The sequence below is a fragment of the Curtobacterium sp. UCD-KPL2560 genome (assembly GCF_001705035.1).
GTDB lineage: Bacteria > Actinomycetota > Actinomycetes > Actinomycetales > Microbacteriaceae > Curtobacterium.
In genome coordinates this window covers 1-47,053 of record NZ_MCIG01000016.1, presented here as the reverse complement: position 1 = coordinate 47,053, position 47,053 = coordinate 1, and the positions used below count along the sequence as shown (strand labels likewise).

Annotated in this window: 50 protein-coding genes; 34 read left to right on the top strand and 16 right to left on the bottom strand. The window is 73.7% G+C overall.

Features of this window, described 5'->3' with window-relative positions:
* The first annotated feature begins 6 nt into the window (after window positions 1-6).
* The 5 genes from BEP24_RS06350 to BEP24_RS06325 all read left to right on the top strand — a co-directional run bounded on the left by BEP24_RS06350 (window position 7) and on the right by BEP24_RS06325 (window position 4,559).
* The gene (locus tag BEP24_RS06350) at window positions 7-984 is read left to right on the top strand and encodes an SDR family oxidoreductase (RefSeq protein ID WP_253181608.1); all 978 of its coding nucleotides are present in this window, start codon (window positions 7-9) and stop codon (window positions 982-984) included.
* A gap of 282 nt (window positions 985-1,266) precedes the next feature.
* The gene (locus BEP24_RS06340) at window positions 1,267-1,554 is read left to right on the top strand and encodes a Dabb family protein (protein ID WP_171898741.1); all 288 of its coding nucleotides are present in this window, start codon (window positions 1,267-1,269) and stop codon (window positions 1,552-1,554) included.
* Window positions 1,555-1,656: 102 nt separating this feature from the next.
* Window positions 1,657-2,382: a phosphatase PAP2 family protein gene (locus BEP24_RS06335; protein WP_065961494.1), complete on the top strand. Its 726-nt coding sequence runs from the start codon at window positions 1,657-1,659 to the stop codon at window positions 2,380-2,382.
* Window positions 2,383-2,574: 192 nt separating this feature from the next.
* Window positions 2,575-3,915 (top strand): sensor histidine kinase, encoded by a 1,341-nt coding sequence (locus tag BEP24_RS06330; RefSeq protein ID WP_083230143.1) that lies wholly within the window; start codon window positions 2,575-2,577, stop codon window positions 3,913-3,915.
* Entirely contained in the window at window positions 3,912-4,559 is a 648-nt protein-coding gene (locus tag BEP24_RS06325) for a response regulator transcription factor (protein WP_141693380.1), read from the top strand. The genes BEP24_RS06330 and BEP24_RS06325 overlap by 4 nt, the downstream gene beginning before the upstream one ends.
* A 22-nt stretch (window positions 4,560-4,581) precedes the next feature.
* On the opposite strand, the gene soxR is transcribed toward BEP24_RS06325, so the two are convergent.
* On the bottom strand, window positions 4,582-5,097 hold the full coding sequence (gene soxR, locus BEP24_RS06320) for a redox-sensitive transcriptional activator SoxR (protein ID WP_065961492.1): 516 nt from the start codon (window positions 5,095-5,097) through the stop codon (window positions 4,582-4,584).
* 155 nt (window positions 5,098-5,252) lie between these two features.
* On the opposite strand from soxR, the gene BEP24_RS06315 reads away from it, so the two are divergent.
* Together BEP24_RS06315 and BEP24_RS06310 are read left to right on the top strand one after the other, a co-directional pair.
* Window positions 5,253-6,479, top strand: a complete 1,227-nt coding sequence (locus tag BEP24_RS06315) for an MFS transporter (RefSeq protein ID WP_065961491.1) — start codon at window positions 5,253-5,255, stop codon at window positions 6,477-6,479.
* A 53-nt stretch (window positions 6,480-6,532) separates the two neighbouring features.
* Entirely contained in the window at window positions 6,533-7,528 is a 996-nt protein-coding gene (locus BEP24_RS06310) for an NAD-dependent epimerase/dehydratase family protein (RefSeq protein WP_065961489.1), read from the top strand.
* A 1-nt stretch (window position 7,529) separates the two neighbouring features.
* Here BEP24_RS06310 and BEP24_RS06305 read toward each other — a convergent pair whose 3' ends face one another.
* From BEP24_RS06305 to BEP24_RS06280, 6 genes are read right to left on the bottom strand one after another with little or no spacing between them, the layout of a single operon-like run.
* The gene (locus BEP24_RS06305) at window positions 7,530-7,886 is read right to left on the bottom strand and encodes a monovalent cation/H(+) antiporter subunit G (protein ID WP_083230142.1); all 357 of its coding nucleotides are present in this window, start codon (window positions 7,884-7,886) and stop codon (window positions 7,530-7,532) included.
* A complete protein-coding gene (locus BEP24_RS06300; protein ID WP_065961486.1) occupies window positions 7,883-8,224 on the bottom strand; it encodes a hypothetical protein in 342 nt (113 codons plus the stop codon). Before BEP24_RS06300 ends, BEP24_RS06305 begins: the two co-directional genes overlap by 4 nt.
* Window positions 8,221-8,802: a Na+/H+ antiporter subunit E gene (locus tag BEP24_RS06295; RefSeq protein ID WP_065961484.1), complete on the bottom strand. Its 582-nt coding sequence runs from the start codon at window positions 8,800-8,802 to the stop codon at window positions 8,221-8,223. Before BEP24_RS06295 ends, BEP24_RS06300 begins: the two co-directional genes overlap by 4 nt.
* A complete protein-coding gene (locus BEP24_RS06290; protein ID WP_065961480.1) occupies window positions 8,799-10,490 on the bottom strand; it encodes a Na+/H+ antiporter subunit D in 1,692 nt (563 codons plus the stop codon). The genes BEP24_RS06295 and BEP24_RS06290 overlap by 4 nt, the downstream gene beginning before the upstream one ends.
* A complete protein-coding gene (locus BEP24_RS06285) occupies window positions 10,487-10,945 on the bottom strand; it encodes a Na(+)/H(+) antiporter subunit C (protein ID WP_141693379.1) in 459 nt (152 codons plus the stop codon). The genes BEP24_RS06290 and BEP24_RS06285 overlap by 4 nt, the downstream gene beginning before the upstream one ends.
* On the bottom strand, window positions 10,942-13,863 hold the full coding sequence (locus tag BEP24_RS06280) for a Na+/H+ antiporter subunit A (RefSeq protein WP_065961478.1): 2,922 nt from the start codon (window positions 13,861-13,863) through the stop codon (window positions 10,942-10,944). Before BEP24_RS06280 ends, BEP24_RS06285 begins: the two co-directional genes overlap by 4 nt.
* Before the next feature lie 221 nt (window positions 13,864-14,084).
* Here BEP24_RS06280 and BEP24_RS06275 point away from each other — a divergent pair, with 221 nt between their 5' ends.
* From BEP24_RS06275 to BEP24_RS18130, 3 genes are all read left to right on the top strand, one after another.
* Window positions 14,085-14,954: an SMP-30/gluconolactonase/LRE family protein gene (locus BEP24_RS06275; protein ID WP_065961476.1), complete on the top strand. Its 870-nt coding sequence runs from the start codon at window positions 14,085-14,087 to the stop codon at window positions 14,952-14,954.
* Window positions 14,955-14,971: 17 nt separating this feature from the next.
* Entirely contained in the window at window positions 14,972-16,123 is a 1,152-nt protein-coding gene (gene rlmC / locus BEP24_RS06270) for a 23S rRNA (uracil(747)-C(5))-methyltransferase RlmC (protein WP_065961474.1), read from the top strand.
* A 366-nt stretch (window positions 16,124-16,489) separates the two neighbouring features.
* Entirely contained in the window at window positions 16,490-17,155 is a 666-nt protein-coding gene (locus BEP24_RS18130) for a transglycosylase family protein (protein ID WP_065961473.1), read from the top strand.
* Between the two features lie 85 nt (window positions 17,156-17,240).
* On the opposite strand, the gene BEP24_RS06260 is transcribed toward BEP24_RS18130, so the two are convergent.
* Both BEP24_RS06260 and BEP24_RS06255 read right to left on the bottom strand, forming a co-directional pair.
* Window positions 17,241-18,296, bottom strand: a complete 1,056-nt coding sequence (locus BEP24_RS06260; RefSeq protein WP_065961471.1) for an LCP family protein — start codon at window positions 18,294-18,296, stop codon at window positions 17,241-17,243.
* 68 nt (window positions 18,297-18,364) lie between these two features.
* Window positions 18,365-18,763, bottom strand: a complete 399-nt coding sequence (locus BEP24_RS06255; protein ID WP_065961469.1) for a MarR family transcriptional regulator — start codon at window positions 18,761-18,763, stop codon at window positions 18,365-18,367.
* 72 nt (window positions 18,764-18,835) lie between these two features.
* Here BEP24_RS06255 and BEP24_RS06250 point away from each other — a divergent pair, with 72 nt between their 5' ends.
* From BEP24_RS06250 to BEP24_RS06230, 5 genes are all read left to right on the top strand, one after another.
* On the top strand, window positions 18,836-20,962 hold the full coding sequence (locus BEP24_RS06250; RefSeq protein WP_065961465.1) for an efflux RND transporter permease subunit: 2,127 nt from the start codon (window positions 18,836-18,838) through the stop codon (window positions 20,960-20,962).
* 12 nt (window positions 20,963-20,974) lie between these two features.
* Complete coding sequence (locus BEP24_RS06245) at window positions 20,975-21,625, top strand: GntR family transcriptional regulator (protein ID WP_065961462.1); 651 nt, start codon at window positions 20,975-20,977, stop codon at window positions 21,623-21,625.
* A 151-nt stretch (window positions 21,626-21,776) separates the two neighbouring features.
* A complete protein-coding gene (locus BEP24_RS06240) occupies window positions 21,777-23,282 on the top strand; it encodes an LCP family protein (protein WP_065961460.1) in 1,506 nt (501 codons plus the stop codon).
* 96 nt (window positions 23,283-23,378) lie between these two features.
* The gene (locus tag BEP24_RS06235) at window positions 23,379-23,939 is read left to right on the top strand and encodes a sigma-70 family RNA polymerase sigma factor (RefSeq protein WP_171898740.1); all 561 of its coding nucleotides are present in this window, start codon (window positions 23,379-23,381) and stop codon (window positions 23,937-23,939) included.
* Window positions 23,940-23,965: 26 nt separating this feature from the next.
* Window positions 23,966-24,748 (top strand): endonuclease/exonuclease/phosphatase family protein, encoded by a 783-nt coding sequence (locus tag BEP24_RS06230; protein WP_065961457.1) that lies wholly within the window; start codon window positions 23,966-23,968, stop codon window positions 24,746-24,748.
* Between the two features lie 60 nt (window positions 24,749-24,808).
* Here the strand turns inward: BEP24_RS06230 and BEP24_RS06225 are convergent, their stop codons facing one another.
* Window positions 24,809-25,645: a hypothetical protein gene (locus BEP24_RS06225; RefSeq protein WP_141693378.1), complete on the bottom strand. Its 837-nt coding sequence runs from the start codon at window positions 25,643-25,645 to the stop codon at window positions 24,809-24,811.
* Window positions 25,646-25,870: 225 nt separating this feature from the next.
* Here BEP24_RS06225 and BEP24_RS06220 point away from each other — a divergent pair, with 225 nt between their 5' ends.
* Window positions 25,871-26,797: an SDR family oxidoreductase gene (locus tag BEP24_RS06220; RefSeq protein ID WP_065961500.1), complete on the top strand. Its 927-nt coding sequence runs from the start codon at window positions 25,871-25,873 to the stop codon at window positions 26,795-26,797.
* Window positions 26,798-26,906: 109 nt separating this feature from the next.
* Here the strand turns inward: BEP24_RS06220 and BEP24_RS06215 are convergent, their stop codons facing one another.
* Complete coding sequence (locus BEP24_RS06215; protein ID WP_065961453.1) at window positions 26,907-27,230, bottom strand: hypothetical protein; 324 nt, start codon at window positions 27,228-27,230, stop codon at window positions 26,907-26,909.
* Between the two features lie 151 nt (window positions 27,231-27,381).
* On the opposite strand from BEP24_RS06215, the gene BEP24_RS06210 reads away from it, so the two are divergent.
* Together BEP24_RS06210 and BEP24_RS06205 are read left to right on the top strand one after the other, a co-directional pair.
* On the top strand, window positions 27,382-28,059 hold the full coding sequence (locus tag BEP24_RS06210) for a TetR/AcrR family transcriptional regulator (RefSeq protein WP_139197405.1): 678 nt from the start codon (window positions 27,382-27,384) through the stop codon (window positions 28,057-28,059).
* A 158-nt stretch (window positions 28,060-28,217) separates the two neighbouring features.
* Window positions 28,218-28,412, top strand: coding sequence for a DUF2795 domain-containing protein (locus tag BEP24_RS06205; protein ID WP_065961450.1), 195 nt, complete (start codon window positions 28,218-28,220; stop codon window positions 28,410-28,412).
* 164 nt (window positions 28,413-28,576) lie between these two features.
* Here the strand turns inward: BEP24_RS06205 and BEP24_RS06200 are convergent, their stop codons facing one another.
* Complete coding sequence (locus BEP24_RS06200) at window positions 28,577-30,085, bottom strand: threonine/serine exporter family protein (RefSeq protein ID WP_065961448.1); 1,509 nt, start codon at window positions 30,083-30,085, stop codon at window positions 28,577-28,579.
* Window positions 30,086-30,291: 206 nt separating this feature from the next.
* Window positions 30,292-30,732: an OsmC family peroxiredoxin gene (locus tag BEP24_RS06195; protein ID WP_065961446.1), complete on the bottom strand. Its 441-nt coding sequence runs from the start codon at window positions 30,730-30,732 to the stop codon at window positions 30,292-30,294.
* Window positions 30,733-31,004: 272 nt separating this feature from the next.
* Between BEP24_RS06195 and BEP24_RS06190 the strand changes: the two genes are divergently transcribed.
* The gene (locus tag BEP24_RS06190) at window positions 31,005-31,628 is read left to right on the top strand and encodes a DNA alkylation repair protein (protein ID WP_065961445.1); all 624 of its coding nucleotides are present in this window, start codon (window positions 31,005-31,007) and stop codon (window positions 31,626-31,628) included.
* Between the two features lie 54 nt (window positions 31,629-31,682).
* Here BEP24_RS06190 and BEP24_RS06185 read toward each other — a convergent pair whose 3' ends face one another.
* On the bottom strand, window positions 31,683-32,501 hold the full coding sequence (locus BEP24_RS06185) for a polysaccharide deacetylase family protein (protein WP_065961499.1): 819 nt from the start codon (window positions 32,499-32,501) through the stop codon (window positions 31,683-31,685).
* A 287-nt stretch (window positions 32,502-32,788) separates the two neighbouring features.
* Between BEP24_RS06185 and BEP24_RS06180 the strand changes: the two genes are divergently transcribed.
* Genes BEP24_RS06180 through BEP24_RS06165 form a run of 4 tightly spaced genes read left to right on the top strand, consistent with a single transcriptional unit; the run spans window position 32,789 to window position 36,247 of the window.
* Complete coding sequence (locus BEP24_RS06180; RefSeq protein WP_065961443.1) at window positions 32,789-33,979, top strand: zinc-dependent alcohol dehydrogenase; 1,191 nt, start codon at window positions 32,789-32,791, stop codon at window positions 33,977-33,979.
* 34 nt (window positions 33,980-34,013) lie between these two features.
* The gene (locus BEP24_RS06175; protein ID WP_065961441.1) at window positions 34,014-35,072 is read left to right on the top strand and encodes an NAD-dependent epimerase/dehydratase family protein; all 1,059 of its coding nucleotides are present in this window, start codon (window positions 34,014-34,016) and stop codon (window positions 35,070-35,072) included.
* A 21-nt stretch (window positions 35,073-35,093) separates the two neighbouring features.
* A complete protein-coding gene (locus BEP24_RS06170; RefSeq protein ID WP_065961437.1) occupies window positions 35,094-35,522 on the top strand; it encodes a DUF6314 family protein in 429 nt (142 codons plus the stop codon).
* Between the two features lie 47 nt (window positions 35,523-35,569).
* Window positions 35,570-36,247 carry a pentapeptide repeat-containing protein gene (locus BEP24_RS06165; RefSeq protein WP_065961434.1) on the top strand — a complete coding sequence of 226 codons (678 nt, stop codon included), beginning with the start codon at window positions 35,570-35,572 and terminating at the stop codon, window positions 36,245-36,247.
* On the opposite strand, the gene BEP24_RS06160 is transcribed toward BEP24_RS06165, so the two are convergent.
* The gene (locus BEP24_RS06160; RefSeq protein ID WP_065961433.1) at window positions 36,232-37,215 is read right to left on the bottom strand and encodes an NAD(P)/FAD-dependent oxidoreductase; all 984 of its coding nucleotides are present in this window, start codon (window positions 37,213-37,215) and stop codon (window positions 36,232-36,234) included. The genes BEP24_RS06165 and BEP24_RS06160 overlap by 16 nt on opposite strands.
* A gap of 66 nt (window positions 37,216-37,281) precedes the next feature.
* On the opposite strand from BEP24_RS06160, the gene BEP24_RS06155 reads away from it, so the two are divergent.
* The 3 genes from BEP24_RS06155 (at window position 37,282) to BEP24_RS17480 (ending at window position 39,348) form a co-directional block, all read left to right on the top strand.
* Window positions 37,282-37,902: a helix-turn-helix domain-containing protein gene (locus tag BEP24_RS06155; protein WP_065961432.1), complete on the top strand. Its 621-nt coding sequence runs from the start codon at window positions 37,282-37,284 to the stop codon at window positions 37,900-37,902.
* Between the two features lie 64 nt (window positions 37,903-37,966).
* On the top strand, window positions 37,967-38,722 hold the full coding sequence (locus BEP24_RS16960; protein WP_141693377.1) for a hypothetical protein: 756 nt from the start codon (window positions 37,967-37,969) through the stop codon (window positions 38,720-38,722).
* The gene (locus BEP24_RS17480; RefSeq protein WP_065961427.1) at window positions 38,719-39,348 is read left to right on the top strand and encodes a hypothetical protein; all 630 of its coding nucleotides are present in this window, start codon (window positions 38,719-38,721) and stop codon (window positions 39,346-39,348) included. The genes BEP24_RS16960 and BEP24_RS17480 overlap by 4 nt, the downstream gene beginning before the upstream one ends.
* Before the next feature lie 169 nt (window positions 39,349-39,517).
* Here the strand turns inward: BEP24_RS17480 and BEP24_RS06140 are convergent, their stop codons facing one another.
* Window positions 39,518-40,279, bottom strand: coding sequence for a glycosyltransferase family 2 protein (locus tag BEP24_RS06140; protein ID WP_253181603.1), 762 nt, complete (start codon window positions 40,277-40,279; stop codon window positions 39,518-39,520).
* Between the two features lie 166 nt (window positions 40,280-40,445).
* On the opposite strand from BEP24_RS06140, the gene BEP24_RS06135 reads away from it, so the two are divergent.
* The 8 genes from BEP24_RS06135 (at window position 40,446) to BEP24_RS06100 (ending at window position 46,942) form a co-directional block, all read left to right on the top strand.
* Window positions 40,446-41,375, top strand: a complete 930-nt coding sequence (locus tag BEP24_RS06135; RefSeq protein ID WP_065961423.1) for a hypothetical protein — start codon at window positions 40,446-40,448, stop codon at window positions 41,373-41,375.
* Window positions 41,372-41,815, top strand: a complete 444-nt coding sequence (locus BEP24_RS06130) for a phage holin family protein (RefSeq protein ID WP_065961421.1) — start codon at window positions 41,372-41,374, stop codon at window positions 41,813-41,815. Before BEP24_RS06135 ends, BEP24_RS06130 begins: the two co-directional genes overlap by 4 nt.
* Window positions 41,812-42,405, top strand: coding sequence for a DUF3618 domain-containing protein (locus BEP24_RS06125; RefSeq protein WP_065961420.1), 594 nt, complete (start codon window positions 41,812-41,814; stop codon window positions 42,403-42,405). The genes BEP24_RS06130 and BEP24_RS06125 overlap by 4 nt, the downstream gene beginning before the upstream one ends.
* Window positions 42,406-42,559: 154 nt before the next feature.
* The gene (locus tag BEP24_RS06120) at window positions 42,560-43,201 is read left to right on the top strand and encodes an MBL fold metallo-hydrolase (protein WP_065961418.1); all 642 of its coding nucleotides are present in this window, start codon (window positions 42,560-42,562) and stop codon (window positions 43,199-43,201) included.
* A 132-nt stretch (window positions 43,202-43,333) separates the two neighbouring features.
* The gene (locus BEP24_RS06115) at window positions 43,334-44,014 is read left to right on the top strand and encodes an HAD family hydrolase (RefSeq protein ID WP_065961417.1); all 681 of its coding nucleotides are present in this window, start codon (window positions 43,334-43,336) and stop codon (window positions 44,012-44,014) included.
* A gap of 41 nt (window positions 44,015-44,055) precedes the next feature.
* Window positions 44,056-44,538, top strand: a complete 483-nt coding sequence (locus BEP24_RS06110; RefSeq protein WP_253181601.1) for a GNAT family N-acetyltransferase — start codon at window positions 44,056-44,058, stop codon at window positions 44,536-44,538.
* Between the two features lie 47 nt (window positions 44,539-44,585).
* The gene (locus BEP24_RS17805) at window positions 44,586-45,209 is read left to right on the top strand and encodes a TetR/AcrR family transcriptional regulator (RefSeq protein ID WP_216093112.1); all 624 of its coding nucleotides are present in this window, start codon (window positions 44,586-44,588) and stop codon (window positions 45,207-45,209) included.
* Window positions 45,206-46,942 carry an MDR family MFS transporter gene (locus BEP24_RS06100; protein ID WP_065961411.1) on the top strand — a complete coding sequence of 579 codons (1,737 nt, stop codon included), beginning with the start codon at window positions 45,206-45,208 and terminating at the stop codon, window positions 46,940-46,942. Before BEP24_RS17805 ends, BEP24_RS06100 begins: the two co-directional genes overlap by 4 nt.
* Window positions 46,943-47,053: the final 111 nt, after the last annotated feature.

Genomic DNA, 47,053 nt, shown 5'->3' with positions numbered 1-47,053 from the left:
GGGCCGGTGACGACCGACATCCGCTACGACGGAACCGACCGCGCCACCTCGGTGACGCTGCCCGCCCGCTCGCCCACCCCCGAGCACCATGGCCCCATGAGCCAGTACGACAAGCGCGACCCGAACTCCCTCTACCCGAAGCCGCCGTTCCCCGAGCAGGAGCAGTCGCTCCCGGGCGCCGCGTACAAGATGGACCCGAAGCCCGACCACGGCGAGGACAGCTACGTCGGCAAGGAGCGCCTCACCGGCTTCCGCGGCATCGTCACCGGCGCCGACTCCGGCATCGGTCGCGCCGCCGCGATCGCCCTGTCCCGCGAGGGCGCCGACCTGGTCCTGTCCTACCTGCCCGACGAGCAGGAGGACGCCGAGCAGGTCCGCGACCTCCTCGAGTCGGAGGGACGTCGTGCGGTGCTCGTGCCGGGCGACATCTCCGATGAGCAGTACTGCCGGGACCTCGTGCAGCGCGCCGTCGACGAGCTCGGTGGCCTCGACACCCTCGTCATGGTTGCCGGTCGGATGGACAGCAACGACGACATCCTGACCCTGACCACCGAGCACTTCGACTCGACGTTCAAGACGAACATCTACTCGCTGTTCTGGCTGACCCAGGCCGCGGTGCCGCACCTCGAGCCCGGCTCGACGATCGTCACGACCGGCTCGATCCAGGCCGCGACGCCCTCGCCCGACAAGGTCGACTACGCGATCTCGAAGAGCGCCGTGAAGACCTTCACCGAGGCCGTCGCGCAGCAGCTCGCCCCGAAGGGCATCCGCGTCAACTCGGTCGCGCCGGGTCCGGTGTGGACGCCGCTCCAGCCGGGTTCCGACGACGCCGAGACCGTGTCGCACTTCGGTGAGCAGGCGCCGTTCGGCCGCCCCGGCCAGCCCGCCGAGCTCGGGGCGGCGTACGTCCACCTCGTCAGCCCGGAGTCGAGCTACCAGTCCGGCTCGACGATCACGATCGCGGGCGGCACGCCCGCCTTCTGAGCCGGGTCCGACGCGGCGCACCGGACGACGCAGGTCGCGTCCGACGCGGCTCCGGACGACGCACGCCGCGTCCGACGCGACCACGGGACGGACGGGAGGCACGGTGCCAGCCCGCACCGCGCCTCCCGTCCGTCTCCCGGTCGCGTCCGCGACCCGATGCGCTCGGTCACCTGACGCCGCGGAACGCAGGGGGCGTCCATGCGGAGGCACGACCCACCGGTGGGCTGTCCCAGTCCGGTGCTGGCAGGGTGGGCGACGACGACGGGAGCGACGATGGCCGGTGTGACGCACGTGGTGCTGGTGGCGTGGGACGGCGCGGGCGGTGACGCCGAGCGAGCCGACGCGCTGTGCCGGGAGCACCTGCCCCGGATCGACGGCGTCGAGTCGGTGCGCTCCGGGCCGAGCGTGAGCACCGAGGGTCTCGAGGGCGGCTTCGACTGGATGCTCGTGGTGCGCTTCCGCGACCGGGACGCGCTCGCGGCCTACCTGCCGCACCCGGAGCACCGACCGGTCGCCGACCACATCGGCGGGTCGAGCTCCCGCGTCGTGGTCTTCGACGTCGAGGACTGACCCCGGCGGACGGGGTGCGGAGTCCGCCGGTCCTGTGTGGTCTCTGATGCGTCCTCGGGTGGCGCACCGTCGCGCGCGCCCGTGCCCTGCCACCATGGTCGGATGACCGACGCGCCCGAACACCGCCGCAGCAGGCGAACGGCCGACGTCGTCGGCATCCTCGAACCGAACCCCTACCCGCTCGTCGCGATCGCCGTGGCCGTCGTGTCCGTGGTCGTCCTGACGATCATCGGGTTCTTCCTCGGCACCGTCGACCTCGGTCTGTCGAAGGCGTTCAACGAGTTGCACGTCGGCGCGCTCGGGGCCTTCACGACCGCGGTCTACCACGTGATCAGCCCGGTGCCGGCGATCGCGCTGACCTTCGTCGTCGCCGGCATCATCTGGTGGCGGGCACGGGACATCCGGCCGGCGCTCGGCTTCGGGATGACGATCGCGATCACGTGGCTGCCCTCCGCGGCGGTCAAGGAGATCGTGCACCGGGCACGTCCCGACGTGGCGCTCCTGCCGCACCCGTTCCCCGTGCAGCCAGACCCCGGGTACCCGAGCGGGCACACCGTGTACATCACGGCGTTCGTCATCGCGCTCGTGTGGGTCGTCCGCGAGACGCGGTGGCACCGACTGGCTCAGGTGCTCGGCGTCGTGGCGATCGTCGTCGTGTTCCTGTCGGTGTCGATCGACGCCGTGCACTACCCGACCGACGCGGCGGCCTCGGTGCTGTGGGCCCTCGCGGTGACGCCGGCAGCGCGCGTGGTGTGGGTCGACTGGGTGATGCCGAAGGTGCCGATCCTGCGGCCGCGCGAGGGAGCGGCGGTGCCGGTCCGGCGCTGACCGGGACCGCACTGGCACTGACCGGTGCCGCCCCGGCACTGACCGGGACCGGGGGCGCGGTGGCGCCGGTCGGACGCTGACCGGGACCCGGGGGGAGCCCCCACCCGGTCGGAGGGCCCGCCGGGTGCTGCCGGAGGTCACGGACCGCGAGGCTCGAGGAGCACTACACTTCCCGAGTCACGAAGAGGTCTCATGTCCCGCTCCGCCACCGTCCCGCCGTTCCCCGTCGCACCCCGGTTCCACTTCACCACCGCGCTGTTCCGGGCGACCACCTGGCGACAGTTCGCCTTCCACGCAGCGCACCTGCCGATCGCCGTCGCGGCGCTGGCCTGGTTCGCCGTGACGATCGCCGTCGGCGTCCCCGCCGCGGTCACGTGGTTCGGGCTCGTCGTCTCCGCGTTCCTCCTGGGTGGTGGCGCCTGGTTCGCCGCCGTGACCAGACGGATGTCCGCCGCGCTGCTCGAGCAGGAGGTCGCGCCGCCCCGCTTCCGTGCCCGCCGCCCGGGACCGCTCGGGTGGGCGACGACGCGGTTGACCGACCCGGCGCGCTGGCGTGCGTTCGCCTACCTGCTCGTCGGGTTCGTCGTCACGACGTGCTCGTTCGCCGTCTCGACGGCCGTCCTCGTCACCTCCCTCGGAGCCGTGACGCACGCCGCCTGGGGTCGGTACCTCCCCGCGCAGATCGGCGCCGACGGCCGTGAGCACCGCGGCGCCCAGCTGCTCGGCACGTTCGTCGACACCGTGCCGATGCAGCTCGCGTTCGCCGCGCTCGGGATCGTCCTGCTGCTCGCCGTGTGGCCCGCCGTCAACCACGGGCTCGGGTCGCTCCAGCGCGTGGTCATCCGCTCGCTGCTCGGGACCACCCGCCGTGCGGAGCGCCTCGCCCAGGTCACCGCCTCCCGCGACGCGGCCGTCGTGGACGCCGACGCGACCCTGCGCCGCATCGAGCGCGAACTCCACGACGGCACGCAGGCCCGGCTCGTCGGCCTCGCCATGACGCTCGGCGACGCCCGGGACCGCCTGCAGCACGGGCAGGGCGGCGCCGGCGTCGAGGCGCTGGTCGACCAGGCGCACGCGGCGACGAAGGAGGCCCTCGTCGAACTGCGCGCCCTCGCCCGCGGGATCCACCCGCCGGTCCTGGACGCCGGTCTGGAGGCGGCGCTCGCCTCCGCCTGCGCGCGTGCGCCGTTCCCGGTGACGCTCCGCACCGACCTGCCGGTCCGCCCGGCGCCGGTGGTCGAGGGCATCGCGTACTTCGGGGTCCTCGAACTCCTGACGAACGTGTCGAAGCACGCCGGGGCGACCTCGGCCGTCGTCGACGTCGCACTGGTCGGCACCGACCTGGTCGCCACGGTGCAGGACGACGGCGTCGGCGGCGCCCACGTCGCACTCACGGCCGAGGACGGGCACGGCACGGGGCTCGCCGGGCTGCTCGAACGCCTGCGCGCGGTCGACGGGTCCCTGCACGTCGACAGCCCCGCGGGTGGACCGACCTCGGTGCGGCTCGTCGTGCCTGCGGGAGCCGCCACGTGAAGGTGCTCATCGCGGACGACAACACGATCGTCCGCGAGGGGCTCGCCGCGCTCCTCCGGGGCCGCGGGCACGACGTCGTCGCGGCCGTCGGGGACGGTGAGGCGGTGCTCCCCGCACTCACCGCGACGCCGGCCGACGTCGTGGTGATGGACATCCGGATGCCGCCGACCCACACGGACGAGGGCGTGCAGGCCGCGGTGCGCGTCAAGGCCGCCCGACCGGACGTCGGGGTGCTGCTGTTCTCGCAGTACGCCGAGGTGCGGTGGGCGCGCACGCTCCTCGACGTGGCGACGGTCGGCGTCGGCTACCTGCTCAAGGACCGGGTCGCCGAGGTCTCGACGTTCATCGACTCGCTCCAGCAGGTCGCCGCGGGCAACGTCGTGCTCGACCCCGAGGTCGCCGCCGCGCTCGTGCAGGCACCCCGACCGATCCGCGACCGTCTCGACACGCTCACCGCCCGGGAGACCGACGTCCTGCGCCTGATGGCCGAGGGACGTTCGAACGGGGCGATCGCCGAGGCGCTGTTCCTCTCCGGGGGCACCGTCGAGAAGCACGTCACCGCGGTGTTCGCGAAGCTCGGGCTCGAGGCGGCGCCGGGCGACCACCGGCGTGTGCTCGCCGTGCTGCGCTTCCTCGCCACCTGAGCAGGGCACGGTCGGGCCGGGGTCAGGCCGGGGCTGCCCCGTCGTCGTCGAACGGCAGGAGCCGACGCGCACCGTGCCCCTCGGCGCCGAGCGCGTCCCCGGGGTTCACCACCAGGCAGGCGTTGAGCGAGACGCACCCGCACCCGATGCACTGCGTCATCTCCTGCTGCAGGCGCTCGAGCTCGAGCTGGCGGGCCCGGAGCCGCGCGCGCCACCGCTCGTTGAGCCGGTCCCAGTCCCGCAGCGACGGCATCCGGTCGGCGGGCAGGGCGGCGAACTGCTCGGCCACCTCGCCCAGGGGGATGCCGAGGCGCTTCGCCACCTGGATGATCGCGATCCGGCGCTCCACGTGCCGCGGGTACAGCCGGGTGCCGCCGGTGGTGCGTTCGGGGTGGATCAGGCCCTTGCGCTCGTAGAAGTGCAGCGCCGAGGCCGCGACCCCGGTCCGGCGGACGACCTCCCCGATCGACAGCAGGTCGGTCGGCCGCGGCGGCGCTGCGTTCGACGATCCGGTCCCGCCGTCGTCGATCTCCACCATGGTCGAGATCCTACGACCGGTCCGGCACCAGGAGCGCTTGGTACGATCGAGGACGCAATCCGTGTATCTACCGGCCGCCGGCACCCCGGCGGACAGCGGCGGCACCCGATGGGCCCGCCGCTCTCGCACCTGGTGGGCCGAGAAGGCACACCCCCATGCTCCAGGAACGACGCTCCGACGCGTCCCTCGTCTCCCTCGCCGGTCGTTGGTACTTCCCGATCGCCTTCGTCGCGCGGCTGCCCTTCGCGATGATGGTCGTCGGCGTGCTGACGCTCGTCGTCGCCACCCGCGACTCGGTCGCCCTCGGCGGCATCAACTCCGCGTTCGTCGGCATCGGGTCGGCGCTGTTCGGGCCGCTCGTCGGTGCCGCCGCCGACCGCTTCGGCCAGCGGGCCGTCCTCGTCCCGGTCGGCCTGGCGAACGCCGTGCTGCTCGCGCTGTTGCCGTTCGTCGTCGCCGGCTCGGCCCCCGACCTCGCCGTGCTCGCGATGTCGTTCGGCATCGGTGCGACCGCCCCGCAGGTGGCCCCGATGTCCCGCACGCGACTCGTCGCGATCATCCGGCAGCGCATGGCCCCTCGCCGCCACGAGAAGGTCCTCAGCGGGACGATGGCGTACGAGTCGGCCGCCGACGAGACCGTGTTCATCGTCGGCCCGTTCCTGGTCGGCCTGCTCGCGACCGCGATCGCCCCGTGGGTCGCCGTCGCCGGTGCGGCCGCCCTGACCTTCGTCTTCGTGACCGCGTTCGCCCTGCACCCGACCGGGCGGCTCGTCGTCCGCGGCGGGGACCACGAGGAGACCGCCCCCGCGCGGCAGCTGCTCCGCCCCCGGCTCGTCGTGGTCGTGGTCGGCATCCTCGGCATCGGACTGTTCTTCGGGTCGACCCTCACCGCCCTGACCGCCTTCATGGAGCAGCACGGCCAGTCGTCCCAGGCCGGCCTGCTCTACGGCGTGATGGGCATCGGCTCCGCGGCGCTCGCCCTCGGGTCGGCGGCGTTCCCCAGGGCGTTCGGGGTCGGCTGGCGCTGGCTCGTGTTCGGGGTCGTGCTGCTCGGCGGCGCGATCGCCTTCGCCACGGCCGACTCCGTGGTCGCCGTCGCGGTCGTGCTCGGCCTGATGGGCATCGGCATCGGCCCGACGCTCGTCGCGCAGTACAGCCTCGGGTCCGACCGTTCCCCGGTCGGCCGCTCCGCCACCACGATGACGATCCTCGGCTCGGCGGTCATCGTCGGGCAGTCCGTGGCATCCGCCGTCGTCGGCGAGGTCGCCGAGCGGGCCGGCACCGGGGCGGCCATGGCGTTCCCGGCGTACGCGGCGGCGCTCGTCGTGGTCGCGGCGGTCGTGAACGTCCTGCTCAACCGTCGGAGCCCGGTCGCACGCTAGGCACACCGGCCCTGGCCCACGGCACCCGGAGGTGACCCGGGCAGGGTGGGGTCATGCGCATCCTCGTCCTCGGCGGCACCGCGTGGCTCGGTCGGACCGTCGTCCGGCACGCCCTCGACCGCGGCCACGAGGTGACGTGCCTCGCCCGCGGCACCGACGTCCCCGCGGGCGCCCGGTCCGTCGTGGCCGATCGCGACCGCGACGACGCCCTCGCCGAGGTGCTCGACGACGCCCTCGCCGAGGTGCTCGACGGCTCCCGCTGGGACGCGGTCGTCGACGTCTCACGGACGCCCGACCACGTCCGACGTGCCGTCACCGCACTCGAACCCGTCGCCGACCGGTACGTCTTCGTGTCGACCGTGAGCGTCTACGCGTCCCAGGACGAGCGCGGTGCCGACGAGCGCGCTCCCGTGCTCGAGCCGTCCGACGACCCCGCCGAGTACGGCGGCGCCAAGGTGGCGTGCGAACGTGCCGTCCTCGACGCCTTCGGGGTCGAGCGCGCGTCGATCGCACGCGCCGGACTCGTCGGCGGACCGGGCGACCACACCGGACGCTCCGGGTACTGGCCGTGGCGGTTCGCGCGCGCCGCCGAGACCGGTCGACCCGTGGTGGTGCCCGCGCGCACGGACCGCCCGACCTCGGTGATCGACGTCCGCGACCTCGCGGCCTGGCTCGTCGGCGCGGCCGAGGGCGGACGAGCGGGCGTCCACGACGTCACCGGCGAGGTCCGCACGTTGGACCGGCACCTCGAGGCAGCACGGACGGTGGCTGCCGCGGACGTCCCGGTCGTGCCGCTGGCGGACGCGGTGCTCCTCGAGCGCGGCGTGGCCCCGTGGGCGGGGGAGCGGTCGCTGCCGCTGTGGATCCCCGACGACGACCACCAGGGCATGAACGACCGACCGGCGGTCCAGGCGCGATCGGCCGGGCTGACGCGGCGGCCGCTCGCCGAGACCCTCGCGGACGCGCTCGCGTGGGAACGGCAGCAGCCCGTCCACCCGCACGGCGCGGGGCTCTCCGACGACGACGAGGACGCGGTCCTCGCCGGGTGAGTCAGTCCTCCGTGTCGTCGACGAGCAGGTCCTCGTGCCGGTAGTCGTTCGACCGCAGCCCCGCACGAGCGATCATGTGCGACGACACCGGCACGAGCACCAGCTGGAACACGAGCACCGGGACGACCACCCACAGCGCCGTCCAGGTCCCCACCGCGACGACGACCGCCGCCAGGGCCAGTGCCAGACCGAGCACCTGCGGCTTCGCCATCGCGTGCAGCCGGACGAGCGGGTCCGGGAACCGGACGATGCCGATCGCGGCGGACAGGGACAGCGCCGAGGCGACGAGCAGCAGCGCGAGGGCGATCCACGCCCGCACGCCGCCGCCCTCGATGAACGACTCCAGGATGGCGATCACGGGCGTTCCTCCTCGACGGCGTGCTCCGGCGTGGTGACGTCGATGCCCTCGTCGGACGGGTCGGACGACGGGGTGACGATCCGGGCGACCGCGATCGTGGCGAACACGCTCGTCGCAGCGATCACGACGAGGACGGGCACCGCGGTCAGGTCCTGCCGGATCGCCATCGCGGCCGCGATCACGACGAGCGCGGTGGTCAGCACGATGTCCGAGCCGATCATGCGGTCGAGGATCGTCGGCCCGCGGACGATCCGTCCGACGGCCAGCGCCAGGGTCGCCCCGAGCAGCGCGAGGACGAGCAGGACGCCCACGGCCATGACGACGACTGCGGCGCTCATCGGGTGACCTCCGGCAGGGGATCGGACAGTTCGGACACGTCGTGGCGGGAGCCGATCGCGCGGATCACGAGCTCCTCGATCCGGTGCGCCTCGGCCTTCGCCGCCTCGACCTGCTCGATCCGCTCGGTGTCCAGGACGTGCAGGAGCAGCCGGCGGCGCGGCAGGTCCACGTCGGCGACGTACGACCCCGGCACGAGCGAGATCGCCAGCGTCGCGAGCGTGAAGGTCATCTCGGACGTGGTGTGCAGCTGGACGAGCACGATCGAGCTCCGGCGCACCCCGCGCGGGCGGACCGCGACCCAGGCGACGCGGAACGACGCGGTGACCACGAGTCCGGCCCACACGACCAGGAACAGCAGCACGCGCGGCACCGAGAAGCGCTTCGACAGGGGCACCGGCGGCAGGGGCAGCAGCTGCGTCACGAGCAGCGCCACGACGACGCCGCACAGCAGGGTCAGCACCGTCCACGAGCCCCAGAGCAGCGCCCACAGCACCGTCAGTCCGGCGACGAGCGGCACCTCGTAGCGCCACGCGACCACGATCCGTCGCGCGTTCGAGATCCGTCGGGTGTCGCTCACCGGGCACCTCCGAGCACGGCCTGGACGTAGCGGTCGGGGGACTCCAGCGACTCGGCGGCGCGGGTCGCGTAGCCGTACAGCGGTCCGGCGACGACGGTCAGGGCGACCGAGCCGAGCACCGCGACCGTGGTGACCGCGACGAGCATGCGGGGCAGGCGCGCCGGCTCGGGCGCCTCGCCTGCGGTGGCCGTCGACCCGGTCGCCGGACGGGAGGCGCTGCTCGCGTGCGGTGCGTCGGTGACGGTGGTCGAGCCTCCAGGGTGGTACGCCTCGCCCGTCTCCTCGGAGACGGTCAGCGGCGCCGGTTCCGGCGACCGCAGGTGCGCGTGCGGTTCCGCCGTGGTCACGTGGGGCGCGGCCGCCTCGGCGGCCGGCTTCGGCCGCCAGAAGGCGGCGTCCCAGACGCGCATGAGCGCGTACAGGGTCAGGAGGCTCGTGAGGACCCCGGCGGCGACCGTCACCCACGCCATCGGGGAACCGTCCTCCGCCGCCGCGCGGAACAGGCCGAGCTTGCCGATGAAGCCGGAGAACGGCGGGATGCCGCCCAGGTTGAACGCCGGCACGAGGTAGAGCGCCGCGAGCAGCGGTGCGGCCTTGAGCAGGCCGCCGAGCGAGCGGCTCGACGTCGTGCCGCCGATGCGCTCCATCACCCCGGACACCAGGAACAGCGTGGTCTGCACGACGATGTGGTGCACCGTGTAGAACACCGCGGCGGCCGTGCCCGCGACCGAGCCGAGCCCGATGCCCATCACCATGAACCCGATGTGGCTGATCAGGGTGAAGGACAGCAGGCGTTTCACGTCGGTCTGCGACACCGCCCCGAGCACGCCGACCACCATCGTCAGCACGGCGACGACGAGCAGGACGTCGTTGAGCTGGGGCCTGGGGAAGATGATCGTCTCGAGCCGGATGATCGCGTAGATGCCGACCTTGGTGAGCAGGCCCGCGAACACGGCCGTGACCGGGGCCGGTGCCGTGGGGTACGAGTCCGGCAGCCAGAACGCCAGCGGGAAGACGGCCGCCTTGATGCCGAAGCCGATGAGCAGCATCGTGTGGAGCAGCAGCTGCACGTGCTCGGGCAGCTCCGCGACGCGCTGCGAGATCTGGGCGATGTTGACGGTGCCCGTCGCGCCGTAGACCAGGCCGATCGCGGCGAGGAAGATCGCCGACGCGATGAGGCTCGTGACGATGTACGTCGTGCCGGCCCGGACGCGCTGCTCGCTGCCGCCGAGGGTGATGAGCACGTAGCTCGCCACGAGCAGCATCTCGAACGCCACGTAGAGGTTGAACAGGTCGCCTGCGAGGAAGGCGTCGAGCACGCCCGCCGCGAGCACCAGGTACGTCGGGTAGAAGATCGTGACCGGGGCGTCCTCGTCGTCGGCGGCGAGCCCCTGCCCGATCGAGAAGAGCAGCACGAGCAACAGGACGCTCGCGCTCACCGTGAGCAGGAGCGCGCTCAGCCGGTCGACCACGAGCGAGATTCCGTACGGGGCCTCCCACCCGCCGACCTGCACGACGATGGTGCCGTGCTGGTCGACGAGCACCATGAGCGTCGCGGCGAGGGCGACCGCGACCGCGAGCACCGCGACGGTGATCGCCCGCTGCAGCTCCTGGTGCCGCAGCAGGCCGAGCGCGATCGCGGCGCCGAGGAGCGGCACGAGGACGAGCAGCGGGACGAGCCAGGTCATCGGGAGGCCTCCTCGGTGGGCTGCGGTGCACCGTCGTGCGGGTCGTCGGCGTCCTCCGGGGACTTCGGGTCGAAGTCCACCTCGGGGTCGTCGTCGTGGTCGGCGCTGCGGGACCGGCCGATCGCGGCGTCGGCTTCGTCGACCTCGACCTCGTCGGCGCGCGAGAGCTTCCAGGAGCGGTGGATGAGCGCGAGCAGGAACGCGCTCACGGCGAAGGTGATGACGATCGCGGTGAGGGCGAACGCCTGGGGGAGCGGGTCGGTGATGCCCTCGGCGGTCTTGCCGATCGGGGGCCGGCCGGCCGCACCGGACATGATCAGGAGCAGCAGGTTGATCGAGTTGCCGAGCAGCAGGAAGCCGAGCAACATGCGCGTGAGGGACCGTTCGAGCAGCAGGTAGACCCCGCACGAGAACAGCACCGCCATCGCGATGACGAGCACCAGGGTGATGGTCACACTGCGCTCCCTTCCGGGGTCGAGGCGGCGGCGGTGTCGTCGACGTCGCCCTCGGTGGTGTCGTGCACGGTGGCGCGCGAGTCCTCGAGGCGCTGGCGATCGACCTCGGCGCCGAGGCTGCGCAGGACGTCGAGCACGAGGCCGACGACCACGAGGTAGACGCCGATGTCGAAGAACGTCGCGGTGACGAACTCGACGTGGCCGAGCACGGGGACGGTTGCCTCGAAGAACTCGGAGTACAGGGCGTCCTTGCCGAAGAAGAGCGGCACGATCGCGGTGGTCGCAGCGGTGGCGACTCCGAGCCCGAGCAGCCGACCGGCACGCACCGGGGCGGCGGCGCCGAGCTCGGCCGGTCCGCCCGCGAGGTACCGCCCGGCGAGGGCGATGCCCGCGACGAGCCCGCCCGCGAACCCGCCGCCGGCGGCGTTGTGCCCGGCGAACAGCAGGTAGACCGACAGCACGACGAGTCCGTGGAACAGCAGCCGCACGACGACGTCGAGCAGGGCCGAACGGCCGGTGGGGATCGCGGCGCTCGTCGGCAGCCACGCGCGGGGCCCGCCGTCGCGGTGCCGGTCGTCGGGGGAGTCGGGCATGTCCCGGAGGCGGGGCAGCGTGTCCTCGCGGGAGTTCACGAAGATCAGGCTGGCGACCCCGGTGGCCGCGGCGACGACCACCGTCAGCTCGCCGAGGGTGTCCCAGCCGCGCAGGTCGACGAGGGCGACGTTCACGACGTTCAGGCCGTGCCCGAACGAGCTCGTGAGCGCGGGCAGGTCGGGCCAGAGCGGCTCGGCGGTGCGGGCCGATGCGGCCACGACCACGACGATCGCGAGCGTGACGCCGGCGAGCGCGGCGAACAGCGCCCGGACGACCCGGAAGCGCGACGGGTTGGCGGTCGCGATGCGCGGGGGCAGGCGCCGGAGCACGAGCACGAAGGCGATGAGCGTGACCGTCTCGACGACGAGCTGCGTGAGCGCGAGGTCGACCGCGCCGTGCAGCACGAACAGCACCGACATGCCGTAGCCGGTGACGCCGACGAGGACGGCCGCGGCGAACCGGGTCTTCGCGGTGAGGACGGCGATCGCGGCGACGGCCATCACCGCGACGACCGGCACCTGGCCCCACGAGTCGGCGAACCGGACGTGGAACGCCCACGGGCCGCCGAGGACGAGGTTCGCCAAGGCCCCGGCGACGAAGACCGACAGGATCACGGTCAGGTAGTACGGCAGCGAACCGCGCTGGACGCTCGCGGTCAGCCCGGTCGCGAAGCGGTCGAGCCCGCGCATCACGTGCCGGTAGGTGCCGGACGCGCTGGGGGACCCGGCGAGCCGGTGCTGCAACGCCTCGACCGGGCGGCGGAGCAGGAACAGCGCGACACCGCCGACGAGCGTGACGGCGGATATCCCGAGCGCGGGCTCGAGGCCGTGCCACAGCGCCAGGTGCGGGACCTCGCCGTCGGCCAGCGCGGCGGCCCGGGCGGCGGGCTCGATGCCGTGCGCCACGACCGGGGTGAGCAGCCCGAGCACGAGACCGGTGCCGGCGAGGAGGGACGGCACGACGCCGAGGCCGTGCACCCCGTGCGCCTCGGTGTCCGGCACGCCGGGCTTGCGGGCGAAGGTGCCCCAGAGGAACCGGAGCGAGTACGCCACGGTCAGGACCGACCCGAGCGTGATGCCGACGAGGGCGAACCACGCCCACCCGGCCTGCGGTCCGTGCAGTTCCTCGACGAAGCCGGTGAGCACGGCCTCCTTCGCCACGAAGCCGATCGTCGGCGGGATGCCGGCCATCGAGGCCAGCGCGAGCACGCTGACGACCACGAGCCATGGCATCCGGCGGCCGAGCCCGCTGAGCCGGGTGAGGTCCCGGGTCCCGGTGACGTGGTCGACGGCCCCGACGACCAGGAAGAGCGTCGACTTGAACGTGGCGTGCGCGACGAGCAGCGCCACGCCGCCGAGCGCCACCGCGGGGGCACCCCACCCGGCGGCGACCACGAGGAAGCCGAGCTGGGCGACGGTGCCGTAGGCGAGCAGGAGCTTGACGTCGGTCTGCCGCAGTGCGCGGTACCCGCCGACGAGCATGCCGAGGACCCCGAGCAGGGTGATCGTCTCCCGCCACCCGGTGAGCAGGGCGAAGGCGGGTGCCAGACGGGCGACGAGGTAGATGCCGGCCTTCACCATCGCGGCGGCGTGCAGGTAGGCGCTGACCGGGGTGGGCGCCGCCATCGCCGCGGGGAGCCAGAAGTGGAACGGCACGATCGCCGACTTCGTGAGCGCGCCGAGCAGCACGAGCACGACCGCGACGGGCACGAGCGGCCCGGGACGGTCGACGAGCTCCGGCGCCCGGGCGATGATGCCGGACAGGCTCGTGGTGCCGGCGGTGACCGACAGGGCGACGAGCCCGGCGAGCATCGCCAGCCCGCCCGCGGTCGTCACGACGAGGGCCTGCATGGCCGCGGCCCGGCTGGCGCGCTTCGCCGCGTCGTGCCCGATGAGCAGGTAGGAGAAGACCGTCGTCGCCTCCCACAGCACGAACAGCACGATGACGTCGTCGGCCACGACCAGGCCGTACATCGACCCGGCGAACGCGGTCAGGACCCCGGCGAACCGACCGGTGCCGGGCTCGTCGCGGCCGAAGTACGACGCGCAGTAGACGAGCACGAGGGCACCGACGACGGACACCACGAGGGCGAGCACCCACGACAGGGCGTCCATCCGCAGGGCGATCGCGAGGTCGAGCTGCGGGATCCACTCCCAGCTGCTGGTGACACCGGCACCGAGGGCGCGGGGCGTCTGCACGACCGTCAGGACCGCCGCGGCCGCGGGTGCGAGGGCGGCGACGTAGAAGACGCGTCGACCGAGCAAGGGGGTCAGGGCGGGGACGATCAGGGCGACGATCGCGAACGCGACGAGGACGGAGACCATCGGGCACCTCCTCGGGGTCGGGCTGCAGTCCGGCTCACTGGGCCCTCACAGCCTACGAGCAGGCGGTTGGCAACTCCCTGTACGGCCGGACAGCCGCCGGCTCTGCGGAGCCGACTCCTCAACCACTCTGCCCCGCGCGGCGGCCACGCGTCCGGACCGTGTCCGTGCACGTAGCCTGGGCGGGCCGACACCGGTTCGGCCACCCGTTCGGAGGAGGACCCGTGCAGCTCACCGACCTCGTGCCCGACCCCACCGCGCTCGAGCGGATCGCGACGGGCAGCACCTGGGCCGAGGGGCCGTGCTGGATCCCGGCGACCAGGAGCCTGCGGTGGTCCGACATCCCCGGCGACCGGATCCTGCAGTGGCACGAGGACACCGGGGAGACGAGCGAGTACGCCACCGGGGTCGAGTTCACGAACGGGCGGGTCCTCGACCGGGACGGCTCGGTCGTGCAGTGCTCCCACGGGCGTCGTCGGGTCGAGCGGGACCGGGACGGGGTCGTGACGCCGATCGTCGACGCCTGGGCCGGCGTCCGGTTCAACTCCCCGAACGACGTCGTGGTCGCGCGGGACGGCGGCGTGTGGTTCACCGACCCGGCGTACGGCATCACGCAGCCGCGCGAGGGGCACCCCGGCGAGCGGGAGTACGGCGACCACTGGGTGTTCCGGTGCGGCCCCGCCGGCGAGGACCTCCGCCCGGTGGTGCTCGACTGCGAGGAGCCGAACGGTCTCGCGTTCTCCCCCGACGAGCGCGTGCTCTACGTCGCCAGCTCGTCCGGGGACCGCCCGGTCATCCGCGCGTACGACCGGGACGGCGTGCGCGTGAAGAACGGCCGCGAGTTCGTCCGGCTCGGCCCGGGCGAGGGCGTCCCCGACGGCATCCGGGTGGACGAGCACGGCAACGTCTGGTCCTCGACGCACCGCGGGGTGTCCGTGTTCGCGCCGGACGGCACCCGGATCGGCGACGTCCCCGTGCCCGAGGTCGTCGCGAACCTGTGCTTCGGTGGCGCCGACGGCCGCACGCTCTTCGTCACCGCGACCACCTCGGTCCACCGCATCCGCACGACCACGCGGGACGCGACCGCTCGCTGACGTAGGCTGACCCGGCCATGCAGTGCGACTACTTCGACCGCGGGGTGTGTCGGTCCTGCACCCTGATGGGACAGCCCTACGCCGACCAGGTGCTCGACAAGGAGCTCCGCACCCGCGAGCTCCTGCACGACGCCGTCGAGCACGCCGGCGGGCCCGGAGCGGTGACCTGGCTCCCGGCGATCACCAGCCCGGAGTCCGGCTACCGGAACAAGGCGAAGATGGTCGTCGGCGGTTCGGTGCAGCACCCGACCGTGGGCATCCTCGACCACCGGCAGCGTGGCGTCGACCTGCGGCACTGCGGCATCTGCACGCCCGGCATCCAGCGCGCCCTGCCGGTCCTCGCCGCGTTCGTCGCGGACGTCGGGCTGATCCCGTACGACGTCGCCGCGCGTCGGGGCGAGCTGAAGTTCGTCCTCGTCACGGAGTCGCCGGACGGCGAGCTGATGGTCCGGTTCGTCCTCCGCTCCGAGGGGCAGCTGCCGCGGCTCCGCGACCACCTCGACCGGCTGCGCACGGTGCTCCCGCAGGCCGTCGTCGTCACCGCGAACCTGCTGCCGGAGCACAAGGCCGTCACCGAGGGGGACCGCGAGGTCGTCCTCACCGCGCAGGAGACGCTGCCGATGCGATTCGGCGACGTCACGATGCACCTCCGCCCGCAGTCCTTCTTCCAGACGAACGCGTCCGTCGCCGCGCAGCTCTACGACCAGGCGTCGACCTGGATCGACGAGGTCGCACCGGCCAGCATGTGGGACCTGTACTGCGGCGTCGGCGGGTTCGCCCTGCACGCCGCCCGGCCCGGACGGTCGGTGACCGGCATCGAGACCAGCCGCGAGGCGATCCGGTCGGCCGCGCAGTCCGCACGCGAGGCCGGTCTCGCCGACGTCCGGTTCGCCGCCGACGACGCCACCGAGCACGCCCTGCGCGCCCGCCCGGGAATGGTCCCCGAGCTCGTGGTCGTGAACCCGCCCCGGCGGGGGATCGGCGAGACGCTGGCGACCTGGCTCGAGGAGTCCGACGTGCAGCACCTCGTGTACTCGAGCTGCAATCCGGTGACCCTGGCGAAGGACCTCGCCCGCATGCCGTCGCTGCGGCTGCGCCGCGCACGCGTGCTCGACATGTTCCCGCAGACCGGGCACCTCGAGGCGGTCACCCTGCTGTCCAGGGACTGACCAGGAGGTGACCAGGAGACGGACGGGAGGCACGGTGCCAGCCCGCCACGGGCCTCCAGGCCGACGCATTGCCAGGGAACTGCCAAGGTCGTGTACCCGGGTACAGCCGGATCGCCGCGGATGCGGCGATCGGTGTGTACAGGAACACGGGAGGGGTACGCAACGGTCGAGGGGTCGACTCTTGGTCTCGGTTTGATAACGGCGGCGAGTTTCCTATGGTTGCCGACCGAGGCGCCCCCGGCACGAGACCACTGCCCCCGGAGGCGCACCCCCACAACGTGACCGCGATCGGTCGGGACGGGCAGTGGCGACCGGAGCAGCGCGTGCGCAGCACCCGTGTCCGTGGTCCCGGTGGAGCGATCAACCATGAAGAAGCTTTCTCGTACCCGCACCATCGTCGGCGGCCTGGCCTTCGCCGGCATCGCCGCGACCGGTGTCGGCCTGGCGGCAGCACCCGCGAACGCCGCGTCCGGATCGACCTGGGACGCCCTCGCGCAGTGCGAATCCGGCGGCAACTGGGCCATCAACACCGGCAACGGATACTACGGCGGCCTGCAGTTCAACCTCCGCACCTGGCAGGCGAACGGCGGCGCCGGCAACCCGGCCTCGGCCAGCCGCGAGGCCCAGATCGCCGTCGCCGAGCGCGTCCTCGCCTCGCAGGGCTGGGGCGCATGGCCCGCCTGCTCCGCGAAGCTCGGCCTGAGCGGGACCGCCGGTGCGGCCCCGCAGGCAGCGGCCCCGGCCGCCCCGCAGCAGGCGGCGCCGAAGCAGGCCGCCCCGAAGGCGACCCCGCAGCGCACCGCCCCGAGCACGCCCGTGCAGGCCGCCCCGAAGGCGACCGCGCCGAGCAAGCCCGCCGCGGTCCCGACCAGCGGGAAGACGTACGTGATCCAGTCGGGCGACACGCTCGACAGCATCGCGACGAAGCTCGGCATCGACGGCGGCTACCAGAAGCTGTGGGCCGCGAACACGTCGACCATCGACGACGCGAACCTGATCTACGCCGGCCAGGAGCTCCAGCTCCCCGCCTGATCGACCTCCCGATCCGACACGAGACCCCCGCGACCACGCGTCGCGGGGGTCTCGTGCTGTGCGGGCGGGGTCCCGTCCCGCGAGGTCAGCGGACGCCCGCGCTCCACGTGTCGAGGTCGTCGGCGCGCAGGGCAGTGGACAGTGCCTGGCGGTCGGCCTCGGTCACGGTGACGTACGCCTGGCCGTCCGGGCTCGTGCCGCTGCCCGACGTCGGCATCGTGACCGTGTGCAGGTCGTCGCTGCCGATCCCGCGGAGCGACCACCCGAGGTCGGCGAGGGTCCGCGCGTCCAGGCCCTCGTCGACGGACAGGTGCGCGCTCGTCGCCGCCACGAAGTCCCCGAGCCGGGCGGGGTTCGTGAGCGTGCCCGCCGACAGCGCCTGCTGGAACACGCCGCGCAGGAACGCCTGCTGGTTCCGGACACGGGTGCGGTCGGCATCCGGGAACGCGTACCGCTCGCGGACGAAGGCGAGCGCCTGCTCGCCGTCCAGGCGGTTCGGTCCGGCGACGAAGTCGTGGCCGCGCGACCGGAAGGCGCTGGGCGACTCGACGGTCACCCCGCCGAGGGCGTCGGTCACGTCCTCGAACCCGGCGAAGTCGATCTCGGCCACGTGGTCGATCCGGACGTCCAGGAACTGCTCGACGGTCTGCACCGTGAGCGGGACCCCGCCCCACGAGTACGCGGCGTTGACCTTCGCGCGCCCGTGCCCGGGGACGTCGACCCAGGTGTCGCGGAGCACCGAGACGAGCGTGACGTCGTGCCGGTCGGCCGGGACGTGCGCGAGCATGAGGGTGTCGGAGCGGCCGCCGCCCGTGCCGTCCCAGGCCGCCCCCCGGGCCGACGCCCGGGAGTCCGACCCGATGAGCAGGACGTTCACCGCGGTGCCCGAGGGCGCGGGACGATCGCCGGTGGGGAGCGCGTCGGCGATCACGGTGCGGCCGTCGTCGTAGCTGCGGACGAGGTCGCCCACGAAGACGGCCCCGACCGCGGCGAGGACCGCGGCCACGCCGACGAGGGACGCCACGGCGACGAGCGCCGTGCGGAGGAGCGGGTGGCGCCGACGCCGCCCGGACGTCCTGCGGGAGCGGGCGGCTGCGGCGGCGGTTGCCTCGGCTGCGCGGGCGGCTCGGCGTTCGGACACGGGACTCCTCGGGTCGGGCCGGCAGGGTCGCCGACTCAGAGGAGGTTAGAGCATCTGATATGTGAATGTCATGTACTGCGCAGGACCTGGAGCAGCCGCCGGCGCAGGTCCGGGTCGTCCGGCAGGACCTCGCGCTCGATGTGCTGCGCGGTGTCCCACGCCCGCTTCCCGCCCTCGGTGACCGCGACGACCCGCCGCCGGCCGTCCTCCGGGTGTGGCGTGCGCTCGACCAGGCCGTCCCGTTCGGCGCGCTCGAGCGTGCGCGACATCGTCTGGGGCTGGACGCGGGCAGTCCTGGCGAGGGTGTCGGCGCCGGTGGGGCCCGTGCGCAGCAGGATGTCGATCGCGACGAGGGCCGCGTGCGTCAGGCCGACGGCGCGCAGGCGTTCGTCCCAGTCGCGCTCAACGGCTCGTGCGGCGGCGGAGAGGAGCCGTCCGAGCGGCCACTCCTCGGCGGACTCGTGCATGCTCGGAGTCTACGGCCGAGCCCGACGCGGCAAACTAGTCAGCATGCTGACTATCAGTGTACGCTCGCCGTCGTGCCCCGCTTCCTCCGCATCGTGCTGCCCGCCGCCGTCATCGTGGTCTGGCTCATCGTCGCCTCCGTCGGCGGCCCGGTCTTCGGCACGATCTCCGACGTCGCCACGAACGACCAGACGTCCTTCCTGCCCGCCTCGGCCGACGCGACGAAGGTGCAGGAGCGCTCGGCGGCGTTCCGGCAGGCCTCGGGCGCCCCGGCGATCATCGTGCTCGACCGGGACGGCGGGTTGCGAGACGGCGACCGGACCGCGGCCGAGCAGCTCGCGGCCACGCTCGACGACCGGAGCGACGTGCAGGGGGTCAGCCCGGTCATCCCGAGCGAGGACGGCGACGCGGTCGAGATCGTCGCGACGCTCACCCACGGCGCCGAGACGGGCGACGCGGTGGCCGCGATCCGGGCCGACGTCGACGAAGTCCTGCCGTCGGGGCTCCGTGGGTACGTCACGGGCCCAGCGGGCTTCACGGCCGACCTGACCGAGGCGTTCGCGGGCATCGACGGCATCCTGCTCGGGGTGGCGCTCGCCGCGGTCTTCGTGATCCTCGTCGTCGTGTACCGCTCGCCGCTCCTGCCGGTGCTCGTGCTCGGCACCGCGACGTTCGCCCTCTGCGCCTCGATCCTCGTCGTGTACTGGCTCGCGGAGGCCGGTGTCGTCACGGTGAACGGGCAGGTGCAGGGCATCCTGTCGATCCTGGTGATCGGTGCCGCGACCGACTACGCGCTCCTCTACACCGCGCGCTACCGCGAAGCGCTCCGGGACCACCGGACCGGCTGGGACGCGACCAAGGCGGCCCTGCGGGGTGCGTTCGAGCCGATCGTCGCATCGGGCGGCACCGTGATCGTCGGCGTGCTGTGCCTGCTGTTCTCGGACCTCAACTCGAACAAGGCGCTCGGGCCGGTCGCGGCGATCGGCATCGCGTTCAGCCTGCTCGCCGCGCTGACCCTGCTGCCCGCGCTCCTGCTGGCGTTCCGCCGTGCCGCGTTCTGGCCGCTGCGACCGACGTACGGCAGTGCACAGCGGGTGCTCACGGGTCCGGACGCGAGGGGTCTCTGGGCGGGGGTCGGCCGGCTCGTCGCGCGGCGGACCCGCACGGTGTGGGTGGTCTGCACGGTCGCCCTGCTCGCGATGGGCGCCGGCGTCGTCGGGCTCCGTGCGGACGGCGTCCCGCAGAGCGACCTGGTGATCGGGGCCTCGCAGGCGCGGGACGGTCAGGACGTGCTGGCCGACCACTTCCCGGGCGGCTCGGGCAGCCCCGCGCAGGTGCTCGGCCCGGAGCGCGACCTCGACCGGCTCGTCACGGCGATCCGCTCCGTGGACGGGGTCGACGGTGTCGTGGCCGCGGCGAAGGACAGTCCGTCCGGGACCACCCCCGTGGGCAGCGACGCCGCCGGTGCCCGCGGGCCGTCGGTCGACCCGACGGTGTCGCGGGGTGACGTCCTCCTCGAGGCCACGCTCGCCGCGCCCGCGGACTCCGAGCGGGCGGAGCAGACCGTGCGGGACCTGCGGACCGCGGTCGAACGGGTGTCGCCTGACGCCCTCGTCGGCGGCGTCACCGCGACCGCCCTCGACACGAACGACACCGGCATCCGCGACCGCACGGTGATCATCCCGGTGGTGCTCGTGGTGATCCTGCTCATCCTGATGCTGCTGCTGCGGAGCATCGTGGCGCCGCTCGTGCTCATCGGCAGCGTGATCGTGTCCTTCGCGGCCGCGCTCGGCGTCGGCGCGCTCGTCTTCGACCACGTCCTGCACCTGCCGGGCGCCGACCCCTCGGTGCCGCTGTTCTCGTTCGTGTTCCTCGTGGCGCTCGGCGTCGACTACAACATCTTCCTCATGACCCGCGTGCGCGAGGAAGCGCTCCGGCACGGCCCGCGCGAGGGCGTGCTCCGCGGCCTCGGGGCGACGGGCGGAGTGATCACGTCGGCCGGCATCGTCCTCGCGGCGACCTTCGCGGCCCTCGGCGTCATCCCGATCCTGTTCCTCGTGCAGATCGCGTTCATCGTGGCCTTCGGCGTCCTGCTCGACACGGTCGTGGTCCGGTCCCTGCTCGTCCCCGCCGTCGTGCACGACCTCGGTCGCCGCGCCTGGTGGCCGTCGCGCCTCTCGCGTCCGGCCCATGACATGTGACACGCTGGTCCCATGCCCGTACCCTCCACGCAGCCGGCCGCCGAGCGGAAGCTCCTCCGCGACACCGTGCAGGACAAGATCCGTGACGCCATCATGGACGGCACGCTCGAACCCGGCGAGCGGCTCAACGACGACGACCTGATCGCCTGGCTCGGGGTCTCCCGGACGCCGATCCGCGAAGCCCTCGCCGAGCTCGCCCGCGCCGGCCTGATCGAGATGGCGCCGAACCGCTACACCCGCGTCGCGTCGCCGACCAAGGAGGAGCTGCTCGACGCCTACCGCACGCTCGGCGTGATCTACGGCGGCGTCGTCCGGCTCGCGGTGCCGCGCTGCACCGACGACCAGCGCGACCGGATCGTCGCGATGCTCGACGACGTGGCGGCGCGGGTCGAGGGCGACCAGGCGGACCAGGTCGCACGCGAGGGCGCCGACGTCTACGCGCTGTGGGCGGACGCCTGCGGGAACCCGACGCTCGCGCAGCTCTGCCGGGCGACGACGGACGGGCTCGCGTTCCGGCTGCGGGTCCCCGAGCTCGCGGAACTCGTGCCCGCCGAGGTGGTCCTGCCGGAGCTCGCGAAGCTCCGCGCGGCCGTGCTCGCGGTCGACCCGATCGCGGCGGAGCTCGCGATGGAGGCGATCCACCTGCTGCCGGCGCGCGACTGACGCGCGGGTCGCGACGCGACCACACCGACGGACGGGAGGCCCGTGGCGGCGCCGCCACGGGCCTCCCGTCCGTCGGTGGTCCCGTCGCGCCGGCCAGGCGATCCCCAGCGGTTTCCCTGTCCGTTCTGCGACGGGCCGTTATGGTTTCCGGGTGAGCATCGAACCGGAGCAGACGACGCGCCGTGCCCGCCGCGGCCACGTGCCGCCGCGCCACGGGCGCCAGAAGCGAGGGGGCGGGGTCGTCCTGCCCGCGGTCGCCGGGGTCCTCGCGATGGGGTTGGCGCTGACGGGCGGGTACGCGGCGTTCGCGTACGCCAGCCTGTCGAACGGCATCACCAAGATCGACGCGATCGCCCCGCGGGCGTCCGGTGACGACGAGGACGACGTCGACGGCCGGGCGCAGAACATCCTGCTCGTGGGCGACGACCACCGGCCGGACAACGCGACGCCCGAGGAGATGGCGGAGCTCAGCACCGAGTCCGACGGCGGGGCGACGAACACCGACACGATGATCGTGCTGCACATCAGCGCCGACGGCTCGCAGGCCACGATGATCTCGTTCCCCCGCGACTCGTACGTCCCGATCCCGGGCGTCGGCAAGGGCAAGCTCAACAGCGCCTTCTACTACGGCACGCTCAACGGCGGCGGCGACACCGGTGGCGCGAAGCTCCTCATCCAGACCATCCAGGACCTCAGCGGCCTGACGATCGACCACTACGTGCGGGTCTCGCTGCTCGGCTTCTACCAGGTCGTCAAGGAGCTCGGTCCCGTCGACGTGTGCCTGAACGACGCCGTGCGCGACCCGTACTCCGGCGTCGACCTGCCGAAGGGCAACTCGACGCTCGACGCGAAGCAGGCGCTGTCCTTCGTGCGCCAGCGGCACGGGCTGCCGAACGGCGACCTGGACCGCAGCGTCCGTCAGCAGTACTTCCTGTCGCAGGAGGCCCGCAAGGTCCTGTCCGCCGGCACCCTCCTCAACCCCGTCAAGATGAACGCGATCCTCAGCGCCGTCGGCGGCTCGGTGCAGACCGACACCGACCTCGTGTCGCTCGCGACGCAGATGCGCAACCTGCGGCCGGGGAACATCAAGTCGGCGACCATCCCGATCCTCGGCACCCCGACGATCAAGGTCGGTGGGTCGTCGCTGTCGATCGTCCAGGTCGACACCGTCGGTCTGCCCGCCTTCGTGCAGGGCCTGGTGGGCGAGCCCGAGGAGTACACGAAGGCGACCGCCGCCGAGCCCGCCGCGACGACCGTCACGGTGCGCAACGGCAGCGGCGTCACGGGCGCGGCTGCGGCGGCCGGGGCGAACCTGACCGCCCGCGGGTTCCAGGTCGGGACCCCCGGCTCGTCGGACACCACGCAGACGACCCAGGTGCAGTACCCCGCGGGTCAGGAGGCCCAGGCGAAGGCCGTGGCCGCGGTCGTCCCCGGCGCCGTCGCCGTCCGCACCGCCGCGGTGACCGGCGTCACGCTCGTGCTCGGCACCGACGGCAAGACGGCCGCCGCGCCCGACGCCCCCGCGTCCGACACCCCGGCGACCGGGGAGTCGGCGCCCGCCGCGGCTCCCGCGCAGCCGGAGACGCCCGCGGGTCCGGACGCCGCACCGAGCGCTGCCGCGCAGAGCTACGGCAAGGACGGCGTCTGCATCAACTGACAGCCCGCCGACAGGGCGCCGGGGAAGTCCCGGGACCCCGTCGTCCCACCGCGCGTCGGTTCGTCACCGAAGCGCGACGGAATGTGGAATGTCACGGTGTCCGCCGAACTCCACGCGCTCCGCGACGAAGAGCGTGCCCTGATGACCGCCGTCGCGAACGGTGACCGCCAGGCCTTCACCCGCCTGCACGCCCGGTTCCGCCCGCTCGTCGAGCGCTGGGTCCGTCACCACCTCGTCGACCCGTGGCAGTCGGAGGAGGTCGTGCAGGACGTCTTCCTCGAGGTCTGGCAGCTCGCCGACCGCTACGACCCGCGATGGTCGGTGGTGGCCTGGCTCCGGACGATCGCGCAGCGCCGGGCGATCGACCGGGTGCGCACGAGCCAGGCGGACCGGCAGCGCGACCTGCGCATCGGCGCCCGGTCGGTCGAGCTCGTCGACCACGCCTCGGTCGAGCGGGCCGAGGGCGTGCTCGACCGGATCGCCCTGCATCGCGCGGTCCGGACGCTCCCGCCCCGACAGCGCGAGGCGGTCGTGCTGCGCCACCTCTCCGAGCTCAGCGGCCCGGAGCTCGCCGAGCGGCTGGGCGTCCCGCTCGGGACCGCGAAGACCCGGGCGCGCGACGGTGTCCTGACCCTCCGCCGTTGCCTGACGCCCTGACAGACGTCCCTCGGTAGGTTCGACCGGTGAGCCACGCCGCGCGTCCGATCACCCTGATGACCTACAACGTGAAGAACCCGGACCCCCGGCACGACTGGCCGGCCCGGCTGCCGCTGGTCCTCGACGTGATCCGCCGCAACGACCCCGACGTGCTGTGCGTGCAGGAGGCCTTCGCCCACCAGATGGACGACCTCCGCGCCGGGCTGCCCGACCACGACGACGTCGGGCAGGGCCGCGAGGGCGGCACCGCGGGGGAGCACGCCGCGGTGTTCTACCGGCGGGACCGCCTGCGCCCGGTCGACACGGGGTCGTTCTGGCTGTCGGACACCCCCGACGAGCCGGTCTCGAACACGTGGGGCAGCCTGTACCCGCGGATCGCGAACCACGCCCGCTTCCTCGACGCCGAGGGGGAGGCCTTCACGCTCCTGACCTCGCACTTCGACCACGAGCCGAACGACCACGGCGACGACGTCCGGCGCCGGAGCGCTGCCCTCGTCGTCGAGCGGCTCAGCGTGCTCGACGGGCCCCACGTGTTCGCCGGGGACTGCAACGAGCCGGCCGGCGCGGGTCCGGCGTGGCGCGTGTTCACCGACGCGGGCTACCAGGACGCCTGGCTCGCCGCGGGTGACCCCGGGGACCGCACCGCGACGTTCAACGACTGGCGCGCGCCGGTCGACTCCGGGGAGCGGATCGACTGGGTCATGACGCGTGGGGTGGCCGGCGTGGACCGCGTGCGCATCGACCACGACGGGCCGGAGACCTGGGCGGCGAGCGACCACTTCCCGGTGGTCGCGACCATCCGGGTCTGAGGGGTCACGGCCCGCGGCGGGGGCTCGCCGTGCGCGGGGGACACGGCGCGGACGCCGGCGTCAGCAGGAGCGCTGCGCGTGCACCGGCATCGGTGACCCGAGCACGCTGACCACGGTGCCGTTCGTCAGCGCCGAGACACCGTTCGTGCCGGACTCGTCGTCGCCGGTGCCGTGCCCGTCGCCCGCGCCCGCGTCCTGACCCTGGCTCTCGTCCAGGTCCTGGCCCTGGCCCTGGCCCGCCTGGCCCTGTCCCTCGGCCGCGCGGTCGTCGGCGGTCGGTGCCCACCCGGCCTCGAGCAGCAGCTGCCAGGCCCGGGCGTCACCGTCCCCGAAGGAGACCTTGTCGGAGCGGGGCGCGTCCTGCAGCCGGTCCCCGACGTCGTCGCCGACCTGGACGCCGTCCGGCCCGGTGAGCTCGACCTCGGCGCCCGTGCGCGAGCGGACGCTGTCCCGGAGCACCCGGATCTCGACCGCGTTGCCGAGCGTGCTGGGCGTCGTGAGGGCTGCGACGCGCACGGCCCCGCCCCACGTGTAGGTGGTGCCGGACGGGAAGCACGCGCCGCCGTCGCCGACCGCGGTCTGGGTGCGGGACGGGGTGCCGAGCAGACGGTTGAGCAGGTCGACGGTCGACGCGGCGTCGCGCATGGAGACGTCGGCGACGGTCTTGTCGTCGTCGCGGAACACGAGCGACTCGGCACCGAGCTCGATCGTGTCGATCCGCTTCAGCTTGCCGGCCGAGACGGACACGGACGGGGTCGAGGTCGTGGCGGTACCGGCCGGTTCCTCGGCGGCACGGGCGGACGGCACGCCGCCGATGCCGGTGGCGTCCACGCCGACCGAGCCCGCCGTGAGGGCGAGCAGGGCAGCGCCGAGCGCCAGCTTGGTCCGGAGGGTCACCATTCGACCGTACGGGGCGCCGACCGGCAGGACGACAGGTGTTACCGGATCGCGTCCTGGTCGTCACGTGTTCGTGATCTTCGAGGACACGTCACCCGGGGGCGCCACGGCCGGGCACCGGGACGCCCCACGACCCGTCCCCCCGGGCGCCCCACGGCCCGTGCCCGACCGCGGGGGACACCCGCCTGGGCGGGCCGGGGTCCGCCCGTGCGTAGCGTGCGGGACATGACGGAGCAGCAGAACGACGCGGCAGCGGTGGACCAGTACACGATGCAGGACCCGACGGCGATGTACGCCGACAAGAAGCCCGACGAGCAGTACCTCGAGGGTGCCGGGACCGACGAGGAGATGGCGAAGAACGTCCCCGCGGACCACGGCGAGGACACCTACCGCGGCTCCGGCCGTCTGCAGGGCCGCAAGGCGCTCGTGACCGGCGGCGACTCGGGCATCGGCGCGGCCGTCGCGATCGCCTACGCACGCGAGGGCGCCGACGTCGCGATCGTGTACCTGCCCGAGGAGCAGGAGGACGCCGACCGCATCGTCGGGCTCATCGAGGCTGCGGGTCGCAAGGCCGTCGCGCTCCCGGGGGACATCACCGACCTCGCCTTCTGCGAGGAGCTCGTGCAGAAGACCGTCGACGAGCTCGGCGGGCTCGACATCCTCGTGAACAACGCCGGCAAGCAGCAGAACGTCGACGACATCACGAAGATCTCCGACGAGGAGTTCGACGAGACCTTCAAGACGAACGCCTACGCCACGTTCCGCATCACGAAGGCCGCGGTCCCGCACCTGAAGCCGGGCTCGACGATCATCAACACCACGTCGATCCAGGCGTACGCGCCGTCGCCGCACCTCGTGCACTACGCCGCGACGAAGGCGACCGTGAACAACATGGCCAAGGGCCTCGCCGCCCAGCTCGCGCCGAAGGGCATCCGCGTCAACGCGGTCGCCCCGGGCCCGATCTGGACGCCGCTGCAGCCCGCCGGTGGCCAGCCGCCGGAGGCGCTGCCCTCCGCCGGCGAGCAGACCTACCTCGGTCGCTGGGGACAGCCGGCCGAGCTCGCCCCCGCGTTCGTGTTCCTCGCGAGCGGCGAGTCGTCCTACGTGGTCGGCGAGACGCTCCACGTCGACGGCGGCATGCCGACGCCGTAGTCGTCACCACCCGCGCGACGCGCGTGGGGACGGACGGACGGGAGGCGCGGTGCCGGCTGGCACCGCGCCTCCCGTCCGTCCGTGGGTCGCGTCCGCCGGCCGCGACCCGTCAGGAGTCCGCGGCCACCTGTGCGGCCATGCGTTCGAGCAGTTCGCGTGCCGACATGGCCGCGGTGAGCTCCACCTCGACCGGGTTGATGCCGACGGCCCGCTCGAAGGCGCGTCGCCGGGCCTGCTCGGCGACCGGGACCTCGGGACGCTGGGGCAAGGCGGCGATCGCACGGGCCGCCGCGGCGAACGCACCGGTCGGTGCACCGAGCTGCTGCCACATGGTCCGGACGTCGTGGGCGACCTGCTCGTCGTCGCCGCCGAACTCGAAGCCGGCCGAGGCCATGGTGGCGAGCCCCTGGGCGATCGGGTCCTCGGGAGTCATGTCCCGATGGTCGCACGGCGCGGTGCACGGACGTCTGGAGGACTCCCGTTGTCCCCCGACATGCCGACACTCGTGCGGGGGGCTGCTGACCCCTCGCCGAACCGGTTGGATGGACGTGGTGGACAGGACGTCCACGGCGACGGAGGGCACGATGCTCGAACACACCAGCGCGGACACGCAGGCGGCAGCCGCCGCGGCCGCCACCCTGCACCTGCGGATCACGATCGTCGGGGCGACGGTCGACCTGTTGCGCGACGTGCCCTTCCACGAGGCGCACCCCGGCCTGGTCGCCGAGCGCATGGACATCCCGCTCGAGGAGCTCCGTCGGCACTTCCCGTCGTGGGACGGCCTCGTGCTCGCGGCCCTCGACCGGTGGAACGGCGCCCGGATGGACGAGGTCACGCACGAGGTCGGCGACGGGTCGACCGTCGACCTGCTCCGTGCGATCGTCGCCTCGAGCGCCGAGGACCCCGCCCTCATGCGGCTGCTCGTCGCCCTGCTGTCCGTCGCGGGCAACCCCGCGCACCCGATGGCGACGTACCTGCGCTCGCGCTACCAGCTGTTCTACGCGCAGATCAAGCGTGGGCTGGAGCACGACGTCGCGGTCGGTCGAGCCCCGCACACGATGGACCCGCGGCGGGGTGCGGAGCAGCTCATCGCCCTGTACGAGGGGCTCCAGCTGCAGGCGCTGCTGCGTGCCGACCTCGACCTCGTCGCCGCGTTCGACCGGGCCGTGGCGCGGCTCGAGCGCGGGTGGATGGAGCGGTACGAGCCCGCCGCTGCCGCCCGGTTCTCGGCGTGGCGCGAGGGCGGCAGCTGGGAGATCTGAGTCGGGGAGCGCGCTGCCCGCGACCGGCCCAGCGATGGGCCGTCGGCGCTCCCGTGGACGGCTGAGCCGCTGAGCGCGCTGAGCCGCTGAGCGCGCTGCCCGCGACGGCGCGCAGGGGTGCCCGCGTACTCAGTGGGTCTCCGAGCGAAGGAGCCGACATGGCAGCACCGAACCCGATCCAGGTCCAGAAGTACCTCAGCGGCATCGACTACCCGGCGTCGAAGGACGACATCGTGTCGAAGGCCGAGCAGGAGGGTGCCGACGGCGACGTCCTGGACGCCCTGAAGAACATCCCGGACCGCGACTACGACGCTCCCACGGCGGTCTCGAAGGCCGTCTCCGACGCGGGCTGACGCACGCGTGGCGGCGGGCCCGGGGCTCGCCGCCGCCCCCGCCCGTGCGGACGCCGTCCGATCTCACGCGCTGGGCGACGGCTCACGGCTCGACACGGGCGTGAGGTGTCGCCCAGCGCGTGACGTCGTCGAGGGGTCGGCAGGCACCGCCCCGCCCACCGCCGTCAGCGCGACCGCGGACCCCGGGGGACGGTCCCGTTGCCGGGGTCGTACCCGGTGTCGCGCAGGACCGGGATCGCCCTCGTGTCGTTGTGGACCGAGTGCACCGTCACGCGGCGGGCACGGCGCAGGGCGCGCCTGGCACCGGGCGTCGCGAGCAGGCCGCCGAGCACGAGCCCCGCGCCGATGCCGAGCGCGACCGACACCGCCGCGACGAAGTCGATCGCCGACCCGGACGAACCGGACATGAAGTCGAGCAGCGCGCTCGACACCGCGACACCGGGCAGCAGTGCTCCGCAGAACGCCGGGACCGCGATCGCCGCCACCGCCGTCCGCATCCGTGCGGCCGCGATCGTGGACAGGACGCCGAGCACCACCGATGCGAGGAACGTCGCCCCGAGCAGCGGCAGGCCCAGGTGTCGCATGCTCCACAGCGCCGTGCCGGACACCACCGAGAACACCACCGCGACCGGGATCACGCGCGCGCTGGCCTGCTGCACGAAGCAGTTCGCCGCCGCGGACACCACCGTCAGCGACAGGGACGCCCAGAGCGGCAGCGGGCGCAGGGCGATCCCGGACGGGTCGACCTCGATCCGGAGCCACTGCAGCACCGCGATGCCCGCCGGGACCCCGACGACGATCGCGGCGATCACCAGGCCGATGTAGAACGCCCGGGCGACGGCCATCGCCCGGAACCCCGAGATCGCGTCCTGCGCCCACGTCACGAGCGACACGTGCGGCAGCAGCAGGACGACCAGGGCCGCGACCATGGTGGCCGCTCCCGTCGCGGTGAGCACGTCGGCCCAGATCGCCAGGGTGCCGAGCGCCGAGGCCACGGCGGCCTGCGCACCGGACACGAAGAACTGCGGGAAGCCCCGACCGGTCAGCCACCGGCCGGACAGGATGATCCCGAGCATGAGGACGAACGCGCCGATGCCGGCCCGCCACCCACCGCCGGCCTGCATCGCGATCGACGTGCCGAGGACGGACAGGCCGACGTCGGCGAGCCAGGTCGGCCACCGCGGCGGCAGGCGGAGCACGGCGACGAGGGCGCTCACGGCCGAGGTCATGTCCCGCTCGCCGTGGACGAGGTCGTCGACGATCTGGTTCGCGCGGGCCAGCCGGTCGAGGTCGGAGCCGTCGGACTGCACCGACCGGACCTTGACGAGCGGCGGGCCCTCGGACGGGGCGTACTGGATGGTGACGGAGCTGCCCGAGAAGTCGAGGTCGAGCGGCGCGAGGTTCCACTTGGTGGACACCGCGACGACGGCGGTCTCGACGCTGCGGGTGTCGGCCCCCGAGGCGAGCATGACCTCGGCGAGGTCGAGGCAGAAGTCGACGATCTGCACCGGCGAGTACTGCTCGCGAGGCCGGGTGTCCGGCGTGACGTCCTCGTACAGGGTGCCGCGCAGCCGGGCCCGGGCGTCGCGGATGTCGTGCTGCGCGAGGGCGCGGACGCGGGGTCGTGGCGGGCGGCTCGGCCGCGGGACACCGGGGAGGAACTGCTCGGCCATCCCGCCATGGTGCCAGTCGTGGTCCGCCGAGTCCGGGTGCGGGCTGAGCGCCGCCGGTGGCGGCGCGGGGCGTCTGCTCGGCGCGGGCTGACGTGCCCGGGCGGGTCGCGTCCTGGTGGTGCCCGGAGACGGACTGGAGGCGCGGTGCCAGCCGGCACCGTGCCTCCAGCCCGTCACGGGGTGACGTCCGTCACCCCGGGTGGGGACTACTGCTCGAAGGTCGCCTTGAGCGTGATGTCGACGCCGGTGAGCGCCTTGCTGACCGGGCAGGTCGCCTTGGCCTCGTCGGCCGCCTTGAGGAAGGTGGCCTCGTCGATGCCGGAGACCTCGCCGCTGACGGTGAGGGTGATGCCGGTGAGCTTGAAGCCGCCGTTGCTGTCCGGGCCGAGCGAGACGTCGGCCTTGACGTCGAGGGCCTCGACGGTGCCGCCGGCCTCGCCGAGGACGGCCGAGAACTGCATCGCGTAGCAGGCGGAGTGCGCTGCGGCGATGAGCTCCTCGGGGCTGGTGGTGCCGCCGGCCTCGTCGGCGGCGCGCTTCGGGAAGGAGACGTCGTAGGTGCCGACCTTGGAGCTGGACAGCTCGACCTGGCCGGAGCCGTCCTCCAGGCCGCCGTTCCATGCGGTGCGTGCGGTGCGCGTGGGCATGCCGTTCCTCTCGTTGCGGGGGTGGCGCCGGTCCCGGCGCCGAGTCAGAGTCAATCGGAGAACGAGCGTTCTCGCAACCGGCTCTCGGGGAAGACGCAGGCTGCCCGCGACGGGTGCGCAGACCGGCCAGGAGGGTCGTGTCGATGGAGCAGGAATCGTCGGGTCGGGCCCGCGCACCCGACGGTTGCTGCTCCATCCGCGGAGGGGGGGTAGGCGCGGGCGGGCGCAGGACACGTGTGGAGCAGGACCGCGCGACGACTACCGTGTCCGGGATGCAGAACCGTGACGCCGAGGCGGTCCTCGCCGCCCTCGCCCGCACGTCCGGCGACGTCCCCGGGGCCCGCCGGGTCGCCCGGCAGTTCGCCGACCTCGACGCGGGCGAGCGCTCCGCACTGCTGTGGAGCGAGGACGCCGGGGCCCGGCTCGTCGCGGTCCTGCTGCTCGTGCAGGCGATGCGCGATCGGCCCGACGCCGAGCTGACCGACGAGTACCTCGCCGCCGCGAAGGCCGAGCGGTTCGAGGACCCGGCGCTGGTCGACCTGGCAGCCGAGGAACTCGTCGGCGCCCCGCTCGTCGGCGGCTCGCCCGGGCCGCTGTTCGCGCTCGCGAAGTCCGACGTGGCGATGGTCCGGCGGATCGCGGTCGTGGCGACGCTGGCGTTCGCGAAGCAGGGCGACGCCGAGGTCCCGCTCGGGATCGCCGGTCGGCTCGTGCGGGAGCGCACCGAGACGGTGCAGTCGGCCCTCGGGTGGGTGCTCCGCGAGACCGGGAAGCGGGCGTCCGAGGAGTCGCTCGTCGCGTTCCTCGAGCGGCAGGGGCGGTTCCTGACACCCGCGGCCCGGGCGACCGCGACCGAGCACCTGCCCCCGGCGGAGCGGGACCGGCTGCGCGGCTGACCGCCCGGCCGCTGCGCCGCCCGCACCCTCGCGCGCCACGCGGGCCGGACGGCGTCAGCGCGCGAAGACGTCGTCGAGCGTGTACGTCGCCAGACCCCGCTGCTCGAGCAGGGCGTGCAGCCGCGGCAGCGCCTCGATCGTGCCGGGGTGGTTCGCGTGCCCGATCACGATGTGCGCCGGCTGGAACCACTGCTCCGCGAAGCCGAGGATCTGGTCCGCGGTGATGTCGCCCGAGTCGGCCAGGGTGCCGTACCAGAGCAGGGGCGTGGTGTAGCCGACGGCCGCAGCGGCCCGGTCCACCCGGGCGTCGTGGTAGCCGAACGGCGGCCGGAAGTACGGCTTCGCGTCGACGCCGAAGGTGTCCTGGATGAACGCGTGGTTCCGCGTCAGCTGGTCCTGGACCGCCTGGTCACCGAGCTTCGTCAGCGCCGGGTGGTCCCACGTGTGGTTGCCGAGCTGCACCTGCCCGGAGGCGACGAGCGGCCGCAGCAGGTCGGCGTGCTCGGTCCACGCCGGGCGGACGCCGTTCACGAAGAACGTCAGACGCGTGCCCGTCGCCGTGGCGAAGCGGGCGTAGGCGCCGACGACGTCCGAGGAGGCCCCGTCGTCGACCGTCCAGGCGATCCCCGGCGTGCCCTCGGGGAGCCCGGTCACGGTGCCGGGCGGCAGCGGCACCTTCGTCAGCGTGGGCCGCGTCGGCGTCGGCGTCGGCGTCGGGGTCGGTGTCGCCGTGTGCGTGGGAGAGGAGGGCGGCCGCGCCGACGGGGAGCGTCGCGGCCCGTCGGACCCCGGTGAGCAGGCCGCGAGGAGCCCGGCGGCGAGGGTGCCGGTCGCGCTCGCGAGGAGCGTCCGGCGCGTGGTGCTGTGGTCCATCGCGCCCAGCGTGACGCGCGCGGGGTGCGGCGCGCATCGGCGGTCGGGCGGAGACCGCGCTGGCCGACCGGCCAGGACGTCGGACACCGGACGGGAGGCGCGGTGCGGGCCCGCCGCGCCGGTGCGGTCGGGCGACGGGGCCGGGACCGCACCGACGGTGCGGGCCCGCACCGACGGTGCGGCCCGGGGACGGGGCTGGGAACGCACCACGGGGCGGGCGCGTACCGACGAGGGTGACGTGGGTCGCGCCTCCAGGCCGGCCCCGAGCTCCACGAGAGGAACGCGACGTGCGCGCACTGACCTGGCAGGGCACCGAGAAGGTGTCCGTCGAGACCGTCCCCGATCCGACCATCCAGGAGCCGACCGATGCGATCGTGCGGATCACGTCGACCGCGATCTGCGGCTCCGACCTGCACCTGTACCGGGTCCTCGGCCCGTACATCGACAAGGGCGACGTCCTCGGGCACGAGCCCATGGGCATCGTCGAGGAGGTCGGTTCGGCCGTCACCAACCTGAAGGTCGGCGACCGCGTCGTCATCCCCTTCAACATCTCGTGCGGCCACTGCTGGATGTGCCAGCACGGCTTCCAGTCGCAGTGCGAGACGACGCAGGTGACCGAGTACGGCACCGGCGCCTCCCTGTTCGGCTACACCAAGATGTACGGCCAGGTCCCCGGCGGGCAGGCCGAGTACCTGCGCGTGCCGCACGCCGACTACGGCCCCATCAAGGTGCCGGACACCGGTGCCGACGACCAATGGCTCTTCATGAGCGACATCCTCCCGACCGCCTGGCAGGCCGTGCAGTACGCCGACGTGCCCGAGGGTGGCACGCTCGCGGTGCTCGGCCTCGGCCCGGTCGGCCAGTTCGCCGCGCGGATCGGCAAGCACCTCGGCTACCGGGTGCTCGCCGTCGACCCCGAGCAGGTCCGCCGCGACCTCGGCGCGAAGCACGGCATCGAGGTGTTCGACATGTCGGACGACCTCGTCCCGCAGCTCGTCGACCTGACCGACGGCCGCGGGCCCGACGGTGTCGTCGACGCGGTCGGGATGGAGGCGCACGGCAACCCGGTCGCCGGGTTCGCGCAGCGCGCCGCGGGCCTGCTGCCCGACAAGCTCGCCCAGAAGGCGATCGAGACGGCCGGCGTCGACCGGCTCGCGGCGGTGCACACCGCGATCGACCTGGTGCGCCGCGGCGGCACGGTGTCGCTCTCGGGCGTGTACGGCGGCATGGCCGACCCGATGCCGATGATGACGATGTTCGACAAGCAGATCACGATCCGCGAGGGGCAGTGCAACGTCCGCCGCTGGGTCGACGACCTCATGCCGCTCGTGTCCGACTCCGCCGACCCGCTCGGCACGCTCGACCTGACCACCCACCGGATGTCGCTCGAGGACGCGCCGCACATGTACTCGGTCTTCCAGAAGAAGGAGGACGGCTGCATCAAGGTCGTGCTCGACCCCGCGATGGCCGCCGCCTGATGACGGCCCCGACCGGACCCGGGCGGGTGCGCTGATGCGCGTCGTCGTGGTGGGCGCCACCGGCAACGTCGGTACTGGCGTGCTCCGACGGCTCGCGGCTGCGCGCCTGGCCGGGGACGGTCGGGCCGGCGAGGCCGACGGCCTGCAGGTCGTCGGTGTCGCCCGTCGTCTGCCCGACGCCCGGGTCGCGCCCTACGACGTGGCGGAGTGGCACCGGGTGGACGTCGGTGACCCGCACGCGGTCGACGCCCTCACCGCGGTGTTCCGGGACGTCGACGCCGTGGTGCACCTGGCGTGGGCGCTCCAGCCGACGCACGACATCCCGGCGCAGCACCGGACGAACGTCACGGGGACGGCGAACGTCCTCGAGGCCGTCGCGCGCGCCGGCGTCGGGCAGGTCGTCGTGGCGTCGTCGGTCGGCACCTACCGCGGCGTCGACGTCGCGGGCAAGCGGACCCCCGTCGACGAGTCGTGGCCCGCGACAGGGATCCCGACGGCGACGTACTCGGTGCACAAGGCCGCGAACGAGGCCGCCATGGACGACTTCGAGCGGGAACACCCCGACATCGTCGTCACTCGATTGCGGCCCGGCCTGGTGTTCCAGCGCGGGGTGGCCGCCGAGCTCCGCGGGCTGTTCCTCGGGCACCTCGTGCCGATGCGGATCGTCCGGTGGATCCGCTGGGCCGTGCTGCCGCTGCCGTACCCGTTCGTGTTCCAGGCCGTGCACGCCGACGACCTCGCCGACGCGTACTGGCGCGCAGTGGACCGCCGAGCGGCCGGGGCGTTCAACATCGCCGCGGCCCCCGTCCTCACCCCGCCCCGGGTGGCGCGGGCGTTCGGCATGCTCGGCGCGGTCCGGGTGCCGCTCCGGCTCGTCCGCGGGCTCGTCACGCTGACCTGGCGGCTCCGCCTGCAGCCGACGGACGCCGGGTGGGTCGACATCGCCGCCGGGGTGCCCGTCATGCGCACCGACCGCGCCCGGGCCGAGCTCGGGTGGGAGCCGCGGCACTCGGCGGAGGAGGCCCTGCGGGTGCTCGTCGACGGCTTCGCGGACGGCGCGCACGTCGCGGCGTCCGGGCCGTTGCGGGGCTGACCGGGGTCGTACCCTGGTCGGGTGCTGACGCCGACGGACCTGCTCGGGGAGTGGCGCCTCGACCGGACGATCGAGGACCGCCTCGCCGGGCAGCACGGGACCGTCACCGGGACCACGACGCTCACCGCGACCGCTCCCGACGAGGTGCGCTGGGACGAGTCCGGCACGATGACTCTCGGCGGCCGCACCACCCCGGTGTCCCGGACGCTGACCGTGCGCCGTGGCCCGGACGGCACGTGGACGGTGCACTTCTCGGACGGACGGGTCTTCCACCCGTGGACCTGGGGGTCGACGGTCGAGCACGCCTGCGCGCCGGACGACTACCGGGGGATCCTCGACGGCGACCGGACCCGGTGGACCGTGCGCTGGGTGGTGGCGGGCCCGGCGAAGGACCACACGCTCGACAGCGTCCTGACGCGGCCCGGCAGCCGGGGTCGCACCGAGTCCTGACCCGCGGCCCGTCCCACCGCGTCGGTCGTCCGCGGCAGACTGACCGCATGGCCCGCAGAACCTCGTCCCCCGACGGCACCGACGCCCCGCGCCTGACCGCGACGGCACCGACCGACCTCGAGGACTGGACGCCGGCCCCCGGTGACCTGCTCACGGGCGACCGCGTCGAGGGCAAGCGCATCGGCGTCCTCGACGTCGCGGGGGAGCGGCTGCCCGACGTCGAGCTCGAGGAGTGCGTCGTCGACACGCTCCGGGCGGACGACACCGACCTGCGCGGCCTGCGGGTCCGCGACTCGACGATCGAGACCCTCGACGCCCCGGTCCTGCGGGCGTCGAGCAGCTCGTGGCGCGGGGTCCGCATCGGCGGCGGTCGCGTCGGTTCGGCGGAGCTGTACGACGCGGAGCTCAACGACGTCGTGTTCACCGGCCTGAAGCTCGGCTTCGTGAACCTGCGCGGCTCGACCCTCACCGACGTGGTGTTCCGCGACTGCGTGATCGACGAGCTCGACCTCGGCGACGCCCGGCTGCTGCGGGTGTCGTTCGAGGGGTCGACGATCCGCGCGGTCGAGGGCACCGGGACCCGGGTCGAGCACGTCGACCTGCGCCGCGCGGACCTCGACCGGGTCGAGCGGCTGGAGGGCCTGCGCGGCGCGACGATCGGCTCGGACCAGCTCTTCGCGCTCGCCCCGCTCCTCGCCGCGCAGGCCGGCTACCGCGTCGGCTGACCCGCCGGTACCGCGGCCAGCGCCGCCGCGAGGTCCGCCCGCACCAGGTCCCCGTGCACCGCGGCCCCCGTCTGCGTCCCCGCCGCGGCCGAGGCGATCACGGTGGCCATCGGCGTGGTGACGTTCCCGGCCGCGTAGACCCCGCGCAGCGACGTCTGCCCGGTGCCGTCCACCGGGAGCGTGCCGCCGAACCGGAAGCCGTCGACCACGAAGTCCTCGACCGCCAGCCCGAGCCCGTCGAGGTGCTCGACGCGGGGCTCGGCCGTGCTCGACGCGGCCAGGGCGTCGAGCGCCACGACCTCGCCCGACCCGAGCCGGACGCCGGTGAGCCGACCCGCGTCCGACTCGACCCGTGCCACCCGTTCGTCGCGCACGGTGATCCCGCGCGCTGCGAACCCGGCCCGCGCGGTCGCGTCGACCAGGTCCGGCTCGGCGACGAACGCCGTCACCCGGTCGCTCAGGGCCCGGAACATGAGCGCGTGGTGCGGCCCCGTCGGCGAGGTCACGAGCACACCGATCCGCTGGTCGCGGACCTCCCACCCGTGGCAGAACGGGCAGTGCACGACGCCGCGCCCCCACTGCTCCGCGAGCCCCGGCACGTCCGGCAGCACGTCGACGGCGCCGGAGGCGACGACCAGCCGACGGGCGGTGACACGCCTGCCGGAGTCCAGCGTGACCGAGAACGCGACCGCGTCGGGACCGTCGGTGGGTGTCGCGGACGCGGCCACGATCCTCCCGTCCGTCACCGCGACGCCGTAGGAGGCGACCTCCTGCCGACCGATGCGGTGGAGCTCGCGGGGCGCGACGCCCTCGCGGCCCAGGTAGTTGTGTGCGCCCGCCGCGGGCGCGTTGCGCGGTTCGCCGGAGTCGACGACCAGGACGGACCGGCGCGACCGGCCGAGGATCAGTGCTGCGGACAGGCCGGCGGGGCCACCGCCGATGACGACGACGTCGAAGTGGTTCTGCATGCGGACACCGTCCCGCCGTGCGTGCCGCGCTGGCAACCATCCTTGCCGGTCTGGCAACGTGGCGGCATGGACACCAGCCGGGAGGAACGGATCGCCACGCGCACGACGGCCCAGGTGGTCGAGGCGGTCGGCCCACGACTCCGCGCCCTGCGTGCGCGACGAGACGTCACGCTGGGCGCGCTCTCCGAGCGCACCGGCATCTCCGTCTCGACGCTGTCCCGGCTCGAGTCGGGGCAGCGGAAGCCGACGCTCGAACTCCTGCTCCCGCTCGCGAAGGCGTACCAGGTGCCGCTCGACGACCTGGTCGGGGCGCCGCAGACCGGGGACCCGCGCGTGCACCTCAAGCCCGAGCAGCACGGCGGACGCGTGGTGGTGCCGCTCACCCGACGCACCGGGGGCGTCCGGTCGTTCAAGCAGCTGTACCCGCCCGAGCCCCCGACGGCCGACCGCACGCAGCGCACGCACGAGGGCTACGAGTGGCTCTACGTGCTGTCCGGACGGCTGCGGCTGCTCCTCGGCGACCGCGACTTCGACCTCGGGCCGGGTGAGGTCGTCGAGTTCGACACGCACACGCCGCACTGGGTCGGCAACACGAGCGACGAGGTCACCGAGGTGCTCTGCCTGTACGGGCCGCAGGGCGAGCGGGCGCACGTGCGGTCCCGCCCGGGGCGCAGCGACGGGGCGTGACCGCGGGCCCGGAGGAACGCGGTCGGCGCCGTGCGGCGGCGGCGACGTCGGGTCCCTGCAGAACATGACATTCAGAATGTCCTCGGCGCTCGGGCCCGACGATGGCACCTCCCTGTCCCCGACCGGAGGAGGCACCGTACCCCGTTCCCCCCGTCCCGTCCGCCTGGCGCTCGCCGGCACCGTGATCGCGCTCGCCGCGTGCGCGGTCGCCCAGGCCACCGTCGCCAGCGCCGCCCCGACCGTGCCCGCGTCCGCCAGCACCGCCGCGGATCGTCCGCTCGTGACCTCGTTCGCCCAGCAGGCGTTCGTCCGCGACCAGCTCGTCGTGGTCCGGGTCGCGCTCGGGCTGTCCACCCCGAACCCGGTCGACGTCCGCGACGACCAGGGCCGCCTCGTCGCCACCACGCCGACCGGCGGGCAGACCTCGCTCATGCTCCGCCCGGACGGGCAGGACCACGCGCGCTACACGGTGGTCTCCCGCGACGGCGCCGAGCGCACCGACACGATCACGGTCGACTTCTCGGGGCTGCCGCTCGACGCGCCGTCCGACCACACCGACACCGACGAGGTCCAGCGCATCTCGCGCGCCGTCGCGGGCGGGTCGCTCGACCACACCCTGCGCGTCACGGGTGTCCCCGGTGCGACGATCACCCTCACGGTGAACGGCGTCGCGACCTCGGCGACGGCCGACGCCACCGGCACCGCGGCACTCCCGGCGCACTTCACCCCCGGGCAGAACGCGATCGCGCTGTCGCAGTCCCTCGGCGCGAAGCAGTCCGTCGTCCGGACGTACGGCTACCAGCTCGGCGGCGCCCGGTGAGCGCCCGCCGCCTCGGGGTGGCCACGGCCCTCGTGCTCGGCGTCGGTGCGGCCCTCGTCGCACCGACCGCCGCCACCGCGGCGACCGCGGCAGGGGTGTCGTCCCCGACCGCACCGTCGGCCGTCGCCGCAGCGTCCGCGCACGCCGGCGCGCTGCACGTGGACGCGGTCCGCACCACCCGGACCGGCTACACCGTCCTGGTCAGCGGCGGGACGCCGTACGCCTCGGCGAGCATCCGCACCGCGCTGCCGCACTCCCCGGTCCACGAGGAGTGGCTCGACGCCGACGGCTCCGGGGTGTTCTCGATCCGCGCGGCCACGGCGTTCTCGTTCGGCGTGGTGATCGAGGACGAGACCGGCGCGCGCCTCGAGACCGTCGTGGGTTCCGGGCGGCGCGGCGACCAGGGCCTCGCGGCCGTCGTCGAGCACCGGGACTGGTCCGGTCCGGTCGTCCGGGTCGCCGGCGCCGACGGGTTCGCCGTCGTCACCGACGAGCACGGGCAGGAGCTCGGCGCCGACGTCGTCGGGGCGCTCGGCCTCGACACCGTGCAGCTGCCGTCCTCGGTCCGCGCCGGTGACCTCGTGCACGTCGAGGTCGACGGCGAGACGGTGTCGCTGCGGGTCTGACCCGTCGGCACTCCCGTGCCGTCACCGCACCCCCGGTCCCGCCGTGGACCGGGGGTGCGGTGCGTCCGGGCCAGCGGTGCTTCCGGGGCCGGCGTGCGTCCGGCGTCAGCGGTGCGACCGGGACCGATGGCGTGTCGGGGAGCACCGTTCGTCCGGTGGTGCGTCCGGGTCAGCGGTGCGTCCACCGCCCGCCGGCCCGACGCCGGAACGCGACCCGGAACCGCCGCGCCCACCGCCGCACCGGGTTCGCCCGCCGCCCGTTCACCCGGAACGTGTGGAACGCCCGCCGCGTGCGGAGCAGCGCCGAACCGATGCCCGAGAACGGCCGCGCCGACACCTCGACCGTGAGCGCACGGTCGACCACGACCCGCCAGGCCGGGTCGAACGCCATCGCCAGGTCGACGTCGTCGTGCACCTCGGGGTCGTCCCGGTGCACGCGCCCACGGGCCGCGGTCCAGGTCGAGCGCCGCAGGGCCGTCGCCGAGCCGAACAGGGGCGCCCGCCCGAGCGCCGACCAGACGAGCACGAAGTACGGGCCCATGTAGAGCAGGTCCCACACGCGGCGCACCACGGGACCGCCGTCGTAGGGGCGTCCGGGACCGGTGACCGCGACGACGTCGGACCGCTCGAGCAGCCGCAGGGCGGTCGCGATCCACCCGGGCGGCGGGACCGAGTCGGCGTCCAGGCGCACGATGACGTCGCCGGCGGCGTGGTCGTAGCCGCGGGCGGACGCCCGGGCGATGCCGCGGACGGGTTCGTGCAGCACGACCGCCCCGGCACGCCGTGCGACCGCGACGCTGTCGTCCGTGCTGCCGTTGTCGACCACGACGACCTCGTCGGGCGGTCGGGTCTGCGCCGACAGGGCACGCAGACAGCGGGCGAGGTGCTCGGCGTCGTCGAGCACCGGGACGACGACGGTCACACTCGGCACCCCTGCGATCCTGCCGCAGCCGCGCTGGACGGACGGCAGGATCCGCGTTGCACGGACGGATCCGCGCTCCGTGGCGTTCCTGGGCGAGGCCGCAGCGCGGTCCGCGCACGGTCGGCTCCAACGCCCCGGGTGACCTGCCCGTGGCGACCCGACCGGAAGGCCGACCATGACCACGAACCCACCCGGGAACGACTCCGGGACGCCCATCCACGACGCGACGGCAGCGGCCGAGGGCCACGAGGTGCGCCCTGGCGTCTTCGTCCCGTCCTTCGCCGGCGGCTCGACCGACACCCCGTCCGGCGACAGCACCTTCGACGACGCCGCCTTCGACGACACCGTCCGCCGCCCCGAGGGCTTCGACGACGTCGAGCCGCTCGACGCGCTGCCCGCCGACGAGCAGCTCCCCGCGACACCGTCCGCCGCGGGCGCCGCAGCCCCCGTGACGTCGAGCACGACGACCGGCGGCGGCTTCGACGACGCCGTCGGCGGCCCGCTCGGCGGTCCGTCGTCCGGCATCGGCGGCACGACCGGCTCCGGCCCGAGCACCGGCGGGCCGACCGGCGGCGACTCAGGCTCCGGTTCCGGTGGCAAGGCCGACGCAGCCAAGGGTGCCGCCCAGGACGTCGCCGGTGACGCGAAGGCCAAGGCGGCCGACGTCGCCGGCACGGCCAAGGAGCAGGCGGCCAACGTCGCATCCGAGGTCGGTGACCACGCCAAGCAGCTCTACGGCCAGGCGTCCGAGACGTTCAAGGGCCAGGCCGCCGACCAGCAGCAGCGTGCCGCCGGGGGCCTCCGCAGCCTCGGCGAGCAGCTCGGTCGGATGGCCGAGAACGACGACGAGCAGGGCCTCGCGTCGAAGGTCGTCCGCGACCTGTCGACCCGTGCCACCTCGGTCGCCGGCTACCTCGAGGACCGCGACCCCGGTTCGCTCCTCAGCGAGGTGAAGTCCTTCGCCGCGAAGCGCCCCGGAACGTTCATCGCGCTCGCCGCCGGCGCCGGGCTGCTCGCCGGCCGCCTGACCAAGGCGCTCACCGCCGAGGTGAAGCACGAGAAGGAAGCCGAGCACCGCACCGACGGGACGGTGGACGGCGCATGAGCCAGAGCACGCCCGGGGGCTTCCCGGCCGCGGAGCCGTCACCCGAGGAGCGCGCGGCCACGACCCCGCTCGGCCAGCTGCTGTCCGACGTGTCCCAGGACCTGTCGACGCTGTTCCGTCAGGAGGTCGCCCTCGCCAAGGCCGAGCTGACCCAGTCGGCCAAGAAGGCGGGCAAGGCCGGCGGCATGTTCGGCGGCGCCGGACTCACCGCGCTGTTCGCCCTGCTGTTCCTGTCGATCGCCGCCTGGTGGGGTCTCGGGTACCTCATCGGCAACGCGTGGTCGGCGGTCGTGATCGCCGTCGTGTACGGCATCGTCGCGGCGGTCCTCGCCGTCCGCGGCCGCCGGGAGATCAAGGAGATCCAGGGCGCCCCGCAGACGGTCGAGACCGTCAAGGAAGTCCCCGAAGCACTCAAGCCGAACACCGGGAGGAACCGATGAGCACCCCAGATGAGATCCGCGCCGACATCGAGCGCACCCGCGGCACGCTCGGCTCCGACGTCGACGCGCTCGCCGACAAGGTCAGCCCGTCGTCGATCGCGCACCGCCAGACCGAGAAGGTGAAGAGCCGCTTCCAGGGCGTCCGCGAGTCCGTCATGGGCGCGGCCGACTCCGCCCGGTCGAGCGTGTCCGGCTCGGCGTCGAGCGTGTCCGACTCGGCCTCCGGCGTCGCCGGGCAGGCGAAGGACGTCGCGCACCAGGGCGTCGCGAAGGCGAAGGGCAACCCGCTCGCGGTCGGCCTGATCGCGTTCGGTGCCGGGTGGCTCGTGTCGTCGCTGCTGCCCACGACGGACAAGGAGGAGGAGCTGGTCGGTGAGCTGAAGGACCGCGCCGCACCCCTCGTCGAGGACGTCAAGGAGCAGGCGAAGGACGTCGGTTCGCAGCTCGGGGACGTGGCGAAGGAGCACGCGCAGGACCTGAAGGGCACCGCGCAGGACGCGGCCCAGACCGTCAAGGACGAGGCGCAGGGCGCCGCGTCGGACGTGCAGGACCACGCGAAGAGCGCTGCGGACGACGTGCGCGGCAACTGACGGTCGCCACGACCGCGACCGTGACCACGGTCGGACGGGAGGCGCGGTGCCAGCCGGTACCGCGCCTCCCGTCCGTCCCCTGGTCGCGTCGCGACTGAACGGGCCCTCAGAGCGCGACGGCATGCCGTCGCGCGGCCGGGCGTTGACTGGTGCCATGCAGCTGACGAAGTACAACCACGCCACGGTCGTCCTCGAGCGGGACGGCGCGACCATCGTGCTCGACCCCGGGACGTTCACCCCCGAGGCGGCCGACCTCGTCCGTGCCGCCACCGCGGTGCTCGTCACGCACGAGCACTTCGACCACCTCGACGTCGATGCCGTGCGCGCCGGGCTCGCCGCGAACCCCGCGCTCGTCGTCCGCGGACCCCGTCCGGTCGTCGACCAGCTCGGCGACCACGACGGACGCGTCGTCGCGGTCGAGGCCGGCGACTCGTTCTCGGTCGGGCCGTTCGCGGTGCGGGTGTTCGGCGAGGAGCACGCCGTGATCCACCGGGACGTGCCGGTGGTCGCGAACGTCGGGTACCTCGTCGACGGTGCCGTGTTCCACCCCGGCGACGCGTACCTGGCGCCGGGCGTGCCGGTGTCGACGCTCCTCATGCCGACGAGCGGTCCGTGGACGCACATGGCCGAGGCCGTCGACCACGTGCGCGCGGTCGCGCCGGAGCGTGTCGTGCAGATCCACGAGGCGATGCTCAGCGAGGTCGGGCAGCAGTCGACCGCGCGGTTCCTCGGGCCGGAGATGCTCGGGACGGTGCCGGTGACGATCCTGGCGTCGGGGGAGTCGATCGAGGTCTGAGCGACCGGGCCGGCCGGGCGGGCGCGCGCCGGGCGGGTGCGGGCTGCGTCGGGCGCGCAACCGGGTGCCCCGGTGCCGGTCGGTCGCCTGCGCCTGGGCGGGCACCGGTGAGAGGGGGAGCAGGCTGGACGGATGGCTGACGCTCCCACGACCGCTGTCCTCTTCGACATCGACGGCACCCTCGCCGACTCGAACTACGCGCACATCGACGCGTGGTGGCGCGCCTTCCGGGCGGCCGGTGAGTCGGTGGACGCGTGGCGCATCCACCGCGCGATCGGCATGGACTCGGGCCGACTGCTCGAGGAGCTGCTGCCCGACGCATCCGACGAGGTCCGCGACCAGGCGAAGCAGTTCCACACCGCCTACTACTCCGAGCACATGCCGCAGCTGCGCCTGCTGCCCGGGGCGCGCGAGCTGCTCGAGGAGGTCGCCGCGCGCGGGCACGCGGTCGTCCTCGCCACGAGCGCGCCCGAGTCCGAGTTGTCCGTGCTGCGCGAGCTCCTCGACGCGGCCGCGTGGGTGACCGCCGAGACGAGTGCGGAGGACGTCGGCGAGGCCAAGCCCGCGCCCGGCATCGTCGAGGTCGCGCTGGACAAGGTCGGCGTCGACCCGTCGCGTGCGGTCATGGTCGGCGATGCGATGTGGGACGTCGAGGCGTCCGGCACGGTCGGCGTGCGGTGCGTCGGCGTGATGACCGGCGGCATCGGCGGCGACGAGCTGCGGGACGCCGGGGCCGCGGTCGTGTACGACGACGCCGCGGCCGTGCTCGCGGCGCTGCGGGCGGGCGAGGGGCCGATCGCCGAGCTCGGCTGAGGCGCTGGCGCCGTCGCCGGCGCGTGCGAGGATGGTCGATCGTGATCACGATCGAGCGCGTCGGCTGGGACGACCCCCGTGGCGTGGAACTCCGCGCCACCATGGACCAGGAGATGCACGAGCGCTACGGGCCCGGCAACGCCGGTGAGGACCCCGCCGTGAACGCCGAGCGGAACCGCGTGCTCGCCGTCGATCCGGCGACCGTGATCTCCTCGGTCCTGGCCATCGACGAGGACGGCAGCGCCCTCGGGCACATCGCCGTCCGGTGGCTCGGCGACGAGGTCGAGCTCAAGCGCCTCATCGTGCTCGCCGCCGCGCGGGGCAAGGGCGCCGCGACCGCGCTCCTGGCTGAGAGCGAGCAGATCGCCCGCGAGCAGGGCGTCGCCCGCGTGATCCTGCAGACCGGGGACAAGCAGCCCGAGGCCGTCGCCCTGTACGAGAAGACCGGCTGGGAGCCGATCCCGATCTACGAGCCGTACGCGGCGACCATGCCCTTCTCGCGCTGCTTCGCGAAGGCCCTGTAACCCGTCCTCCTGTTGCACTCTCAGCGCCAGAGTGCAATTCTTGCCCGGTGAGCACCACCGAACGCACCCGCGCGCTGCGCCGACGCATGGTCGTCGAGGCACGCCGGGCGACGATCGAGCACGGGCTGCACGGCTTCACGATCGAGCAGCTCTGCGAGACCGTCGGCGTCTCGCGGCGCACGTTCTTCAACCACTTCGCGTCGAAGGACGACGCCGTGCTCGGCATCGAGCAGGGTGCGTCGGAGCAGATGCTCCGCGCCTACGCCGAGGGCTCGCTCGTCCCGGGCGACCTCGACCCGCTCGGGTCGATCGTCGCGCTCGCCATCGAGCAGATGCACGTCGTCGGGCTCGACCGCGCCGACGAGGCCCTGGTCCGCCGGGTCTTCGAGCGCGAGCCCGTGATGGTCGCGAAGTTCCTCGCCGCCGCCGACGTCCAGCTCACCGCGGTGGGCCGGGCCGTGCGGGAGCGCTTCGGCTGGACCGACCCCGACGACCGGCGCGCCCAGCTCGTCGCCGAGGCCGCCGCCGGCCTGCTCAAGGTCACCGCCGGCACCTACTTCGACGACGCGTACGACGAGGCGACCGGCCCCACGTTCGACGTGTTGCTCACCGAGAACCTCCGCCAGTTCAGGGCGGCCGTCACCACCACCGGACAGGACCACACCGCATGAGCGCGACCGCGCAGGGCACGAAGCGTGCCCGCCCCGGATCCGACGGCCCGCTGCTCCTCACGCAGCGCCGCATCTGGATCATCTTCTCCGCCCTGATCGCCGGCATGCTGCTGTCGAGCCTCGACCAGACCATCGTCTCCACGGCGATGCCGACCATCGTCGGCGAGCTCGGCGGCGTCGCGCACCAGGCGTGGCTGACGACCGGGTACCTGCTCGCCTCGACGATCGTGATGCCGATCTACGGCAAGTTCGGTGACGTCCTCGGCCGCCGCAACCTGTTCCTCGTCGCGATCGCGCTGTTCACGATCGCCTCGGCCGGGTGCGCGTTCGCGGGCGACTTCACGCAGCTCGTGGTGTTCCGCGCCATGCAGGGCCTCGGCGGCGGCGGCCTGATGATCCTGTCGCAGGCGATCATCGCCGACATCGTGCCGGCCTCGGAGCGCGGCAAGTACCTCGGTCCGCTCGGCGCGATCTTCGGGCTCTCGGCGATCGGTGGCCCGCTGCTCGGCGGTTTCTTCGTCGACCACCTCACCTGGAACTGGGCGTTCTACATCAACATCCCGGTCGGCATCGCGGCGTTCTTCGTCGCCTGGTTCGCGCTGACCCTGCCGACCAAGAAGGCCGAGAAGAAGATCGACGTGCTCGGCGTCGTCCTCATGTCCGCGGCGACGACCTGCCTGGTGTTCTTCTCGGAGTTCGGCGGCAGCAAGGACCACGGCTGGGACGCCCTCGAGACGTGGGGCTGGTTCGCGGGACTCGTCGTCTCGGCCGCGCTGCTCGTGCTCGTCGAGTCGCGCGTCGAGGACCCGGTCCTGCCGATGTCGTTCTTCCGCAACCGCACGTTCCTGCTCGCGACCGGCATCGGCCTCGTGCTCGGCATCGGCATGTTCGCGGCGATCGGCTTCGTCCCGACGTTCCTGCAGATGGCGTCGGGCACCTCAGCCGCGGTCTCCGGTCTGCTCATGCTCCCGATGATGGTCGGCCTCATCGGCACCTCGATCGCGTCCGGCAACCTCATCACGAAGACGGGTCGCTACCGGCTGTTCCCGATCGTCGGCACCGTGCTCGTCGCCCTCGCGATGCTCGCCATGACGCAGCTCGCCGCGGACACCCCGATCTGGCTCATCTGCGCGTACCTGTTCGTCTTCGGCGCCGGGCTCGGGCTCATCATGCAGGTGGTCGTCCTCGTCGCGCAGAACGCCGTCCCGGCCGACCAGGTCGGGACCGCGACGTCGACGAACAACTACTTCCGCGAGGTCGGCGCCTCCCTCGGCACCGCGGTCTTCGGTGCGCTGTTCACCGCCCGGCTGACGAGTGCGCTGACCGACGTGTTCACCTCGGCCGGCGGCTCGGCGACCGACGCGGCGTCCTCCGCGGGGAGCATCGACCCGGCGACGGTCGCGAAGCTGCCCGAGGCCGTGCAGGACGGCATCGTGAACGCGTACGCCGACTCCCTGGCGCCGGTGTTCTGGTACCTGCTGCCGTTCATCGCGATCGCGTTCCTGCTCGCCCTGTTCCTGCCGCAGATCACGCTGTCGGACACGGCCGGCATGGTCGCCCGTGGCGAGGCTGTCGGCGGAGCCGAGGCCGACGAGCTCGAGCGGGCGCAGCGCGCCGGCCGGGCCGGCGCGACGGCTCCCGGCGCGGCCACGAGCGCGGCCCCGGACAGTGCCGACCGCGCTGCCGACACGGAGGTCGGTGCCGACGCGGAGCGCGGTGCGCCCCGCGCCTGACGCGCTCGGCCACACCGAGCGGTCGCGGTGACCACGTGACGGACGGGAGGCGCGGTGCCGGCTGGCACCGCGCCTCCCGTCCGTCCGCGCCGCGCCTCCCGTCCGTCCGCG

Coding starts and splice junctions, on each gene's coding strand:
- BEP24_RS06335 (WP_065961494.1), top strand. CDS start 1,657: ATGACCGACGCGCCCGAACACCGCCGCAGCAGGCGAACGGCCGACGTC.
- BEP24_RS06330 (WP_083230143.1), top strand. CDS start 2,575: ATGTCCCGCTCCGCCACCGTCCCGCCGTTCCCCGTCGCACCCCGGTTC.
- soxR (WP_065961492.1), bottom strand. CDS start 5,097: ATGGTGGAGATCGACGACGGCGGGACCGGATCGTCGAACGCAGCGCCG.
- BEP24_RS06315 (WP_065961491.1), top strand. CDS start 5,253: ATGCTCCAGGAACGACGCTCCGACGCGTCCCTCGTCTCCCTCGCCGGT.
- BEP24_RS06310 (WP_065961489.1), top strand. CDS start 6,533: ATGCGCATCCTCGTCCTCGGCGGCACCGCGTGGCTCGGTCGGACCGTC.
- BEP24_RS06300 (WP_065961486.1), bottom strand. CDS start 8,224: ATGAGCGCCGCAGTCGTCGTCATGGCCGTGGGCGTCCTGCTCGTCCTC.
- BEP24_RS06290 (WP_065961480.1), bottom strand. CDS start 10,490: ATGACCTGGCTCGTCCCGCTGCTCGTCCTCGTGCCGCTCCTCGGCGCC.
- BEP24_RS06280 (WP_065961478.1), bottom strand. CDS start 13,863: ATGGTCTCCGTCCTCGTCGCGTTCGCGATCGTCGCCCTGATCGTCCCC.
- rlmC (WP_065961474.1), top strand. CDS start 14,972: ATGCAGTGCGACTACTTCGACCGCGGGGTGTGTCGGTCCTGCACCCTG.
- BEP24_RS18130 (WP_065961473.1), top strand. CDS start 16,490: ATGAAGAAGCTTTCTCGTACCCGCACCATCGTCGGCGGCCTGGCCTTC.
- BEP24_RS06255 (WP_065961469.1), bottom strand. CDS start 18,763: ATGCACGAGTCCGCCGAGGAGTGGCCGCTCGGACGGCTCCTCTCCGCC.
- BEP24_RS06245 (WP_065961462.1), top strand. CDS start 20,975: ATGCCCGTACCCTCCACGCAGCCGGCCGCCGAGCGGAAGCTCCTCCGC.
- BEP24_RS06220 (WP_065961500.1), top strand. CDS start 25,871: ATGACGGAGCAGCAGAACGACGCGGCAGCGGTGGACCAGTACACGATG.
- BEP24_RS06215 (WP_065961453.1), bottom strand. CDS start 27,230: ATGACTCCCGAGGACCCGATCGCCCAGGGGCTCGCCACCATGGCCTCG.
- BEP24_RS06210 (WP_139197405.1), top strand. CDS start 27,382: ATGCTCGAACACACCAGCGCGGACACGCAGGCGGCAGCCGCCGCGGCC.
- BEP24_RS06205 (WP_065961450.1), top strand. CDS start 28,218: ATGGCAGCACCGAACCCGATCCAGGTCCAGAAGTACCTCAGCGGCATC.
- BEP24_RS06200 (WP_065961448.1), bottom strand. CDS start 30,085: ATGGCCGAGCAGTTCCTCCCCGGTGTCCCGCGGCCGAGCCGCCCGCCA.
- BEP24_RS06195 (WP_065961446.1), bottom strand. CDS start 30,732: ATGCCCACGCGCACCGCACGCACCGCATGGAACGGCGGCCTGGAGGAC.
- BEP24_RS06190 (WP_065961445.1), top strand. CDS start 31,005: ATGCAGAACCGTGACGCCGAGGCGGTCCTCGCCGCCCTCGCCCGCACG.
- BEP24_RS06185 (WP_065961499.1), bottom strand. CDS start 32,501: ATGGACCACAGCACCACGCGCCGGACGCTCCTCGCGAGCGCGACCGGC.
- BEP24_RS06175 (WP_065961441.1), top strand. CDS start 34,014: ATGCGCGTCGTCGTGGTGGGCGCCACCGGCAACGTCGGTACTGGCGTG.
- BEP24_RS06165 (WP_065961434.1), top strand. CDS start 35,570: ATGGCCCGCAGAACCTCGTCCCCCGACGGCACCGACGCCCCGCGCCTG.
- BEP24_RS06160 (WP_065961433.1), bottom strand. CDS start 37,215: ATGCAGAACCACTTCGACGTCGTCGTCATCGGCGGTGGCCCCGCCGGC.
- BEP24_RS06155 (WP_065961432.1), top strand. CDS start 37,282: ATGGACACCAGCCGGGAGGAACGGATCGCCACGCGCACGACGGCCCAG.
- BEP24_RS16960 (WP_141693377.1), top strand. CDS start 37,967: ATGACATTCAGAATGTCCTCGGCGCTCGGGCCCGACGATGGCACCTCC.
- BEP24_RS06135 (WP_065961423.1), top strand. CDS start 40,446: ATGACCACGAACCCACCCGGGAACGACTCCGGGACGCCCATCCACGAC.
- BEP24_RS06130 (WP_065961421.1), top strand. CDS start 41,372: ATGAGCCAGAGCACGCCCGGGGGCTTCCCGGCCGCGGAGCCGTCACCC.
- BEP24_RS06125 (WP_065961420.1), top strand. CDS start 41,812: ATGAGCACCCCAGATGAGATCCGCGCCGACATCGAGCGCACCCGCGGC.
- BEP24_RS06120 (WP_065961418.1), top strand. CDS start 42,560: ATGCAGCTGACGAAGTACAACCACGCCACGGTCGTCCTCGAGCGGGAC.
- BEP24_RS06115 (WP_065961417.1), top strand. CDS start 43,334: ATGGCTGACGCTCCCACGACCGCTGTCCTCTTCGACATCGACGGCACC.
- BEP24_RS06100 (WP_065961411.1), top strand. CDS start 45,206: ATGAGCGCGACCGCGCAGGGCACGAAGCGTGCCCGCCCCGGATCCGAC.